The sequence below is a fragment of the Desulfovibrio inopinatus DSM 10711 genome, assembly GCF_000429305.1.
Classification (GTDB): domain Bacteria; phylum Desulfobacterota; class Desulfovibrionia; order Desulfovibrionales; family Desulfovibrionaceae; genus Alteridesulfovibrio; species Alteridesulfovibrio inopinatus.
This window is the reverse complement of sequence record NZ_AUBP01000021.1, coordinates 57,672-115,342: the sequence shown is the minus strand read 5'-3', so window position 1 is coordinate 115,342 and position 57,671 is coordinate 57,672. Positions and strand designations below refer to the sequence as shown.

Here is a 57,671-nt window from a genome sequence, read left to right as displayed (position 1 = left end):
TCCTCCGACACTTTCAAAAAGCTCGTTGAGGCGTATGAAGATAGATTGCAACAGGCAGCCGAACGCTTCGGAAAATATGCTATTATCGCCCGATCACCAGAAGAACTCGCGCTCATTGAACAATTCAAAAAAGCCTTTGTAGCTTGGCAAGCTATCTCCCGACAGGTTGTGGATGCAAGAAAGACCAACACGCCCGAAGGGCGCGCCGTCGCTATGGATATCACACTGTCAGCTGCCAACGAAAAATTCAACACGATGCACGAGATCCTTGCCGAGTTGACAGATTTCAACCTCAAATACGCAACAGAACACAAGACAAAAGCCGAAGATATTTTTCACAAATCAGTCAGGCTGATTTCGATCATCACTTTCGTCATGCTGTTTTTCGGCATTGCTATGGCCTGGATCATTATTCGGAGTATTTCGCGTAGCATTGGAGGGGAACCGGCTGAAATCGCCCGCATTGCGTCTCAAGTCGCTATTGGCGACTTATCTTTGAAATTTCATGATAACGCCCAACCGGGAAGTGTCTATGAAGCCATGCAAGACATGGTCAACGCATCGCAAAACGTGTCCGCAATGATGTCGCAATTGGCCAAGGGAGACCTCGACGTCTCTCCTGTGGAGCGCTCGGAAAAGGACGAACTCACTCATTCTATCCAAGCACTCATCGAAGCCGAACGAGGCACGCTTTCCCTCGTTCAGGCCCTCGCAATCGGCGATCTCACACAAACAGTCCAGCCACGGTCGGATAAAGACGAACTTCTCATAAATTTACGAAATCTTCTTATTGCAGAAAAAAAGATAACCAACATTGCCAAAGAACTCAGCCGAGGCAACTTGGCTATTTCTATTGAGAAGCGAGATAAGAAGGACGAGCTTTTGGAATCATTGGGGGAAATGATTTACCGAATCAACGAAGTGCTCAATGAAGTACAAAATGGATCGGAGAACGTCGCATCAAGCAGCGAAGAAATGAGTGCAGCATCGGAAAGCCTGTCACAAGGAGCAGCCCAACAAGCCGCAGCTGTGGAAGAATCGTCGTCTTCAATGGAAGAAATTGCTTCCGGCATCGAACAAAATGCGGATAACTCCAAGCAAACGGAAGCTATTGCAGTGAAAGCCGCAATCGATGCACAATCATCCGGGGACGCTGTGAAAGAAACCGTCTCTGCGATGAATGATATCGTCAGCAAAATATCCATTATTGAAGAAATTGCCCGACAAACCGATCTTCTCGCGCTGAACGCCGCCATTGAAGCTGCCCGCGCCGGAGATGCCGGTCGTGGTTTTGCGGTTGTTGCATCGGAAGTAAGAAAATTGGCAGAGCGTAGCCAAAAAGCTGCTTCTGAAATAACAACATTGGCGGCGGAGAGCACCAATGTGGCTCAGCGAGCCGGTTCATTGCTCGACAAACTCGTTCCCGACATTCAACGTACGGCCGACCTGGTCCAGGAGATCAACGCCGCAAGCCAAGAACAAAGCACCGGTGCAAGCCAAGTCAATAAGGCTTTACAGCAGCTTGACCAGGTCATTCAGGGGAATGCGTCTTCGGCGGAAGAACTCTCATCTACGGCGGAAGAACTCTCGGCTCAAGCAGAACAACTGCGTGCTTCGGTTGCTTTTTTCAACTTGAAAGCTCCTACCCAAGAAAGAGCTTTCGCAGGAGCCAAACAACGTCTGATTACACCGCAAAGACAAAACGCCAAAGAATTGAAGTCGGAGCAGGACATGTCACGCTCTGAAAGCATTATGCATAGACTCGGTATGGACGAGGATATGGAAGAAAGAGATGAAGAATTCGAACGCTTCTAAAAAAAACGAATGAAGATACAACAAGAAAACCGGGCGTCTGGACAGCCATGGCTGTCCAGACGCCCGGTTTTCTTTCTGCCAAGCTGCTACGGCGTGTTGAGACACGACTTGGGAATCAATCCTTTCGTCGTAAGGTAATCCGCCATACTCCACGCCAAGACAGCGTTTGCCGCGGCATTAGGATGTTTGGTGGGATCGTTGGTAATTTCCATATAGTTGTTGGCAAGAGGATCGGCAACATAGTCGGCAAGTATACCTTCGAAAAATGAATCGATGAATAAGTTCCCCACCCGAGTGAATAATACAAAGGCCGCACCGTTTTCCGCAGCCGTATCATGGATCTTCTTGACAATGGCAACGCCAAGATCATTGACCTTCTTCATAGCGTCAATTTGTTCCTGTGTCGGAGTAGAAATGTGTTTTGACGACGTTTCAGAGTGTGCTTTGTCAGCCGCCGCCAATTTGGAGCGGAAAAAAAGGAGGGCGTCACGCAACATACGATAGGCTCGACTGTAACGTGCGACAAGCCGATCAGTGTCGATGAGGGTCATATACAAACGGCTATTGTTGGCGACCGGTGAATTTTTTATGATAAGTTCACCATTTTCTAACTCAAAGCGTGGTTTCCCCATCCCCCACACCTTGTCTCGCATATGCCGCACATCACCATAATGTGGCAGATATAAGAGAACGAGATCGGGTTTATAACGAAGTCCTTCGGACTGAAGCCGTAACAACATTTGGTCAAGACCGTAGCCGTTGACCCCGAGATTCACGACCTCGACGTGTTGAAAATACCCTTCGAGTAACGTTGTGTAGTGTTCGGCAAGAGACACCCCGAAGCCGAACGTGTGTGAATCGCCTAATGTCACGATACGAAAAACCCCGTCCGGCTTGGCGTACTCGGTGGGACCATCACGCAGTCCTTTATCATTAATGGCATATTCCACGGTCTTGCCTGTAGCCTTGGAGACGGCAACGGCTCCGGCCTGCGGAGCCCAACCTAATTGGTCATCAAAACGCATGACTTCTTGTGGCACAACAAGTCCCCATGTCTTGTCGAGCATGGTCCAGGTCACTCTGGCCGTCACTTCAACAAACAAGACAAGTCCAACGATATAGATTACGGTAAAAATAATTTTTTTTCGAGTCGACAGTGTCAAAAGAGAACTCCGAATCGGTTTGGTTTCAAGCTGGGTTACATTTCATTTTATCTGAACATGACAGACCTGCCGCAACTGCTTAAACGGCTTCGTCTCAGTCTGCAAGATGCTCTTAATGAGCTTTCTTCATGGAGGACAACGCGATGTTCACCCCCCGTATGATGACAACATTTGTATGCCTGCTGTGCACCATGCTGAGTACATCCCTCTATGCCGATCAATCGGACGCGATCGCAACCCTTGAAAAAGCCGGACTTGTTGAAGTGACAACACTGGATCCAAGCATTATTTTGGACATGCGGTATGCCACGATCAATAATTTCACGGGTAAAAAAGTGTATCCGGCTGACCGGTGCTTCCTCAATGCTGACGTCGCCAAGCGATTGATTGCCGTACAGCACGATCTGCAGAAAAAAAACCTTGGCTTAAAGCTCTTTGACTGTTACCGGCCTTTTTCCGTTCAGAAAATATTCTGGGACATTGTTCCCGACCCACAATATGTGGCCAAACCCGTGGAAAAAAATGGTCACCCCATTTCGGGATCACGTCACAATAAGGGATTTGCTGTTGACTTGACCTTGGTTGATGCCGAAGGAAAGGAACTGCCCATGCCGACGGAGTTTGACGATTTTACAAAAAAAGCCAGCCGCGCATGGAAGGGCGATGCCGTGCGTCATCAGAATATGCTTATCCTTGAAAACGCCATGACCACCCATGGTTTCGAGCCGTTGCCGTCGGAGTGGTGGCATTTCGATGGACCAGGCTGGCAGAACAAACCGCTTCTTGATGTTGCTATCCCAGCCCAATAACATTTTAACCAGGCGCCTTCTCGCGCCATCTCCGTATGACTGACCAACTCACGATTTCCAATGCATCACTCCTCGACGAAGAAGATGCCATTCGCGTTTACGTCGTCAGCCTCGGCTGTCCGAAAAACCGCGTCGACACCGAACGTCTCCTTGCCGGTCTGCCCGGCCGGGCTATTCTTGTTGAAAACCCGAGTCAGGCCGACCTGGCCCTCATTAATACCTGTGGGTTTATCGGGCCGGCCGTGGAAGAATCCGTCCGGACCATTTTAGAGACGGCGGAAGCATGCGCAGAAACCTCAGACCCGCCGGTTCTGGCGGTGGCAGGCTGTTTGGTGAGCCGTTACGGTGAAGAACTTGCCGAACAAATGCCCGAGGTAGACGCCTGGCTGTCAACGGATGAACTCGATACATGGCCTGAACTCGCCGCCAGAGCACTCGGTATTGATCCCAGGACGGACATGCCCGACAGAGTCCACACAACAGCACCGAGCTACGCCTACTTGAAAATTGGTGAAGGTTGCCGTCATGCCTGTCGTTTCTGCGCCATCCCGTCCATTCGTGGCCGATTACGCAGTGATCCCGACGATGCCATTCTCCGTGAAGCCGCCCGCTTGACGCGAATGAACATCTCCGAACTGATCCTGGTCGCGCAAGACCTGACAGCCCACGGCCAAGACCGGGGCGACCCCAATGGGCTGCTTAAATTATTGGAAAAACTGCTTGAGCAAGGCGGCATGGAACGATTGCGCATGCTCTATCTGTACCCCAAGGGCGTGGGCAATGACCTTCTTGATTTCATTCGTGATGCCGGGTCGCCGCTGCTGCCATATTTTGATATTCCGCTCCAACATGCCCATCCCGATATCCTCAAGGCCATGGGGCGACCGTTTACCGGAGATCCACGACACGTGCTCAATCGAGTACGCAGCCGCATGCCCCATGCCGCCATTCGTACGACGTTCATTGTCGGCTACCCTGGCGAAACCGACATCCATTTCAAATCCTTGTGCGACTTTGTTCGCGAAGCACGCCTCGATCATGTGGGAGTATTTCCCTACTATCCTGAAGAAGGGACCGCAGCCGCAACCATGGAAGATCAAGTCCCTGAAGCCGTAAAAGAAGAACGTCGGCAACACCTGATGGAAATTCAGGAAGAAATCAGTCGTGAAAAATTGACCGTATGGCAAGACCAAACGGTGGACGTCCTTGTCGATGAACAGCATCCGGAATGGCCTGAGCTATATATTGGTCGCACATGGTTTCAGGCTCCGGACATCGACGGCGTCACATATATCAGTGGCCCCAAGGTCGAACCTGGCAAGATGGTCTCCGCTCAAATTATTGAAACGAAATCATTCGATCTTGTCGCACTCACATAATCTGCGGCTTTTTCGTTCAATTCAGGCCTTTTTACACGGCGAAACAGGTTGTCACGGCACATTGTTTCTGTTAGAGGGTGGCATCCTTTTCGAGGACAGATCCTGTTGGAGGTTAACGAATGGTGGAATCAACCGAAATGAGTCAAGAAACTTCAACCCCGGTCGACATGGACGTCAGCTTCGAAGACGCCCTTGAAGATTACCTTAACGAAGACTTCGGCGATCTCGAAGAAGGCATTATCGTCAAAGGCGAAGTGGTCAAAATTGGCAAGGAACACGTTCTCATTGACGTGAACTTCAAGTCTGAAGGCCAAATCCCCGTTGCTGAGTTTAAAGATGCCGAAGGCGACTTCAATCTGGAAGTCGGCGACCGGATCGATGTGTACGTCGTTTCCAAAAACGAGTCCGAAGGCACCATCAACTTGTCCCGTGAACGGGCCAAGCGGATGCAGCTTTTTGATAAATTGGAAGAACTGCAGGAGCAGGATGACGTCATTAAAGGCCGCATCATCCGCCGCATCAAAGGTGGCTACACCGTCGATCTCGGCGGCGTCGAAGCCTTCCTGCCTGGTTCTCACGTCGATCTTCGCCCGGTTCCCGATATGGACGCCCTGGTCAATCAGGAGTTCGAATTCCGGGTTCTGAAGATCAACCGTCGCAGAAGCAATGTCATTGTTTCCCGTCGTGTGCTTCTGGAAGAACGCCGCGACTCCATGCGCAAAGACCTGCTCAAAACCCTCGAGGAAGGTCAGGTCATTACAGGCAAAGTGAAAAACATCACCGAATACGGCGTCTTCGTCGATCTCGGCGGCCTCGACGGTCTGATGCACATCACTGACATGTCCTGGAAGCGCATCAAGCATCCCAAGGAACTTGTTCAGCTTGGCGACGAACTCGAACTCAAGGTGCTTTCCTTCGATCGCGAAAAGCAGAAAGTTTCGCTTGGCATGAAACAACTCGTGCCTGATCCGTGGGAAAACATCATCGACAAATATCCTGTGGATACGCGCTTGTCCGGCAAAGTGACCAATCTGGTCGACTACGGTGCATTCGTTGAGCTCGAACCCGGCGTCGAAGGTTTGGTCCACATTTCGGAAATGTCTTGGACCCGCAAGCTGCGCCATCCGTCTCAGATGGTTCACACCGGAGATGAAGTCGAAGTCGTCGTCTTGGGCGTCGATCCCGACAAAAAACGCATCTCCCTCGGCATGAAACAAGTTCGCCCCAATCCGTGGGATCTTGTTGCCGAAAAATATCCTGAAGGCACGATTCTGGAAGGTGCTGTCAAGAACATCACCGAATTCGGTATCTTCATCGGTATTGAAGACGGTATTGACGGACTTATCCATGTGTCCGACATTTCCTGGACCAAGAAAATTCGCCATCCCAACGAACTGTACAAGGTTGGCGATCTCGTCCAGGCCAAAGTACTCACCGTGGACAAAGAAAACGAAAAGTTCACCTTGGGTATCAAACAGCTCACCGACGATCCGTGGACCAATGTTCCGGAAAGCTACCCCGTGGGCTCCATGGTCAAGGGGCTTGTGACGAACATCACCGATTTCGGCCTGTTCGTTGAAGTGGAAGAAGGCATTGAAGGCCTCGTTCACGTTTCGGAAATCAGCCGCAAGAAAATCAAATCGCCTGCCGAAATTTACAAGGAAGGCGACACGATCGACGCTCGCGTCATCCATGTCAGCGGTGACGAACGCCGTCTCGGCTTGTCCATCAAGCAGCTCCGCGACGAAGAAGACAAGAAAAAATCCAAGGAATTCCGCACTGCTGGACCTTCGGATACGGGCAGCAACCTCGGCGAACTGCTTCGCATGAAGCTCGAAAACGCTCAGGAAGAAGCTCAGGAAGAAGCTCAAGAAGAAGACGTTTAGTCTTTAAGTTCTTGTTCCTCTGCTCTCAACAGCCGGGAGAGATAACTCTCTTCCGGCTGTTTTTTTGTAATCTCCCACTTCTCTTCACGCCCTCCATGTTCTCCACGAAAACAACAAAATTCATCATGTCATGTACACATTGTACGAGAGAGATGAACGCTGTCTTGTTTCATCGATTAAACTTGCGTTTCTTGACAGGGGAGACAAAATGGAAAACAACAATTCAATGGTGATGAATATATAGGCATATGCACCACTCTTCATCATTCCATTATCCAGAATGTAACCTTTGCCCCCATTTGGAAGAGTATGCTTAACACGCTCCACGTGCTTATTGTCGATGATAGCCGATTGGCCCGTCTCGAAATTCGAAAGATGCTCGAAAAACACGTTGGGCAAATATATGAAGCGGCGAACGGCCAAGCCGGTCTCGACATACTGAATGCAGGAGCAATTGATATTGTGATTACAGACATTCGTATGCCGGAGATGGATGGATTAGAACTGGCTCGACGAATTCGGGCACAGGCGAATGATACGATCGCCCTGATTTTTCATACAGCGTTTAGCGATGAAGAATCGTTTCTCGCTGCACTTGAACTTGGAGCAGAATCATTCATCAAAAAACCCGTGTTGCCGTCCGAACTTCTTCAAGCTGTAAAGGCCGCCGATAGAAGACTGGAAACACTGCGCCATTCCACCCCCATTGAGCAACTTCAACAATCCCTTCTCGACCACGCCCCGGACTTCTATATCGTCACCGAAGGCAAGAGTATCATTTATTTGAACCGGTCCTGTTCTTCATTTCTTCGCTGCAGTGATTGCGAAGGAGAAGGACTCGATAGCGTTCTCGGTAACCGATTCCTTCTAAAGCGCGATGATCCCTCCCCGCATTGTGTTCTTTTTAACAACTGGTCTCGATTCATCCAGGATTTTTCCGACAATGAATTTATTGTCACCGTACGCGATAATGACCTCGTCAATGCGGGACGTTCGTTTCTCATGCGAATAACCTCTATCCTCGTCGGGGGCGAACGCTATTACGTCATTAGCTTTACCGATGTCTCTCGCCTGGAGCAGGAGCGTGAGTTTTATTACGACCAATCAACGAAAGACCCACTGACCGGTATCGCTAACCGAAAAATTTTAGAATCCGAATTGGAACGAGAAATTGTGCGAAGTAATCGGTATGGCTCTCCGCTTTCGCTCGCCATATTCGATATAGACGACTTCAAAACCGTCAACGACACGTATGGTCATCAGGTTGGCGATTTTGTCCTCGTCCGGATGGCTTCCATTGTCTCCAGAATGATTCGAAAGATAGATGTATTCTGTCGATATGGAGGAGAAGAATTCATTCTTATCATGCCCGAAACACCGCTCAGTGGTGCGAAGGTTGCCGCAGATAAACTTCGCCAGACGGTTGCCGACTCCGATCTTGAGATTCCTATCAAAGTAACCTGCAGTGTCGGGGTCGCCACCCATCAACCAGGTGAATCCGGTACAGCACTCATCGCCCGAGCCGATGCGCAACTCTATGTCGCAAAGGAAAATGGAAAGAATCGAGTTGAGATTGATTTGGCGCAGAGTACTCTCACTGACGACAAACAGTGCTAGAAAAAAATGCTTTCCCCGTCCGCTTTACGTTCGCGAAAGAAAAATAAGAGCATAAATGTACACGGTGAAACAACGAAGTGAAGTCATAGGCATTCGAATTTCATGATGCACGACAGACAAGCTAACGATAATCCTTCCAATTCCGCTTCCTCAATCGCATCTTCCTATACCGAAGACGCAACACAAAAAGTACGACAACTATAACAGCAAGTACAATCTTTACCCAGAGCGCTCTCTGGTAATAAAAAGCCCTTAGCATTTTGCATCATCCTTTTTTTTGTTGCTCGGCAATACGATCGCATGACACTCGAACAACAACGCCATTGCTCCGGTTCGGTTCGATTTGGATCAGCTTTTGTGCATGTGTTGCGAATAAATCAACGGGATGATGACTGATGTAGAGAATTTGGATACCTAACCGTTTGCCGATAGACGAAATGAGTTTAACGAACTTGGGAACAAGTTCTGGTTTGAGCCAACAATCCTGTTCATCCAAAACAAGAAACGGCCGGTGACATGTCTCATCAAGCTGCGACAAGGCAATGAGACGTAACCCCACCGACAGAATATTACACACCGATCCGCCTTGCCCAGCCATGACTGATTCGGGATTCCCCTGATTCTCGATTTCGAATTCAACGGACAATTTATTGCTTTTCGTATCACGCCGTGCTTTGACCTGCCGATCCTGCCCTAATATTTCACAGACGGCATGCGTGAGATTTGCTTCAATATCATCGAGAACCGCCCCGAACATATCTTGTGTCAATGCGTCGAGACGGGCGGCCGCTTTAGGCGCGAGTTCCAGAAAAGCTTCCGCATCGACAGCCTGACCATGCAGCTTCCTGTAGGTATCGAACGCCCCCTTGGCTCGCCCACCGAGATGGTGCAAGCGGCTGGTCAGTTCGCGAAGATCGCTGCCATCAAGCCGACACATCGCGGCGTCTATTGTTTCGGAGACGGCCGCGCAAGGGCGACCATCTCCGTGACGGAGAGCCATTTAGATGGCTCCAAAATTGTCGGCAAAACGTTTCCAGAATTCATCTTCCGTATACCGATGCTCCTGGGTACCATAGTGCTCAACGGCGTAGGCCGCCGATATGGCGCCAATCTTGGCGGCATCAGGCAAACATTTGCCCATGCACAGCCCTTTGATCAGACCTGCCCGGAATCCGTCACCTGCTCCGGTAGGATCTTTAACCGTTTTGACTTTGGCGGCGCTAATTTGTGTTTCACTGCCGGATTCGCTGATAAGACACCCTTTTTCGCCAAGGGTTGTGATGACGACCGGAGTCCGCTCAAGAATTTCCGTCTTCGTCAAACCAGTGGAATTCATAATCAGCTCAAGCTCATAGTCATTGGAGATGAGAATAGACGCTCCGGTAAGCATATCGACCAGCTCCGGCCCTTTGAAGGCAGGAATATTCTGACCGGGATCAAAAATACACCGAATCCCTTTTTCCTTATACAGCGACATGTATTTCTTCATGTCTTCAAGGTTACCGGGAGCGGCAATGGCGATCGTATCGGCGGGATCGAGCACATGGAATGCATAATTGGAAGGATATTTCATCGCTCCCATGTTAAACCCTGTGATCTGGTTATCTGACATATCCGTCGTAATATACGCGCCAGCCGTAAATTCAGTAGGGACATTGACCATCCCTTCCATGGAAATGCCACATTCTTTGAGCCAGGCTTCGTATCGATCAAAATCTTTTCCTGTTGTGGCTAAAACCGTCGGATCTTCGCCTAACAGAGATAAGCTATATGCAATGTTCCCAGCCGTCCCCCCGAATTTTTCTTCCAAATTATCCACAAGAAAGCAGACATTCAGGATATGAATCTTTTCGGGCAAAATATGATCGGCAAATTTGCCGGGAAACGTCATGATCCGGTCATAGGCAAGAGAACCGGATATAAAAATTCTCATGAAAACTCCTTGTTTAATGTTGCACATTTCCAACCAGGAAGTTGGACACCAAAACGCGCTGCATCCGATCCCGAACGGGACGAAATACAGCGCGAAAAAATATTCTATCAGGAACGCGCTGAGTCTGGATCGGCTTCGGCCTCAACCCAGTGAATAAAATTCGAAGTTCCTTTCAAGATGGGTACTAAAACCACACACGGTACTTCGTAGCTATGGAGTTCTCGAACACGCTCAATGAATCGGTTGGCGATTTGCATACGCGTTTTCGCGATCATGACGACTTCGTGCTCTTTTTGTATCGCCCCATCCCACCAATACATCGAGGTCATGCCGGGCAGAATGTTCACGCACGCGGCCAAACGTTCCTCAACAATCGTCGCCCCAATGCGTTCAGCTTCTTCCATATCTTTACAGGTAATATAGGCTAATGCGACAGACATGCATTGTCTCCTTCCGAATCAAGTGGCATCACTGACATACCGGTTTGTCGCCGGGAATAGCTGCTGTCAGCCAGTGTTCAATAATCTCACGGTCTTTTGCCGATATGGTTGCGCCGTTGGCGATCATCATATCAACCGTCTTCCCCCAAAATACGCTGTCATTGCCTAGATGGCGGCAAATGCGAGCTGGTGAATGGCACCTGGTACAAACCTTCATAACCACAGACGAACCATCGTCAGGGACATCAGCCAGAGAGAACGCCGACGATGCGACACCCCATGAAGCAATGACAAGTCCGATGGCAAAAAGCATTCCTCGGATGCGCATAGCTCTTTTCTCCTTGTTTGGCATATATCGGACACTGCACATCACAGTACGATCTGCTGAATGACTTCACTGTGCTCCATACATGGCTTGAACGTTTTCAGCAAATGGAGGAGGAAAGCACGATATCATCGCCCTTCATCCATGTATGGTTTCACCATTTACAGCGATCGCATATCGCGAAACAATGGTTCTCCCAGACCCATATTTTTAAGCTTGGCAATCATTTCTGTGATGCCGCCCTGATTTTGCACATAAACACGATGGTACGTCACTCCATCGATAACGGCAGACTCAATGGAGCACTCCATGCCCTTGGCCTGTAAATCGTCACGAAGTTTTTCCGCATTTGCCAAGTCGGTAAACGCACCAGCCTGATACGTTATAAGAATAGGGCCTTTGTGACTGACAAGAACACGATAGAACACGACATCATCCACACGAGCCTGTTCGATAGATGTGTCGAATCCTGCCGATTGCAATTTTTCTGTCAGCGTTGTGGCGCTCTCCTCGTTTAAAAAAGCCCCAACCTGATAGGTGACTTCATAGGAAGGGCCCTCTTGCTGCGGTGTGTTCTTCGCACAGGAGAGACAAACAATACACAGCAGTCCGAGAATAAAAGATCGCACCGCAAATCCCATGCTACTCGCTCCTTGTCGTTTCCGAGAGGCTCACGTTGAAAAGAGACAACAGCGTTCTCCCCAAGGGGCCGGCCATTATCGTGCCTTTTTTGAGCGCGTTGGTGAGAGAGACAGCAAGCCGTTCGAGAAGGCCTACTTCAAGAAAAATCGTTGCCTGATCAAATTGGGGGAAAAAATCGGCCTCTTCCATCCGCTTAAAATAGGCACGAAGCAACACAGCCGAAGAAGCCACTGCAAAGGATCGAACATACGGTTCAAAAATCGGCCGATCATCCGGTCGCACCATCGAGTCATCGGCTAAAGTTTCAATGGCAGTTTCATAAAAACAATGCAGCATGTCGACAAGGTCGGACGAAGGTAAACGTTTGAGTCTTGCCATTGACAATGAAGATCCCTCAGGACCGTCAAAATCTGTAAACAGAAACTCTCTGCCGGTAAATACGATCCTATCTAAAACAAAACATCCATGAACACGAATTTTCCAACACTCAGGAGCCTGACGAAGAAAGCGATCCATCAGTTCCTGGACATCGATGCTTCGTTTATTCAACTCCGCAATCAGGAGTGTCAAATCGGCATCGTCCGTGACATGAACATGACGCATGCCGTCAAAGGCACGAACAATGCGGGCTCGTAATCCCTGATAGGCAGACCGTCTCGCTAAAAAACCAAACGGTTCCGGGGTAAACTCGGGATCTCCATAATCTTTTGCCAATGCCATATGCATGACAGCCGCTTGTTCTCCAAGTGTCTCACACATCGCAATATGATTCCCCGGCAAAAGTTCTCGTTCTTCTTCGGGGAACTCGCTCGGGCCAGCATCACACAAATTCATCCCAGCAAATGGGGCCGGTCGGCCAGCATTACGCCATGCCAAAGTTCGCTCTGCGAACTCTGTCAAATGATTGATATATTTGTGTCGAGCTGTGGTTTCACTGTGATAACTTGTTGTAAACAGGCCCAACGCCATTTCCGAACGTCCAGCTTTTTTATAGACGACACTGCCCAAATACGATGGCGCATGCGGAAAATCACCTTTTTCAGTCAAGTGACGCACGGTTTCCACATCCGGATTGTTGCCTTCAGCCGTACGTCGATAAATTTTCAGCATCACTTTATCATCATAGGCAAACAACATATCTTTGGTGGCAGCTTCGCGGATCTCCGGCGCCGTATGCTCCCCGGCCTGCTCGCCAAGAACCGTACTGTGTTTCCCCGGCAACGAACGAAACTCACCACTTCGGCCTTTGATTATTTGCCGCGTTGCGGCCAAGGTAAACAATCCCTGGTGGTGTCCAGCACTTCCCCCGGCGAGAATTGGTCCTTCCAGAATAACACCGTCTGTTTCATCATCACCCACCACAGTGCAGACAATACGGCCCTTTTCTTCCCGTTCGAGAAGGCCAGTATTTTTCCCCCGTTCGTACGATAAGAACAGGTTAAATGTATCAGACGGTCCATCGGTGTAGTTGGCCTCAACAATAACAAGCCATGCAGGATGATCGGCATCACCGGCCGGGAGGGTTTCGAGAATCTCGGCACGCAGGAATCGTCCTGCTCGTCCGGGCATGAGTCCTTTTGAAGCGAGATAATTCGGCAAGACATGACGTGCCAGGTCATGTTTTACTCCAACGTCAAGAAACACGCCGCCATGGATCGTAATGGAGGGCGTATCGACCACCTGACGTCGTGGAGCGTCTTTGCTGTCAGCCAGTTCAAAAATAAAATATCCATGCCCGTTCATGGTCAGAAAATACGGAGAGGACTCTATTTCCGGAAAAACGGTTTTTCCCGTTGTTTCCACAGGAAGTCTCCCAGCGTATTCCGCCAGGTCAAGTCGTACAGCCTGCGGCGCCCGGCACAAATTCACCACAATGAGAAGGACTTCTTCTTCCATTTTTCGGAGATAGGCCAGAATGTGATGATTATCCGAAGAAACGAACGTCATATCGCCATGACCGAAAGCTCGGTATCGCTTTCGCATGGCAACCAGACGCTTGATCCACCACAGAAGTGAAGCGCTATTTTGTTGCTGCGCCTCCACGTTGACAGCCTGGTAATGGTACTCTGGATCAATGACGACAGGGAGGAATAATCCTTGTGGATTGGCTTTGGAAAAGCCGGCGTTTTTTTCGTCGCTCCATTGCATGGGGGTACGTACACCGTCACGGTCCCCAAGATAAAAATTGTCCCCCATTCCGATTTCATCGCCATAATAAATAACCGGCGACCCCGGCATGGTCATGAGCAAGACGTCCATGAGTTCGATTTTCCGCCGATCATTATCCAAGAGCGGGGCCAGGCGTCGACGAATCCCGAGGTTGATACGTGCCCGTTTATCCAACGCATACATGCGGTACATGTAATCGCGTTCCTCGTCCGTCACCATTTCCAGCGTCAATTCATCATGGTTGCGCAGGAAAACAGCCCATTGACAGTTTCCGGGAAGCGGTGGGGTCTGTTCCAAAATATCAATAATCGGAAACCGATCCTCCATTTCCAACGCCATGAACATACGCGGCATAAGAGGAAAGTGAAAACACATGTGACAGACATCCCCGTCACCAAAATACTTGGCCGCATCCTCGGGCCATTGGTTTGCCTCCGCAAGGAGCATTCGATTTTGATACTTCTCGTCAACATGGGCACGGAGGGTTTTCAGATAATCGATCGTCTCAGGAAGATTTTCGCAATTACTGTCTTCGGATTCAAACAAGTAGGGAACGGCGTCCAGACGCATGCCATCGACTCCGAGATCAAGCCAAAAATCGATGACGTCAAAAATCTTCTCGCGTACCGCGGGATTCTCGAAATTAAGGTCGGGTTGGTGCGCATAAAACCGATGCCAATAATACGCTTTGGCTATGGGGTCCCACGACCAGTTCGACGCTTCAAAATCTTTAAAAATAATGCGTGCTTTGAGGTACTTATCAGAGGTATCGCTCCAGACATAAAAATCGCGTTCCGGACTGCCCGGAGGAGCATGTCTGGCTCGGGTGAACCATGGATGCCGGTCGGAAGTGTGATTAATGACAAGCTCGGTGATAACATAGAGTCCGAGTGCATGGGCTTCATCAATGAAGGTTTTAAACGTTTCCATATCCCCATAATCGGGGTGGATGTCCATATATTCGGCAATATCGTAGCCATCGTCCCGAAGTGGAGAGGGATAAAACGGCAAGAGCCAAATCGCCGTCACCCCGAGGTCACGTAAATAATCCAGTTTCGTTGTAAACCCTGAAAAGTCACCAATACCGTCTCCGTCGACGTCACAAAATGCCTTGATATGGACTTCGTAGATGACGGCGTCCTTGTACCAAAGAGGATCACTCGGACCGCTATACGTACTATTCATGCAATGAAGATGTCGTATTTCAGGTTATTCCGTCAACACACAGGTCGACGGAAAAACATGAAATCATGCCGTATTCAGCAGCGTTCATGGCGTCCTACCCATGTTTTTTTACTTTGGTTGGTAAACTGGCAAAGACGTCTGGCTCCAGCTCCGGCAATGCAAGTTGCTCTTCACGCGAGCGAAGATAGCGCACAAAGACTTCTCCTGACGACGTCAGAAAAATCATTTTTCGACCGCGCTCCCCCCCGACATCCGATGCCACAACACGAATATTCTTATCTGAAAGCACATCAAATGCCGTTGCCACATTGCGCCGCCCGACGCTCAAACTGCCGCTGATCAAGTCCTCTGCTCCGCCGAAAACCTTGGCTTCGATTTTATCAACAAGCGCTCCAAGATTTATTAACCGACGAAAAAGCGTATCAATCCCGGAGTCTACATATCGAAAACGATTGACTTGGAGTTTGTCATGTTCATAGTCAAGAAAGGCCGGTAACAACGCATGAAAAATTCCGCCAATACGTTTTTCACGACAAAAAAGTGTTACAGCGACGCACGACCCTAATATTGTTTCGATGGCGGTCGAGGTGGAATACACCCCCCCGTCTCCCACGCCAAGAAAGACACTTTTATGGCCGGGATACTTCTTCAACATGTTTCTCACGCAATATCCATAAGCTCACGTACAGGATGAACAACAAATCCAAGATTAATGAGCGCTTCTTTCAAAGTTTCCCGCCGAATGGGTTTGGTAATATATAACGCAACACCTTCTTCATAATGTGCACGCATCATATTACGGCCATCTTTAAGACTCGAAATCATTATGTACTTTGCTTTGTCTTTTCCAGAGACATGGTATTCCTTCTCTAAATCTGCAATCTGTTTCAATGCGTCATGACCATTGAGTTCCGGGAGCATAATATCCATAACAACAAGATTAAACGGGATATTGTCTTTCAACGCATCCTCAAACATCTTTACGCCTTCAACTCCCGTTTCTGCGGCTTCGCATGCTCCGTATTGCCGAAGGGTATCTCGTAGAAAAAAACGAACCGACTTGCTGTCATCAACAACTAAAGACCGCATTTCCACTCCTTTTTTCCAGAAAAAATCAGGGTTATGTACAGTGCCGCAAATCCAATACGCTGCTTTCAAACAGGAAGAAACAGCTTTTCTTAGAGCTCAACCGTTTCTCGGTGTACCATGGCAATATGCCCGAACAGCTTCCACAACAGCCTCCACCGTAGCTTGTTGACGTTCTTCACTGAGTAAATCCAGTTCTTCATCCCGGTGTACAATGACTCCAGCTTCAATAAGTACTGCCGGAACATCAGCTTCACGCAATACGACAAGACCATCATATTGGTAGACACCGTTTTTCTTGTCGAGCAACGGTCGATTCTCTCCTTTGATAGGTTCGGCATGGTGCAGCGTTGGGACAAGTCCCCGTCGACGCAATTGTTCTCCGAGCTTTCTGGCCAACGCAAAAGAGGCGCCAAATCGTGGATTTTTCTTTGATACAAAAAGCGAGTAGCCAGAAAATCGATCAGAATAGCGATACGCTTTCCCGTTTACCGTCCATTTCGACAAATACCGTGGTTGAACGGAATCGTGGTGTATCGACAAAACAATATCCGCTTGAGCCGCTTTTGCTGCACGTACTTTGGCCTCAAGGCTATCCACATTCCCCTCGAAATTGACAAGGACTGTTTTCGAGAACCCGGCCTGGCGCAATCCATCGGCCAAAGCAGCAGCAAGCTTTTGATTGAACAAAAATTCCGAACGGCCCCGGGCACTTTGTGCACCTCCCCTGCGGTTCGAATGCCCAACTAAAATGACTGGCCGGAATGTATCGACTCGACATTGTTGACTATATGCTGGTTCAGAGAAAACAAGAGCCCCCATTGCCGTCAGTATCAGGCCGAGAATCACAATTTTCCATTTTTTTTGTTCCATCAACCGGCCCCCTTTCTGCTCTCAACAATGAAAACAATACTGTTGCTGGCCCCATTTTCATCAACGACCATAAGATCATGTCGCCCTGGTTCAAGGTCATAAAACAGCGTCTGTCCCGGTTCTACTTGGCCAATCAATATCCCATCAACATACCAATACAACATGCTCTCAACGGCGCCTTGTCCGGGACGTGCTTGAAAAGCAAGACGTTGGTACTGTTTGGGCACTCCCTGTCGATATTGATACGTTGCCATATCTATTGGTGAAAGAATGTGTGGGGCATCGGCTTCGTCATGACGACATTCTGGAGCAAGGCGCGCAACAGGTTCCACCGGTAGTCCTTCTTGCAAACGCCAGGCCGTGAGTTCCGGGGGATTCACAATCGCTACACCGGAAACAACACGATGGCCGGCAAGACAATCGCCACGCAACCGCCAGCCTGTGTCCGCATCGAGAAAAATACGCCTATGCGTTGTGTCGGGAACAAATCGTGACACTCCAGGAATGGAACGAATGGTTCGCGTTTCCGGACATGCCGGCCCTGGCAGTTGTCTGGACAATTCACAGACGACAATTTCGCCAAAATGCGCACCTGGGAAACTTGGCAATCGAGACCCGGAGGGCTCTATTGCTTTGAAAACATCAAAGAGAAGCGGTCCAGCCTGTCTGGCCCCGGAAATACCTTGAATCGGCTTTCCGGAAAAACTCCCCACCCAAACGCCCACGGCATATCGTCCGGAATACCCAAATGCCCATGCATCCCGGTGCCCGAAGGATGTCCCGGTTTTCCAAGCCACGGCAACGGCATTTCGCGACAGTTTCCATGACCGCGGTAAGTCAGGTCGTTCCACTTGAGATAAAATATCGGTTAAAAATGCGGCCGCCTCCGTGGAACAAATGCGTTCATTGGGTAAGATAACATCGTTCTGCAAAAGTCGTGGACGCATATACAGTCCCCCACGGGCAAATGCAGCATAAATCGCCGTCACATCAAGCAATCGAGCTTCAGCCGCTCCTAACACGAGAGGTAAACCATAAAATGCTGCAGGTTTATCAAGGGTTGATATCCCGGCTTTACGCATGAGCCCATAAAACGAATCCAGTCCAACTTCAGACAGTAAGCGAACAGCCGGAACATTGAGAGAATGGATTAATGCGTCTTCCGCCGTCACTCGTCCCCGAAACTGACCATCGTAATTTCGGGGCTCATAAAATCCAAACCGTGTCGGTACGTCGAGCAAAATGGAATCGGGGACAATGATCCCGGCGTCGAATGCTTGGGCATACAACAGTGGTTTCAGACTCGATCCGGGAGAACGTTGCATCGTCACACCATCGATTTGACCGGCATGGTCGGCATCAAAAAAATTTGCCGACCCGACAAAGGCACGCACAGCCCCGGTCTCGGTTTCAATAACCACGGCAGCAGCATTTTCAATGCCCTGACGTCGAAGTTCGGCAAGCTCAGTCACAAGCACCTTATGGGTTGCGGTCTGAATGCCGGCATCAATGGTTGTATGCACCACGCCGTTGTTGCCAGCGCCATCGCGAACCATGCGTGCAAAATGCGGCGCACGAAAAGGAATCGGAGCAAGACTGGTCGGTAATGGACGGCTTTTGGCGGCAACAGACTGTTGTACAGTAATAACGCCATGTGCCGCGAGTTGATCAAGGACACGATCTCGCGCGGCTTTGCAGACGTCGGGATTGCGAATGGGATCAAATGCTGTTGGCGCCCGTGGCAAGACGGTCAGCAATGCGGCTTCCGCCACAGACAATGAAGACGGAGCCTTGCGAAAATAAAAATACGCGGCAGCTCCTACACCAACAATGTTTCTCCCGTATGGAGCCAAATTGACATAGCGCTCAAGCAGCGTCTGTTTGTCGTACGTCGCTTCCAGTTGCAACGCTCGAAACGATTCTATTATTTTAGACCATACCGTCCGTTCTTTGGGTTCGAGAAGTCTCGCGAGCTGCATGGTTATGGTGGATCCCCCACTGACCACATATCCTGCTTTTATGTTAGCGATCGCAGCTCGAATAATAGCCAACGGGTTAATGCCCGGATGCTGATAGTAGTGACGGTCCTCACTGGCCAACACCGTTTGTATATAATCCAGAGATACATCTTGAAGTTCCACAGGAAAGCGCCACATGTCGTCATGGGGCAAAAATAGCCGCATAACATTCCCATCTTTATCCATAACTCGCACAGCGGGATGTGGAAACAGCGCTTGCTCGGGAAGAGGACTGAACCATGATAAAATATACAGTCCCCCTATTCCAAACAGTACAAGAATCCCAATGATTGAGATTCCCTTACCGAAAGCTGAAAAAAATAGCTTTTTCTCTCGATTTCGAATTGAAAAGAAATACATTCTTGATCTTTTCATTTTACATTATATTTGCTATTAGGTCGAAAAAATTAACCATATCACACTAGGTCGCGCCATGGAATTGTCTGTATCTACGAAGACAAAGGAACGTCGCTCCGGCTACCGGGTCAGCCCTGCCGGCCTTATGTTGGTCATTCATGGTAAAAACAAAGCCTACCCCATCAAAATAAAAGACATAAGTGTTTCTGGAGTGGCAATATCCACCAATGCAGCCGCTCTCAAAGTCGGCATCGTTTTCAAATGCGATCTCGCGCAAGAAGAAACAACCGTGCTTTCCGACCTGAAAGTACGCGTCGTTCGGCGTGCTCAAAATCTTGTTGCCGGAGTGTTTCTGAAAAAAGACGATGACCAAGAGCGCGTACTCGGCCAAATCATACTGGCCGAGCAAAAACGGCTCAAAGCTGAGAAGCAGAAAGCGCAGGACACTGCGAGCAAGGCAAGTCAAGGTAAACCCATTCGTCTTGACGATCCCTGGTCGAAATAACACCTGTCGAGTTCTCCCACAACATCGTCCTGTATGGAAGAAACTGAACGTTCGTACAGGAGGTACATCACGGTGTATTCGCTGACTTCATCAACTCTCTATGAGAGTATGCATTCTGTGTCATCGTCAATATGATCCATCATACAGAGCGAGACAACATCCGCTCTTTGCTCTTCACGATATCCCCTGAAACCTTCCTTTAACTCGCTTTGTATTCCTGCGTTTTCTCCGTACTTTCTTCCTGTTCCTTCCCAGGAGGAAGAACAGGGCGTGGCCGTACTTCTGCCTCTTCGACATCTCCCCCCCATTGTGCCTCCATATCGTTGCGAGCATGTTGAAACGTCGCTGTAATGCTTCCCCAAAACGGAATAAGCGCGATAGCAAGAGCAATGAGAAATGCCTGGAGAAAAGGCAGTGCATAGAAATAAATCAGCAAAGCGGTGAACGCTGCAACAATCATCCAATAGAGCACGATTTTTGAAACCGCGATAAACAGATCGCTCTGTACCATAGAGCGAGTCACACGCCCCGTCCTGGAGGCAACAGGCTCTGCTTCGAACTCCATGCTCTGGACAGGTTCAAATGTTCGCTTCTCCAGATAGATTCCCTTCTCCATAGGATCAAAAAAATAATTTTCAACTTTGACCGGGAGGCCATGTGCCGTTGCCATATCCTGGGCGAGATCATCGAGTTCAGTCAAAATCTCGCCCAGGTCGACACTGCTTTTCGCTTGAGCCAGAATTCGGCGCTGCCTGAAATCGGCCACAACCGCACTGTATACGCCATCGTGCCACGTAATGCGATAGGAGACGATAATATAACGCGCAAACGACATCATTCCGGCCTTGTCTCGGGTTACGGCGTCATAGTGACATCAAGAGTGGAAACATCACCATACGCCTGACGCTGCGGGTCATACATAGCCTGCGCCATCACCGGTGGAAAAGCAAACTTTCCCGGAGTGACCGCACGAAGCAGACTATATTGGTGAACCCAACCTTTTTCATTCAAGTTGATGAAGAAGAGAAACTGGTCATTGCGAATATCAGTGTATTGAGCCTTGAACAGAGCTTCTTTCGCAAACGATACCTGCTGTTCACTTGTGGCGAGACGCGGATTCTCCACTTCCAGCCCGGCCGGCAACAACGTCTGAACAACAACGTTATCGATGGGATCGTCTCCAGGAGATACCGACGTTTTGACAATCAGCAATCCGCCCTGTGGCATGGCTTCCCCCGGTTCCACCGGAGTGCCGTTACGATGCATGATACTCCGCATAACCGACAAGCCGTTCGCCTTGGGAGTATAGGACTGCGCCGTTGGCACAAACCGAGAGACAACATTGTAGAAGACTGAACCCTGTTTGACCGTTTTTTCGAGTACAATACGAACAGGTCCTTCCCCTGTTACCCCTTCTGCGGAATAGGCCTGTTTGGACGTGAAACGCCCCAGTTCGGTATCCCCCACATACACAGTTCCTGAAGACGATCCTTGCTTGCGTTCCATTTCGGCATATCGTCCAAGGGCCAACAGCGCAAAGGCGTTTTCTTGGGTTGATGTCAGCTTTTTATTGGCTAAAGCCTGGCTCAGCTTCTGCACCAGGTTTGGCAGGGCCGGAAACGACGGGTCCGCCGAAAGAAGCGCATTGATACGGAGCGCCTGATTTCGCAATGCCGACGAAAAGGCGTCTCTCTCCTCATATCCTGATGCCGCAGGAGCTCCCTCTTTATGAAGCGGAGACGTCATCTTGAGCAGCCGGGACATGGCCTGCTTGTTCCCCACAGCCGCATAGGCCGCAGCCAGCAATGCCCGATCAGCTTCCGACATGGTGGCAGCGCTTTTTTCAAACAAATGATCCATTACACCGAAATCAGCCCGGCCTGCCAATGCCAAGACGTATAGACCGTACACGACGGTTTTTATCGACCGCTTCGTAAGAGATTCGTCATGCACGGTATTTTGAAGCGCTTGTATTGCCTTGTCGAGATTATACCGGCTGACGCCATATCCAGCGCGATCGGCTTGGACAAGAAAATCCGCCGCATAGACACTGGAAAACGTATCGACATAGGACGACCCCGGCCACATGGCGAACAGGCCGGACGACAACTGCATGGACAACACACGCGTAATTCCGTCTTGAACAAAAGCCGGAACATTGCCTTTATCGAATGAGCCCGGATTCAACGTCGCCGCTAGATCCGCAATATACAACAAAGGAAAGGCGCGAGACACGGTTTGTTCCAAACAACCATAAGGGTATAACAACAGATCTTGAAGCTTATCGCTGAAGCGAACAATAGGCGATCCGCCGACCCGAATGGAACGCCGCAATGTCGCTGGCACCATATTCGCCGGGTCTGCCGCGGGAATGGTCTTTTGAGACTCGTTGAGAACACCTTCATCAACGAGCGTCACAAGGGGATAGGCCGAGCGCACAGGAAAGCCTGCCGTATACTTCGCCATTTCATCATTCCCATTCGCCGTCACCGTAAAATCGGCTTGTCCCTCAGCTTGATCGGCTTGCACTTTGAAAAAGACTGTTTTTTCCTTTCCATGAGGAATGGAGATACGCATTTCAGACTGTGTCAGGTGAACCGGCCCTTTCGCGGCGAGCTGAACAAGAAACTCACCGTCGGCGTCCGTATCGTTACGCACTGTAATGGGAACATCGGCAATGTCACCCATAGCGAGAAAACGCGGAAACGTCGGCATAAGCACTAATGGACTTTTGACGAGGACAGTATTGTCCGTTGAACCAAAACGTTCGCCATCTGAGGCAACTGCCATGATACGCAATGCCCCTTGAAAACGCGGAATGGTGAACGTCGTTCGAACAATCCCTGTTGCATCAGCGAAGAGTGGCCCCGACCAAAACGCAACTGGGGCTTCTCCCTGAAGGGCATTGGTGCGAACCATCTGCTTGAGTTTATCCAGAAAACCGCCTCCGCCAGCAGGAGCCAAACCATCGACGGAGGGAATATCGGGCAACAATAATGAGAAGATATCGAAAGAGTTCACCGCCAAAGCACGCTTGGCATAAAATGATTCAAAGGGATCAGGGGTTTTCTGAGAAATAAGCTGTAAAATTCCCTCATCCACAGCAGCGATCGTAACAAGTGCACCCGGCGTTGCGGTAACTTCAATTGCCAACGGATTTTCCGGACGCATGGAAGCAGGAGCATTCACGGCCAAATCAATCTGACCGGCCTTACGCCCCACCCCGACACTTGTCGCGCCAAAAGCACGCGAGACCTCACCCGGACCAAAAGAATCTCCTGTTCGTGTCAACAGCCCCGTCACATAGCAATTGGGGGCACAGGCTTTGGGCAGGTTTAACGTAATGTCAGCGGTGTTCCCGGTCACAGTGAACACGCCGGCATCAACAACATGATCATTTTCCAATGTAAGCAGCAACGTACCGGCAAATGGTGCACGGACTTGAATTCGAGCGGAATCACCGACGGCATAGTCTTTTTTATCGGTAACAAGCTCAAGCCGCGAAGGATTTTTGACAGCCCACGGGGCATAGCCCGATCCACCAGCGTAAAACGACAACGATGCAGAAGCGCCGCTCGCCGGATCGGCAAGTGTGACCCGATATGAACCAAAATCCGGAGGTACGAACCGGAAAGCGCCTTGTCCAGCAGGAGCTTTAATGGTCTTCGAATCGATTATGCGTGAATCACGAACGGTTTCGTAGGCAAATACACCATCATCATTCCGGCGTAATACCGTTTGCCAACGGTCTTTAATCAACCGTGCCGTCAGTGCCCCTGTTGTTGCGGGCTCACCTTCCGGAGTGATGAGAACATACGAAAAATGAAACGGTTTGCCCGGATCGGCTGCGCCTTCATTATCGGCACGTAAACCAGGATAGGCCGCATACGCATGAACCGGAATATGCCTCACAGCACTGACGCCGCGTCCTCCACGTTCACGTACTCGAGCGACAACAACAGCGGTTAATCCTGCCGGAGGAGATAAATTCTCCGGAATATCGACAGAAAACGACGCTTCACCGGCTTCGTTCAGTCTACCATCTTGCTTGGATATTTCTTTTGCTTCGAAACGGCGATCCGGATCACCGAACGTATAGTCATCAAAGCCTTTGGGCTTGAAATCAGAGGGAATAAGGCCAACCGTGGTATCGACGCTCATCCCTGAAGCGGGAGCACCGAACAGATATTTACTGAAGACATCATATTGCAGAGGTTTTCCCGGCGCTGCGGCAACGATTTTCGATGTGATGTCGACAGAAATCCGATCCGGCACAAAATCTTCGACTTGAAATCGATATTCGCCAATGACCGTATTTGCCACGATAACATCCATGGCATACCGGCCGGTTTGCGCATAATCGGGCATTTCAAACCGGAATCCGGCAGCGCCCTGCCTTTCAAGACGAACAGTTGTTTCATCTATCCGGTTTCCTCGCGGATCGTTCAAACGCAACACCAAAGGCATTGTCGGTGGCGTGGCAAGCTGCGCATCGCGAACCAGGATCATGCCTTCAACCCGCTCACCAGGGCGATAGATATTACGCTCTCCATAAACAAACGCGCTGTATCCTTCTGGCGAAAGGGTTTTACCGCCCACATCAAGGCCGGCGGTGTCAATGCCGAATTGGTCGAACAGCAGAAAAGACGTATCGTGTCCCTTGCGAGCCCAAACCATATATGGTTTTGCAGCATCAAATGCTTTGGCTAATCCTTTTTTATAAAACAACCCATTTGTATTGGTTCTCCCCTCAGCCACAACTTGATTATGCTCGTTGACAATACGAATTTCGACATGAGGAATAGGAGCATTATCCGCAAACGAACCGGCGTACACGAGCACGTCATCCGTACCGAGTTTGGCTGCCAGACCGATATCAGTCAACAGCACCCAACGCTGTGCGCCCTGATATTGGCCAGGAACCGTGGCGGCAACTCTGTACAGTCCAGGACCAGACTTCGCAGCCAGATCCGGAAGAGAGAGGGTAGAATTCACCGTGGTATTTTGTTTATACGGGACGTTTGCCTTAAAGCGTGTGACTTCCCGACCAAGAGCCCGGTTGATCTGACCATCATAATATTCATCACGAAAAACTTGCCACCCTTCAAAATTAAAGAGCGCAAACAGGTTATTGAGGTAGACTTTGTCCACCCGCACATCAACGGCATTCGTATTTACCGAAGTCAGACCTAAATTGCCGTAACCGGAACGGGAAAGAAACATGCCTTGGCTGGCAAAATCCACAGTGGAAGCAAGATCCGGCATACGTACTGTAGCATTGAAATTTTGACTCAAAACCGCGCTATCCTCGGCTTGCAATCCTTTTTTCACATGTACACGGTACTCTGCCCCCGGAGTAAAATCTCCGCGCATGGTGACGCTCGTTCCCGAAATCGTCAAAGAATAGAGCGTATCAGGAGTAACGCTGAGATGCCGTTTGAGAGCTTCAATCAATACAGGAGTCGACAACTCAAAGCGAATGACTCCACTGCCCATATTGGACTGCGTTTCAACATTTTCTATGCTGATGAAAGGGTCGAGTTTGAGTGTATAGGATTCACGCACATCTTGAGGCAGCTCGATATCACCTTCACGGGGTCTCAAGCCTTTGCTCACAACCAGTGTATACGTCTGTCCCGCAGATGTTTTCTCAACAGATTCCGTTTCAAATTCCATTTGGGACGAAGAATAGGTCGTTATGATGCTCAATGGCACCGAGACCTGTTTCCCATTCTCATCTCGATACATGGCAATATGATGCATGAGCGCTTGAGGACCCACGGTTTGATTGAAATCAATCCGGCCGAGAATATGGACAAAGGCACCACCTTTTTCCGCGACGCGTTGATTGAACGTCACATCTTCCACTTGAAAATCGCCAAACGCAATTTCAAAGGCGGATTTCCCGGTAAATTGGGCTGGATCCTTCAACACGGACTGCGGGGCTATCGTCACGGTATAACGTACAGAGGGCGTAAACGGCTTTGTTGACGTAAAACGAGCCAGAAATGGAGACAGCCATTCCCAATTTCCGGAAATCTCCGGTGCAAGAGTCGCAGGAGGAGTTTGAGCAGCAATCACTTCCCCTTGCGTGACCTGTGGACCGACCGGAGCATCAAATGCGACAAAAACAAAGCGACGTTGTTGCGGATTGATAAAAACACCCGCGACGGAAACTGCCATTTTGCCTTGGTCGCCGGACTCTGTTGAGGCCGACATATCTTCACTTGTCGGAGTCGAGGAGGCTGACGCATCAGAGGAAGGCTTTGAAGCACTTTGATCCAGCGTTGATGCAGTCGTTTCTTGTGCTTCACGTTCATGTATTATGGCTGACGGAGCGGAGGGCCCCTCCGTGGCGACCGCAGCAGCCGTTGGATTTTCCGAGACGGACTCAGAAGACTCCGCGACCGTCCCACTTCGCCACAATAGCACAGACTGTGCGATAACGATGAGCACCAACACCGCTAAAATAATATCTTTTGCAGTGTCACGCCAACTATGTAAGGCGCCTTTTTTTTGATCAGCCATTCCCTCTTCCTCCTCCATGACCGTTTACACAGGCATGATACGTAACTATATAGTGTGGAGATATCGTTCGAGAAAGATTTTGGCAATATGAACCGAACTTTCCACAACATCCGTCTGAAATCATCAAAGTCGGGAAATATCCCTATTGAAGTCTCCAATCGAAAACGATATCTTTGCGAAAAAAAGAACAAGCTGTTTCCATTACTTTGACTGTCAGTGGCATTGACTTTTTTCACTCAATCTATAAGATCAATTCTTAATGATGAACCAATACGATCAAACGGCCCTTGCCGAACGCAAAATTAAGTCATGTCGTAAGACCTGTGAACTGCACGGCCTGCGACTTACGCATCAGCGCATGGTGATCCTTGAAGAAATTGTCAAAGCAGAGGACCATCCTTCTGCAGACGTGGTCTATCGCCGTGTTCGAGAAAAAATCCCAACGATTTCGCTCGATACGGTATACCGCACGCTGGCGACGTTCTGCGATCTTGGACTCATTTGCAAAGTTTCTTCGACGGACGACTCAGCTCGATATGAGCCCATGCTCTTTCCACATCATCATATTATTTGCAAAAAATGCGGAGATATTCGTGATATAGAATGGTCTCAATTCGATGACCTCAACTTTCCGGAAGAGGCTGTCAAATGGGGCCGTATCACCGGCTCGGCGGCCGTTTTACGCGGTATCTGCAGGCAATGCCTCATTGATTCCGATCAAACCGCTCCTCTTTAGCGAAGATATCTCCTATGGAGCAATGTTGCCAGGGCAGCCTGTCGACGTTGCTCCATAGCCCACCACCTCGTCCCTCTACGCAGACCATACGATGCCAGTAGAGGCTCGCTTTGTTGTTTCCTCATATGATTCTCTCTGCCTGGACAAAATTGAAGGCATTGCGTAGGCATGCCGTTTTCAATTCTGAATCTATAGTGAGGAAATGGAGATGAAAATCATCTTGGTCGGTATCACGGCCGCGTTCTTTTTCAGCTCAACCTTTGTACTAAACAGAGCTATGAGTCTGCAGGGCGGGCATTGGGTCTGGTCGGCAAGTCTTCGCTATTTTTGGATGCTTGCTTTTCTTGTCCTTGGGCTTCTCTTCTTTCGTCGTCACTTGCTTTTCGAATCGCTTCGCCTCTTTGCACGTCATTGGCGCTTCTGGAGCCTTGCCGGAGGCATTGGTTTCGGTGTTTTTTATGCGTTGATCAGTTTCAGCGCGACCTATGCCCCTGCCTGGGTTGTCGCAGCCACATGGCAGACAACCATTCTCGCGACGCCCATTGTCCTGTTCGCCTTTGGCCGTCCCGTTCCCTTGCGTGCGGTGTTTCTGACCCTCATTATTTTCTGTGGAGTCCTGCTCATCAACCTCGAACAAGCGGAAACCAACTCGTGGCGTGATGTTCTCCTCGGAGCACTCCCCGTTTTCGGTGCAGCGTTTGCTTACCCCTTCGGCAACCAGCTCGTTTGGGAAGCTCGTAACAGTCGCTCCAGTCGTATTCCTCATCTGGATGCCCCACCGCTCAACGATCCTTTTTGTCGAGTGTTATTGTTAACGCTCGGATCGCTTCCCTTATGGGCACTCCTGATTGCCGTAACGTCACCTCCGCCCCCATCACTCAATCAATTGACAAATACAGCTCTGGTCGCGCTCTTTTCCGGAGTGATTGCCACAAGTCTTTTCCTCTATGCCCGTCATGCGGCTCAATCAGCGGCTCAACTCACCGCTGCCGACTGCACCCAGTCCATGGAAGTTGTCTTTTCCTTAGCCGGAGAAGCCGTCCTGCTTGGAGGTACCCTTCCTGGCCCTATGGGATGGCTCGGTATCGCAACGACAATGATAGGGCTTGCACTATATTTACGGGTCCAAAATGTTCGTTAAAACACCATGCCAAACATGGCCAACTATCAATTTTATCCAAAAAAAACAGTAGTTTTTATCAATTTGATACGATATATATCCTCCGTCCAGAGTATAGTATTCAATACAGATACAGAGTTTATTGGTACGATACATTTGATGACTTTTCTTTGATTTGTAAAAAGTGAAAATTTTCTCATTTTATTTTCACAATAATTTCAAATTGTTATCCATTACCCCCAGGGACAGCACCTTGCCAGAGACGCCCCATCCAGGTAAGGAAACACCAATCTACTCATGGCCCGGTACCAACCGGCCCGACGAGCGAGGTGATATGGCATGGGACAATCGGTCGATGTAACTCTACGACCACTGATGCTCTTCGTTATCGGTCTTTTTTCTTTAAGAAATTCCGATAGCAAAGCAATCAGCAATACTTGCAACACATCCCGTGTACAGTCGGTTTCCCGAGCGTGGCGCTTTATGCGCTCCCGACGTCGTCGTGTATCGCCCTCCTCGCTTACAGCTCCATTTGTATTTTCAGCTCTTACTGTTTGTATGCAGCCCCGCCGGTCGTTTCGTTTTCACCGCATCCCCAGTTCGACCCTTCGAACAACATTTCAATGCAGCGCGGGAAAATCGATCGACATTGTGCGGTCCTTCAGGTCAAGCGCGTCGATTCCAACCTCGTCCTCAACAACGTCTTTACCATTCGTTGTTCCAACCGCCTCCACCTTTTCGGGGACGTTCGGACACATTCGGTCTCTTGACCGAATCGAGGCACCTTTGTCGATAGCGCATTTCGATACATCATTGCTGTCCCTTCCCGATATGGCCGGAGTTTTGTCCCGGTATTGTCTCCCTGTAGAAAAGGGAGCATCCGATAATACGGTCAACATTCCGAAACGAATCAACACGTGTATGACGAAGTCGATTCATGTCGTCCGGAGGGGGTCTCTGTTCGCGCCCACAAAGCGCACCCCGATTCTCTCAAGCACTCGAAGCGCCTGCCCAACCGATAGCATGCCGCGTGTTCGGCGGACCTCTCGGTTTGATCTTTGCGGGCGACGAATTATAGCGTCTGTCAAAAAGGCTTTTTTCACCGTCTCAGCGACAGCGCACGCCGCCGCAGTCCGGTTTTTACTCTCGCACGAATCCTCCCACCAACAGATCGCTTTTTCGCGCGCTTGGCGTTCTCGCCTTATTATCGCTTCGTTTGTCGACGCCTGTGCGCTACCCGTTCTTCGGGATAGCCAAACACGGAGAATCATGACCTCAATTGGTGAAGTGTGTCGGAAAACACTCCGATTTTCCGGCATGGCGAACTCCGCTTACGGATGTTCGCCGTTTGCCATTAACCTGGTTGCGTCGAACTGATTTGTCGACGCGGTCGAAACCACACGGAACGCTATGCACTGGGAATTCATTGTACCCTTATTGGCTGTTGTTCTCGACTTGATCTTTGCGGACCCCAAAGCCCTGCCCCATCCCGTCTGCTTTATCGGCAAGGTGCTTAATTGGCTTGAATCCAGATCGTCCGCTGTTCCCAACTCCAAATGTGGCTATGGCTTTGTCTGCATGCTTGTGCTGGTCATCCTCGTGGCGATCGTCGTTGAACTGCTGATCTCCATCCCAGCCATCGGCATCTTCATCGCCCTGTACTTCGCTTATGCCGGTCTGTCTTTGGGCGGTCTGCTGCGCGAAGGCAACAAAGTCTCCCGCTTGATCGACAGTGGTGACACCAAGGCCGCTCAAGAAGCTTTGGCCGGTCTCGTTACCCGCGATACAGCTGGCATGGATGCCCCCACGTTGCGCAAGACGTTGGCAGAAACCATGAGCGAAAACCTCAACGACGGTTTCATTGCTCCTTTCTTCTTCCTGTGCTTGGGTGGGCCCGCCTTGTTGTGGGTCTACAAGACTGTTAACACCATGGACTCCATGTGGGGTCACAAGACAGAACAGTACAAGCAACTGGGCTGCTCTGCCGCTAAACTCGACGATATCCTGAACTACATCCCCGCTCGCATCACCGCCTTCCTTATGATCGGTGTGGGCTACCTCTTGACCTTCAAACCCAAACAAGCTTTTGACAACGTCGTTGACGATGCCAAAAAAACCGACAGCCCCAATGCTGGCTATCCTATGGCCGCTGCTGCATGGCTGATGGATGCCGCCATGGGTGGAAAAGCCGTCTACTACGGCGCCTCTGTGGAAAAGCCCGTTCTCGGACCGGCTGGCAAAACGTGGGATGTGGCCAAACTTCACCGTCTGAAAGTGCTCATCACCACCACAGCAATTACGGCTGCCGTTCTTTTCTACGCCTACTTTGCATTGGTGAAATCGACCTTCCCGCATCACTAAGCAAAAAAACGCAGTATCTTTTGGGGAGACTTTAAGGCGACATCTTCGGATGTCGCCTTTTCTATTCTTTTTTAGTCACAAATCGAAGAACTGAAAGTTCTCATCTTTTTTTATTGACCATACATAAAGGAAATCGTACACAATATATATTCCATTATTTCAAGGAGGAATGTTGTATGAGTTTTGAGGGCACTGTAAAATGGTTTAGCGACAAGAAAGGTTACGGCTTCATCACACGAAATGACGAAGATGACGTCTTTGTACATTACTCTTCTATTCAAGGGGATGGATTCCGTACGCTTCGAGAAGGCGAGCAGGTCGAGTTCGAAATCATCGAAGGCGATCGCGGTCCTAAAGCCGCCAACGTTGTTAAACGCAGCTAGCCTGCGTTCCTAACAAAAAAACAAAGACCCGAACAGCGGATCGAGGGCTCCGCTGTTCGGGTCTTTTTTTTTTGTCAATCAACGTACAATGCTTTCGCAAAGTACAGGGAGCTATCCCATTATTGGGTTGGAAACGGTCATACCGCTCCCCCACCGAAGGAACTTAATCTCCGAGTTCTTCGCTTCGAATACGCGCCGCGCGAACACCATCAACAATGGCTGCACGAACAGCACGATCATCGAAACAAGCCACTCCTTCTATCGTCGCACCCGCAGGGGAACACACCATCTCCCGCAGCACACTGAGATGCAACGGGGATTCATCCGCCAGCTTCGTCGAGCCCTTGAACAATTCAAGAACGATAGCAGTGGCTTTGTCGCGTGTCAGTCCTTCGCGCACAGCGGCTTCAATCAAGGCTTCCATGAAGTAAAACACATAGGCCGGACCACAACCGGCGACAGCCGTGAATGTATCGAAATCTTTTTCCGGAAGCACATGGACAGCCCCGACACGGGACAGCATATCCACGACAAAGGATTTATCATCGTCGGTCAACAACGTGTCGTCGAGACATACGGCAAAAACACCGGCTCCAACCAAGGCAGGAGTATTGGGCATAACACGGATAACCGGAGCCGTATGGCCGGACCATTTTCCAAGTTGTTTCATCGTCACACCGGCGGCAATAGAAAGAATACGCTTTTCCGGTGTGAGGATTTCGCGCACGGTCTTCAGGAGATCCTTGACCTGATGCGGCTTGATGCACAACACAATGAAATCAGCCTTGGCCACAACGTCACTCGGTGTGTCGCACGCCTGCATGGAGCATTCGGTGCACAGCACGTTGAGACGCTCCCGATCAAGGTCGAAACCGACAAAATCGATATCGCCCGATCCGGATAGGCCACGGATCATGGCCGCTCCCATATTCCCCAGCCCGATGAAGCCGATGGTAGCCATTAGCCTACGATCTCCAGGTCGTTAAAGAAATATTTCGTTTCAAATGCAGCGGTTTCCGGAGCATCAGAACCGTGAACCGAATTTTTTTCGATATCTAAAGCGTATTTTTTACGGATGGTTCCTTCTTCGGCATTGGCCGGATTGGTTGCGCCCATCAGAGCCCGATATTTGGCGATGGCGTCATCTCCTTCGAGAATGGACACCACAACCGGACCGGAGCACATGAACTCGGTCAAGCTGTCGAAAAACGGACGTTCTTTGTGCACGGCATAGAAACCTTCAGCCTGTTTCTTAGAGAGCTGAATCATTTTCATGGCTTTCACCGTCAAGCCGGCTTCCTGAATCATGGCAAGAATAGCACCGGACAGATTACGCTCAACCGCGTCAGGTTTAATAATGGAAAGGGTCCGCTCCATGGCGTGGCCGCTCCTTTTGTTGTTTTGTGACATACCGGCTCGGGGTCAATGTGATTATCAACTCTCAATCCCAACAAGCCCGCCCCAACACATTCCCTTCTTTGGGCTTATCGGTCCGGCATGTCCAGTTATTGGCAAGAACTTTGGGTATTACACCAAAAGCATTCGGTCAGACGTCATTTCGTCGTCAGCTTTAAGACTGTAGAATCGCTCAAGCAATTCTTCCACCGTCAGGTTTTTCTTTTCCTCGCCTTCAATGTCGAGAATAATCTGACCGCGGTGTAACATAATAAGCCGATTTCCCATCTTGATGGCCTGATTCATATTGTGCGTGACCATAAGCGCAGTCAGACCTCTATCGGCAACAATCTTCTGGGTGATGTCGAGAATTTGCCGAGCCGTTTTCGGGTCCAAAGCGGCTGTATGTTCGTCAAGCAACAAGGCTTCGGGTTGTTGCAGCGTTGCCATGAGCATTGTCAGCGCCTGACGTTGCCCACCAGACAATAACCCGACTTTATCGCGTAAACGATTTTCCAGACCGAGCCCCAATGAGGCAAGTCGTTCGCGAAACATGGCTTTTTCTCGACGTTTGACGCCCAAGGACAAGCCTCGACGTTTCCCACGCAGTGCAGCCAACGCCATATTTTGCTCAATCGACAACGATGCGCACGTACCCAACAACGGGTCCTGAAAAACGCGCCCAAGAAAACTCGCACGACGATGTTCCGGCCACGAGGTAATATCGGTTTCATTAAACGAGATCGAGCCCGAATCCGGAAAAAAGCACCCTGCCAGACAATTTAACAAGGTCGATTTTCCCGCTCCGTTTGAACCAATGACGGTAATGAAATCACCTTGTTCTATACGAAGCGAAATCTGGCGCAGAGCAAGCACCTCGTTGACACTGCCTTTATGAAAATATTTTATGATCGAGTGAAGGTTGATCATGATGTCGCCAACTTCTTTTTGAGCATAGGAGCAGTCAGGGCAGCAACAACAACCAACGCGGTAATCAGGTTGAGGTCGCTCGGTTCAAACGAAAATGTACCGATTTTCATACCAAGTGCCAACGCAATCGCCAATCGATAGGCAACAGATCCAAGCAGGCATGAAATAACACACCGAACCACGCCGCCTTTACCGAACAGCGTCTCGCCGATGATGACAGAAGCCAATCCGGCGACAATGGTCCCCACGCCCATGTTTACGTCGGCTGCTCCCTGATTCTGCGCCACGAGAGCACCACTCAAAGCAACAAGCGCATTGGAGAGTCCGACGCCGCCAATGATCATGATATGTGTATTCACGCCCTGGCTGACAATCATACGGGAATTGTCACCCGTGGCCTGAATGGCAAGACCGAGTTCAGTATGTAGAAACCAGATCAACGCAATGACCGCAATGATCGAAATCAATCCGTACAACACCGGGCCAGCCAATGAAGGCGGAAGCCCCATCCCGGTTAAAGAATCGAGCACGGTGGGTTTACCGAGCAACGTCAGGTTCGGCCTTCCCATGATACGAATATTAATGGAATAGAGAGCGATCATGGTCAAAATGCTCGACAACAAATGAAGGATTTTCAATTTTGTATTGAGAAATCCCGTTATCATGCCAGCAATGAACCCAGCCCCCATGGCCAAAAACAGCGAAGCGAATGGATCTACTCCAGCGGTAATGGCAACAGACGAAACCGCTGCGCCAAGGGGGAGACTCCCGTCCACGGTAAGGTCGGGAAAATCGAGAACACGAAACGTTAAATATACGCCAAGAACCATCAGGCCGTAGACAAAGCCTTGTTCGATGGCGCCGATAAAAGCATACCAACTCATTGTACAAACATCCTGCAGGCCGAAGTGCTGTAAAAAACGCAGAGCGCATAAAGGAACGTCATTGCGTTCCCATCTGTTGCCGATTGGATTACAATTCCTTGTCCGTCGCCGCGGGCTTAGCCTGAATTGACGATTTTTTCAAAGCCTAATTCACTCCCAAACGAGGTTACCTATGGATACGATTCTCCGAAGCCTCTCCGCATCCCTCTCTCCACGACACATTGTTCCTCCCTATGCGTGGGTAGAACACATTCCGTTTGCATTGTACCTTATGGAAACCATGCGGCCCAAACGATTTGTCGAACTTGGGGTTCATACGGGAAATTCCTATCTGGCTTTTTGCCAGGCCGTTGATGTCTTTCACCTTGAAACAACCTGCACCGGTGTCGATACCTTCGCAGGTGACGAACATGCCGGTCGCTATGCGTCAAATGTTTATGAAGAACTCACAGCCTACCATGATCCCCTCTATGGTCAGTTCTCCACGCTCAAACGGTCCACCTTTGATGAAGCGCTTGCTGAAATGCCTGATGCCTCCATCGATCTTTTACACATTGACGGCTATCATACACTTGATGCAGTCGAACATGATTTTTCCGGCTGGCTCCCCAAAATGAGCCCTCAGGGAGTCGTCATTCTTCATGATATCAATGTCTGGCGGGATCAATTCGGCGTGTGGCGATTATGGCAGGATATCAAAAATCATTTTCCCAGTCTTGAGTTCGCATTCTCACATGGCCTCGGCATCGTGGCCGTGGGAAAAACTATTCCTCCGGTATTGTCCACCCTCTTTGCGGAACCGGAACTCACAGAACGAACGTTCTATCTTTTGGGAAGTCGTATTCGATATGAACACCTCGCATGCCAAGCGAAAATTGAAAACGAAAAACCAGTCCTTTCAAGACTATATATAGACCGTGGAGCAGAGTTCTCCGAACGGGATAGTATGTCTGCCCGCTTCGATCCAGAAACGAAACAGGTTCATTTCGATATTAGCGCATTCCCCGATGCCAAACGGCTTCGATTCGATCCGATGCACGATTCCGCTGTTATTACCCTGGTAGCAACTTCATGTGAAGATTCGTCTGGCAACGCCCACACACTGACGCCAAGCGGACATAACGCACTCTATCAGGACAATGGTATTTTTGATTTTGCCGCACGCAATCCGCGCTTTATCTTTACCATCCCCGAAGACATTACAGTCCAAACCGTTACTGTCGCGTTTGATGTCCTTCATGGAGGAATGGCAGCTCAATCATATATTCTCAATAAAATCCATCGCGAACTTGCCACCGTACGCCGCGAAGCGGGAAATCGAGAGGCACGATTGCTCGCTCAAATAGAATCTCTTGAAGCCGAAAACACGCGGTTGCATCAACAAAACGATGAATTCAAATCACTTCCTGGTGTGCAGATCGGTCGATTTCTCAAGCAGATGACTGCGCTGTTCACGACGTTGCGCCCCCAAAAAACAGAAACGCAGGATAACGAAAAGACTCCAGCTGTATAAAACAGACTGTCTCTTCATCTCCCGCGCTTTTATTGACGCGTTTCAAAACGATGACGGCAGGTTGATCTATACAACCTGCCTGAGGTCAGTTTCTTCTTCTCGCTTTATTCCAGACTCGGCATACAATTCGCGCAACAACGATAAGACACGCTTATCTGCAGGATCAAGTCCCAAAGCATGTCGTAAATAGAGCACAGCCTGCTCATCGTGATGCGCGGTATGCAATCGATTAGCCAAGGTAAAATAATGCTGAACCAATGCATGTCTCGCTGCTGTTGCCGTCAACGGCGCGGAAACAGCAAGCCGAAGAGCCAGCACGAAGCCATTATGCGTTTGGTCTTTCACCGCATCTGCAAGCTGGAATAATCCCAATACGCGTTTTTCCAGCGTATTAGGAGTAAGTGATTTAATATTCCCGCCGACAGATTGAATCCGCTTTCTCAGTGACACCATGACGGGATGAAGGCATTGAAAAAAGAACGCCGGATCAGGCAAAAAATCGGTGAGAAATTCATCTTCCAGAACAAGGCGTCCACGCCCCTGAGGCCGCAAACGATCATCAATAGGCCGGACGTAATAATATGTATCTTCCAAGCGTACAACAATGAAATTCGTTTTAACTGGGCCTTCCTTGAGTGCTCCGTCGACGAAGGAAAGACGCGTCTCTTTCTGCTGAAAAATGCCCATCAATTCGACATTCATGACAATCTCTCCTGGGAATTGTAGTTCTTCCCATGAAAAGCAATTCATGTGCCGAAATAAATGCACTATTTTTTCGGATAATTACAAGGCGACACAAGGATCATGTCAAAAAAATGACCTACTTACCCCGATGTCCTCTCCGACTTTTGTGGCATACTTCTGCCACTCCCAGCTCTTTTTCCTTGCGTCTCTAAAAACTCGGCAAATCGTCGAGCTTCTTTCAATTCTGGGTTCATGGACAAGGCCTTTTCAAGCAAACGCTTACATGGAGCGATAAGTCCTTTCTCAAAATACGCACGGGCAATATTGAAGACGAGATGATCATCGTCAGGATTGACCTCGAGGCCTTTTTGATAAAACTTAATGGCCTCATCATAATTCTTTTGTTTCCGCAGGCTGATACCAAACGTATTGAGTTGCTTGCGTTGCGCAAAATTGAATTCTCCCTCATCCAAGGGAGTCCCCAAAATAATCCGCCGAGCTCTGGAGAATCCTGATTCCTCACTCCTCTTCGAAATGTCGTCCAATTTGAGTGCAACGAGAAAATGCCGTTCACGTTCACTAAGTTCTGAGGCTGTTGCGGCTCCTTCCGGAGTTTTCAGCTTGGTTTGAAGCGAGCGGATGACGGGATAAACATTTTTCAAATAATATTTGGGATCAGGCGTATATGATTTTAAAAGCTCTTCGGTCGTCACCACGTTATAAACGGATGTGGGCAGATTGGTGTCATTCAATGCAACGGCAATGTAGCTATTTTCTCCCAAGGTCACCACAAGCCAATAGATGGAGTGGATATATTCCTTGCGCATACCACCATCACCCACTTTTTCCTTCCGGCTTGTCGTATAAACTCCAAGAATTTCCATACTAATTCCCGTATCCTTCTGTTGCCAATTGGCATTATGCTCTCTTCCTGCTCCAGACGATATGCTCACCTTATTCTTTCGGTTCCATCACTGCGTCGGGGTCTTTCGTCAAAGTAAAAAACAACTCCAACCGGCCCTGTTGGCTATCGAAATCAATCTGTGCACCATGAGTAACGTTTTGCGCGATTTCTTCTTCAGAAATACGTCGCCATACCGAATTTTCAAGATGGTTTCCGTCTTCTTCAAGAAATCGGATAAAATACCGGGTTGTTACTTCAAGAATATCAAGCAAAAGAGGGCCTTTGGGTCTCAGAGGAGAGGGAGCCGCAGTTTCTTCCAAGCGGGCAAATGTTGATGCTGAGGCACGCAACACACTATAAATACATCCTTTGCCAGGAATTTTCCCATAGAACGCATACCCGAGAAGATCACTTTCTGAAGATAATTCCTCTTTCTGCTCATCAACTCCGATGTGGTACAGGAGTACACTGGCTCCGGCAAAGCGAAAAAACGCTTTCTGTAAGGCTTCCGTCATTTGGCTCAGAAACCGATTCTCAGGATAGCCTTCTAACAAATAATGAACATTTTCTTGTCGCTTCTTTTTTTCATCGACATATTCATCAAGCAGATGACAGTACTGTTCTGCAGAAAGGTGACCCAATTCAAGAAGGGCTTCGCCCAGATAGACACTGTGCACCTTTTGCTTGAACAACAAATCATCAATCTGCCTTTGGCTCAGGTATCCTAACCGCACGGCCAAATCGCCAAAGCTCGCGTCCGTTTCTCGCTGGGCAGCGATAATAGCTTCAACGGCCTTTCGTGAAAGTACGCCTTCTTGGATCGCCAACTCTCCAATGCGGTTATTCGCTTTTCGCTGATAAGCGAGAGCTTCGTTGAGCGCCTTTTCACTCACCGCGTTTTTCTGCAATAAATACTGTCCGAGAAACGTACTGGCCATGAAGCATCGTCCTCACAAGCATAAAGTGATATTATCGGTTACTCTTCTTTAATTTCTTATGAATAATCGCCGACAAAGTCTGCGACGCTTCAAGATCAGGGTTCACGGCAAGAGAACGCTCAACAAAATGCAGAGCTTTGGACGGACGCCCTCTCTCCAATAAAACTCTCGCCATATTATAAAAAAGATTTTCGTCTGTTTTACATAAACGAATGGCCTTCCCATAATAGCGTAAGGCTTGATCATACATCTTATTCTTACGCATCTGAATACCAAACTCGTTGAAGAGGTGTTTATGCTCTGGCATAAATGCACCATCAAGCCCTGCTAAACGACGAAAAATCAAGTCTGCATTATGCCGCTCACCCTGCTCAAAGTAAGTCAGGCCCAGCCCAAATGTTGCGCGGATATGTTCCTCGTCGATACGCAAGACATTTTTATATTCAAATTCAGCGGAAAAAAGACGTCCTTGTTCACGATGTCCATCAGCCAATGAGATAGACTCGTTGACGCGGCGCATAAGCGGCTTCACCGTATTCAAAAAAAGCGAAGGCTCGGGAACAAAATTTTTGAAGAGTTCTTGCCGAGTAATCTTCTTTTTTTGACCAGACGGCACGAAATTGGAGTTAAGGAGCTGATATTCAATAATTTCTCCAGCCTGCTCTTCAACAAAAATAAAAAACATTTGCTTGACACGACGCCGGGTTGTTCCGAAGCCCACCGAGGACATACTCTCGCTGGAATAGACGCCCCGTACCACGCCGTTATGGGCTAACCCCGTGGTCATACGGTCTTGCCTCGTTCTGTCTGCCGGCTCCTAGAATAATAGAGACCGGCTTGGTTTGATGACAACGAAAAATACTTAGCAAAATTTATGACACATCGTCCATGCCGGAAATACATTCCCCCTATTACGTACACCGAACCGAAGCACATCATCGCATAGCGAAGTTCATGGCGCTTTTAATGCGAATAATGACAACGCATCAAAAGCGTGCTATCGGCGCAATCACGCGTAATATGGGCAGCAACAGCGATACGACAACGATACGAAGGAGACGATAGTGCTGAATTATTCCTCGCACCCTGAAGCCCGGAACTGGAAAGGTATTGTTCTTGCCGGTGGTTCCGGAACACGCCTTTATCCTCTCACAATGTCGGTGAGCAAACAGCTCATGCCGATTTTTGACAAACCCATGATTTATTATCCCCTGTCTGTTCTCATGATGGCGGGAATTCGAGATATTCTGGTCATTTCCACACCAACTGATATTCCTCGTTTCCGAGACCTCTTGGGAGACGGCAGTAATTGGGGGATCTCGATTGAATACAAAGAACAGCCCAAGCCTGAAGGTATTGCCCAGGCTTTTGTCATTGGCGAAGACTTTATCGAGGACAAAAATGTCAGCCTCATTTTAGGTGACAATATCTTCTTCGGGCACGACCTCCCTGGGTTACTTAAAAATGCCCTTACCAATACCCTGTCTGGAGCCACCGTCTTCGGGTATCATGTCGGTGACCCGGAACGGTATGGCGTTGTCGCCTTCGATAAAGACAAGCGTGTGATCGATATTGAAGAGAAACCTCAAAACCCCAAGTCATCCTACGCTGTAACAGGATTATATTTCTATGATAACGATGTGGTGAACATTGCACGTAACCTCGCGCCCTCTGCCCGCGGAGAGCTTGAAATTACAGATGTGAATAAAGAATATCTCAAGAGAGAGAACTTGCGGGTCGAACTCATGGGACGCGGTTATGCCTGGCTCGATACGGGAACGCATGAATCGCTCTTGTCAGCCGGGCAATTTGTCCAAACCGTGGAATCCCGACAGGGACTGAAGATTGCGTGTCTTGAAGAAATTGCCTTCCGTTTAGGCTATATTGACGCTGAACAACTTAAAACAAGCGCACAGCCTTTTCTGAAGACGGGGTATGGACAATATCTTATGCGGTTGCTTAACGGCTAGAAAGTTGTTGCCGTAGCTCGATCGGCACCCTTCGCTCTTTTCCGATCAAGTCAATGCGGCTGTCCATTTTGCATCGCGCAACGCTCCGATAAGGATCGCCTAAAATATGATACGTAAATGGTATTTCGCTTTCAATCAGGACATGATCGCTACATACGCCGCCACAATCAGGTCGGCAGTCCATTCTTGTCTTAAATTCACCAACCTTGTTCCCCATTGTCTCTATCATGGAGAACGATCGGCGTTCATTGATGAACTCACAGAAGCCGGCGTCGTTGTTCTCGACTACAAGCCTAGCTATTTTCAGATTGCCAACTGGATGGAGCACGGTATCAATCCGGCCAACCCTCTCTTGCTCCGGTCCGACATCTCGCTCATGGAGCAAGAGGATGAGTTTGTCCTGTATTCGGACATTGGTGTCCTTTTCCTCAAAGAGGCTTCTTTTGATGCTGTAACACCTCAATATATCGCCATGGCCCCAAGTTTGGAGCGTGACTCCGCTCATACAACTTCTTCGGGAGTCATGGTGATCAATGTTCCGGCGGTTCGAGCAACGCGCGACGATTTTTATCGTTATCTTGCGGCGTGTCTTCCTGCGTTATCAGCGCCCGGTGCAGACCCCATGGCCAGTTATTACCAAGGCGTCTGTGAAGAACTCCCCCATACCTTTGCCTGGAAACCGTATTGGGGGATTGAACCAAAAGCGAAAATTATTCACTTCCATAGGCCAACGCCAACGGAAGCCGAAGAGGCACTGCATAACATCAAAGAATCACCAGATGGTCAGTTTGCACAATATATTCTACGCAGCACGGAGGCCTACGAGTTATACCTTCGCAAGTACAATGAAATTACACGCGATGCAGATCGACGGTTCAAGCGTGCGATTATGCCTGTTGGACAGCTTATTGGTGTTGTCAATAACTGTGCTCACATTATTATTCGGCGCAGCAATACGGCAATTCGGCAGGTCACAGTGGACGTGTTTGCCGATGAAGTTCTTGTGAATCGAAAATTTATACCATTTTCTCCAAATCAAAACGCCATCGATACAGTCATTCCTATAAACCCGACCGCTGCTTTAACTACGAAAACTCGTATCGACGTTCGGTTTTCGTTCTGTCAGCATTCTTTTCAGAAGAGTCCTGTTACTGTCGAACCTCTTTTGGGATCGAAACAGCCTCCGTTGGTCAGTGGCCCGATACACTCAGTCTCCATTACCGACGATATTCCTCTCTTGGATGACGTACAGAAGGGGTCTATACCGGCCCGCGATTTCAATAATCAGGTATTCCTCGATACTCCGACTTTGGATGCCAATCCGCTGCCATTATCCCAAGTCCCGATTGTCAACTATCGCGCTCCGGAAACACATTGCCGAAAACTCCAAAATGCTTTTGTATGCATGCCTGACGGCGTCGTTTTTCTGGAAAACGCAAGTTTGGTGCGAGAAACATGCTATTTTGAACAGGCATTCAATAGCTTACGCATCGGAAAAGTTTCTCACTGGGGAAACGATTTTTACTATATTAAAGAAATTGGACATGGTCCCGACATCGAAACACCAGTTGCCTTATTAGCGACACCGGTTTCGTCGACATCATATTCTCATTTTCTCGCCTATTGCCTCCCCAACATCCTTGTACTTCGAGATACCGTAGCTCGTACCGGGGCCAAGTATCTGACACCAGCATTGGAAGACTGGCAATTCGACTTACTCAATTTGGCAGGCATTCAAGAAGAAGATCTCCTGATATGGCCACATTTAGCTGTATCACGCGTCAACGAACTCTACATTGCTTCATCACTTCTCAAAACGCCGATGGGACCTCACCCTGCACTGGGTTGGATATTTCAAGAAATGATCAAGCGATCCTCGACGACAAATTCTGCTTCCACGCATAGCGATCGCTCACTTGTTTATCTCAAGCGCTTTGGAGAAATTTCGCAATTTTCCAATGAAGCGGAGGTCATTCGTCGCCTTCAAGAAGCAGGCTTCTACATCCTTGATCCTCTCGAATCCACTGTCCATGAAATCATCCAAACGATCCACAATGCACGATTCATTGTTGGAGCGCACACAGACTCTCTTGTTAATATTCTTTTCGGTTCACCGGGCTGCCAGGTTCTTCATATTGGCTTGCGTCAACTCCGCTTGCCGCAGGCCGCGTCCTTTGCAGCGATTCAAGGCTTACGATATGCTTATATTGAAGCGACCCCCAGTAAAGAAGAGTCTGGACACTTCAGCGTGTCCATTGATGACCTGCTCCATACTATTGACGCAATGTTGCGCACGCGCAGCCTGACCACCAACATACACTTAAAGATGGATGCCTGAATAAAACAGTACAGTATTGATGGAAAGCACGTTACAAAACAACGCCAAGCCTCGAAGCAAGGCTACCAAGATAAAACCGAAATGAGGAATGCACGTGTCGAACACCGAGAAAATCACGCAAGGACTTGTTGAACGCATTACATCCGGTCGAGTTGAAGGCCATGTACGACGTACGGATAACGACAACGTTCAACTCACCGTGGAATTATGGTGCGGTGATAAACAAATCTCCTCAGCCCCGGCAAACATTGATCGCCAGGATGTCTCCACCGTTCCACACGGCTTTTCTCTCCCCATAACAGAACTCGATTTTCTTTATCTTTCTTTCGGCAATCTCGAAGTCCGCGTTGTTGGAACGAACGAAACAGTTCCTTTTGCAGAAGCCATAGCCCCCGCACACCTTCGTGAAATACTCCAAACACGTGGATTCATAGGGAGCTTGCATACCCATCAGGATATGCACATCAGTGGAATAGCGGTAAGCCTCAAGCATCCTGAGAATCCCACCGACATCCTTGTTGTCGATGAAAACAAAAAAATTATCGACACGATTACGTGTTCAATACGGACACGGCACCCTCTCCCACCGGGGGTGACGAAGAAAATCGGTTTTGACTGCGACTTGCCGGAATCACTCATTGATGGGCAAGAACACACCATCACCCTCGTAGAGCGTTACTCTCAACGGCCGCTACCGGGGTCTCCCATTCGGGTCAATGGCTTACTCGGTGGTCAGGGCGTCGTCGATCAAGTGGATACACTCGTGGTATCGGGTTGGGCTCGATCATTTGCTGCACAGAATCGTGCAACTGTGGTCGATGTGTACGTTGGAGATGAGCTTCTTGGGTCTGCCGAAACGTCAATCTATCGTCCCGATGTTCTCGAATTAGTTGGCGGGAGCGGCTTTTACGGATTCGATGTCAAACTCGATCGCCCGCTCATGGCAACCGAGGCCCCGCGTTTCAAAGTACTCCTTCGTGATACATCTACGGTGCTTGAGCTTACTCCAGAAGCAAGTAACCAACTCAAAACACTGGGGATGAACGACGACAACACCCCTATTGTTGGAGAGTACAAAGGACATCTCGATAAACCAAGCGGCCGTAGTATCGGAGGCTGGGCCGCGAAAACAGACGAGACAGAAAGACCACAAGTGGTTGATATTTTTATAAATTTATTTTATACAGGATCTGTTGTCTGTGACATTTTACGTACCGATGTTGGAAAAAGCCTCGGGTCCAAAGGATACCACGGTTTTCATTACGAGATTCCTCCCCAATTCTGCCACTCCAAAAGCATATTGATCACTGCACGATTTCGCGAAACCGGTTCCCAGCTTCCCGGCTCTCCGCTCGTAGCCTATTTCGGCCCTCCCGGCCTCCCGTTAAGCGAAGTGGAGAAAGGCCATGGCGTGGTCACTGCCGAGTCAACTCGTACGGGGCAGACAGCTTCCTCCACTGATTCGGCCGAACAGCTTCCTAAAATTGGCCTTATTGTTCTCAATCAAAACGGCGAAGACTATCTTGAAGATTTTTTTCAAAGTTTCGCAAGAGTCAACACATACCCCAACTTCGAAATCCTGATTGTCGACCACGGGTCAGACGATTTATCCCAGGAAATCAGTGAACGGTATGGTCAGTCCCTCCCCGTACGATTTCTCAACCGTAGACATAACTATTCGTTTTCCGCATCGAATAACTACGGCGTGAAATTTACTGATGCAGAATTTCTTTTCATTATTAATAATGACATCATCTTCCGCGATGATATCCTTGGCCCGTTGGCGCAACATCTCCATGACCCCGATGTGGCTGCAGTAGGATTACGTCTTCTTACCCCTGATTTTGGCGGACTTGACGAAAATATCAAAGTCGGCAGGAGTCTCGGGTTTGCTCTCATAGATGAGGAACCATCGCAGCATGTCAGTGTTAAATTTTCCTTCTGCAATCCTCACAAACCATTTATCCCCTTTGAACTTCCCTTACATACCACCGGTGGAGCTGAAAAACTTACCCAAGAACCATGCCTTACAGCAGCGGCCTTGATGGTACGCAAAAGTGACTACCTTGCGGTGGGCGGCTTTGAAGAGCGCTATTTTTACGGGTATGAGGATGTGGACCTGTGCCTCAAGTTGCAAACAGCACTCAACAAATCCCTTGTGAGCGCACATACTCTGACAGCGTATCACCATCGAAGCGCTTCCCGTTCTCTTCTCAATGAAGATATGAAGAAACGCATCAGTAAGAACTTTGGCTTGCTGCAAAACCGTTTTGGCTATTACCTTCTGGATAAGAATAGAAAAGAACGACTTGATGGCGATTTATTTTTCCGTCATGCACCGTTGCGTCTTGCATTTCTTGTGAGTGCAACTGAATTATCAGGAGCAAAAGCGGACTTTTTCACTGCACTTGAGTTGGGCCAAGCACTGCAAGAAGAGTATGGTTGGGAGATTCATTTTCTCGAACCAAACCAATGGTACAATCTCGAACACTTCGATGTCGCGATTGCGCTCTTGCACACGTTCAATCCGCTCAAAATCAAGCGAGAACAATCCAATCCTAACTTGCTTGTCATCGCCTGGGCACGAAATTGGTTTGATGCGTGGCTGGAAAAACCCGAACTGAATGAATTCGATCAAGTGTGGGCCGGCTCCGATGCGGCATCCAAGGCGTTATCGAGTAGACTTGGCGTTCCAGTTCCGGTCATCCGCATTGCCGCCAATATCGATCGATTTGCCAACGGTATTTCCAACCCTGATCTTGCAAGCGACTACTGTTTTACCGGAAGCTTCTTCCGAGCTCCGCGTCAAATGTTGACGGTTTTGGATCCATCCAATTTGCCCTACACGTTCAAGGTTTTTGGCCATAATTGGGAAGAAGTCCCGCACTTCGTCAAATATCATGCTGGAGCCGTCAATTATCCGGACATGCCCGCCATCTATCATTCGACCAAGCTCGTCATTGACGACGCCAACCACACCACGGTTAATTGGGGGTCGGTCAATTCACGTGTCTTTGATGCCCTGGCTGCAGGGACACTTGTCGTCACCAATGGACGTCTCGGTGCACAAGAAGCGTTTGACGGGTTGTTACCGTCATATGAAACGCGTGAAGAACTCGAAGACATCATCGAGTATTATCTTGAGCATGAAGAAAAGCGGCTTGAACTTGTCACGTCACTGCATAGAATCGTCAAAGAACGTCATTCCTACGTCAACCGGGCTCATGAAATCAAAGCGGCGATTCACGCCCTCCAAATCGAGAATTTCCGAGTTCGAATCCATTGCTTGATGTCTCCGCACCAACCCGACCCACTCATCGAAGCGACTGCTGAGGCAACAGCCGAGCTTTTCGGAAAGTCCGGTTCCCATGCCTGGTTGAAACGCCAGAGTGCTCGCGTCATTCAGGACGAAGCGGCTGTACTTGTGTGCCGGGATTTACGTGGAGTCGCGCTGGAGCCAGACTTCATTGATCCAACACGTATCAATGTTCTCATCGATCTTGGTGGAAAAAAGAGTTACCCGTTTGAAGAGGCAGCACTTTTCGACGTCGTCATAACCATCTCAGACGCGGATTCTCTTTCCCAGAATTTGGCCCCACATGGCGATGCTGTCGTTGTTGGACTTGGTCTGAGCGACGATCCCATCCAACCTCAAGATATGACGGCTGTCCGTATGGCGATCGAACAGGCCTTTCCACGCCTTGTCGAGATGATGCATGATCGACGAACCGCCATTGGACAGGGAACACTCTTTAAACGCGGCACGCAGATTTCGGCTGAAGCCGACATGTCGGAAACCGTTCTTCCGCAGACCCGCGTCGTGTTCTTTCCCAACTATACCGTTACCAACCCGTACCAAAACCTGCTCTACACCGATCTTCCAGAAGGTTTCACCGCCGAACCTGGGACGATTGCTGCTGCCCGTAACGCTGCAGAACGTGGCGAATCAATCGTATTCCATCTGCACTGGTCAGCAGTGATCACGGGGAATGTTCCGTCCCGTCTTGAAGCGGAAAATCGCATCAAAGCATTCTTCGAAGACCTGGAAGGTTTTCTGGAAGCTGGTGGCACCCTTGCGCTGACGATCCACAATGTTCTTCCTCACGAAGCGAATCATCCCGACTTAGAGATTGAAGTATGTCATCGTCTGTTTGCTCGAGCACATGTTATTCATGCGCATTCCCACGCCGCACTCGCCGAAGCCGAACACGCATATCCTGTCCCGATAGACAGCGTTTTCGTCGCACATCATGGCAATTATATTGATGTGTACCCCAACACGATGGGACGTGATGAGGCCCGACGTAAGCTTGAACTCGACCAAAGCGCACTTGTTTTCCTCTTTTTTGGACAAATTCGAGGCTATAAAGGTCTTGACGAGCTTGTTGAGGCGTTCTCGCAAACAGTTGGTTCTCAAAACACGGCATTTCTCATCATCGCAGGCAAACCCGTCGGTATAGACGAAAATAACATTATCGAACTGGCCCAACGTTATCCCAATATCGGTCTTGTTCTCGACTATATCCCTGATGATGAAATTCAAGTATTCTTCAATGCTGCTGATTTTGTCGTCTTGCCCTACAAAAAAGTTCTGACATCGGGATCGATTTATCTCGCGTTGTCCTACGGGGTACCCGTTATTGCCCCGGCACGCGGGTTGTTGTCAGAAGTACTGACCGGTCCCCTGAAGCCTTTCCTTTACAACCCTGACACCCCTAACGGGCTTGCCCAAGCTTTACTTCTGGCCAATAAGAGCAAAGAATCCTTACCGGAACTGCGACGCGCCGCTCTCGACAAAGCTCGTGAATACGATTGGCCATCAACGCGCCAAGCTCTTGTTGATGCCATTATTCGCGCTCGCTATGGCAAGATGCACGATGTCGTCGTCGGTGAAACAACTCGTTCATGCCTTATCCGCTATCCCGAAGGATTAGAGCGTCAACCCCGTGTCGCTGTTGCTGTTCTTCATTACGAACATACGGATGACACAATCCGATGCGTTCGTGCGCTTGGAAATCAAACGTTAGCCGACCACGATGTCTATATCGTCTCAAACGATGACAATCTCTTGGCTTTCAATACGTTATGCCACACATTCGAAGACGCCACAGTCATTCAATCACCGGAAAATATTGGCTATGCCGCCGGCAACAACATTGCTTTGGCTCTTATCAATGAAAAGCCCTATGATTACGTTCTCATTCTCAATCCCGACTGCGTCGCACCGCCAACCTTCTTGGCCAGTCTCACGGCGTCGGCCGATGCCCATCCAGATGCTTCCATCTTTGGCCCACTCATTCTGTTTGGTGATAAACCCGACGTTATCTGGTTCGGTGGCGGCATCCTCGATATGTCCGATGGTTTCAGTGCAGCACACCACCTTATCGGTAAACGTGTCCATCAAGCGCCTAACGCTCCCTTTGAAACCGACTACATTACAGGCGCAGCTTTGTTCTTCCGCAAATCCGTTATCGGTGATGTGGGCTACATTCCTGAAGAATTCTTCCTGTATTTTGAAGAGACATCATGGTGTCTTGAAGCGAAAGCAAAGGGTCATCGTCTTCTCATGCTTCCAGGTATTCACCTCTTTCATCACAAACGATCGGAAGACGGGGGGCTGCCAACACCGACATTCTTATACTACTATACCCGAAACTGCCTCATCATGACGGCTCGTCATACGCCAGACCATATGGAATCAAGCCTGGTTCGCCATAAGCAGAAGATTAACGCGTGGTTGACACGCATAAAAGAAACTGGTGATGCGGAACGCCTCGAAACAGCCCAAAAAGCAATCGAACTCGGTATTCGAGACGGGCGAGACCAAGTGACAGGAAAGATCGATTTGCAGAGTATGTTGGGATAGCGGGCGCACCATTTGGGTAAAAACTTAAGGAGGAAGCGCGCTGTTTTTTCACCATGCTTCCTCCTTTTTATTGCAAAAAACATTGGCATTACAACCATCTATTAAGTAAGCAATGAACGGTACTCGACAATTCAATGACGCGATAAAAAAGACATACTCGGAAATTGACATTGGATTTATTGACGACACAAACGTTTTGTAGATAAAAAGACGGACAAATTGCATTGCAGTTTGTAAAAGATAAATGCTCATAACGATATCATGCTCAATATTCTCAGGTTATAACCCACTCAATACACTATAAATCCAATTTTAGACGACATCATAAATGCTTTTTATTCAATGATATCACCAAATGAGGAATCAATATCTGCACCCGAACAAGGCACACGTATTCATACCTTGACAGTGTACCCATCAACTTTCTTTGATCGCTGGATTTCTGCCTATGCCACAAAGAATGAGGTCGATGTTCGATGAACTTCGGCTCGCCATACGATTGGCCCGGCGCGAAATGCGTCAAGGACTTTCCGGTTTTGGGGTGTTTCTCCTCTGTCTTGGTCTTGGCGTTGCCGTCATTACAGGAGTAGGCAGTGTTTCGGCATCGTTTCTAGACGGGATTGCTGCCGATGCCCGCGCCCTCCACGGGGGAGATGTGGCCGTCCGCCTGACATATCGTCAAGCTTCACCGAAAGAAAAAACTTTTTTGCAACAGACCGGCATCATGTCGGAAACCGTCTCCATGCGGGCAATGGTATGGAAGCCGGAAGCCGGAGACGAGTTCGGCAAACGGACACTTGTCTCGCTAAAAGCCGTGGATGCATACTATCCCCTTTACGGCCGCGCGATCTTGTCTCCCGCAATGTCGCTTCATTCTGCCTTAGAAGAACACGATGGTATTTTCGGGGCGGTTGTGCAACGCGAAGTCTTATCCCGGCTCGGTGCACAACGTGGTGATATTATCCATATCGGAGATGGCCGATTCCGCATTTCGGCGATCCTCGTCAAAGAACCTGATAATGTGGTTTCCTTCGCCGGATTTGGTCCTCGAATGCTCGTTTCCATGCCCAGCATGGAGCAAACGGGACTCTTGCAGCCAGGAAGTTTGATCAGACGAAATTACCGCGTCAAACTTCCGGAAAACATCTCGGCAAAATCATTTGCCGAATCCCTCAAAACAGCATTTCCTGAAGCGGGATGGCGCGTGACGACCGCTGATGAAGCTGCTCCCGGCCTTCAGCGGTTTTTCAATAATATGAGTTCCATTTTGGGATTAGTCGGACTCTCCACGCTCTTGCTTGGTGGACTCGGGGTAGCCGGGGCTGTAGCAGGCTACCTTGAAAGCAAAACGTACTCCATCGCCACAATGAAAAGTGTGGGAGCCTCCGGCCGACTTGTCATAACAGTTTTTTTGCTCCAGATTATCTTACTCGCTTTGATCGGTATCTCTGTTGGTCTCGTGATTGGGGCACTGCTCCCGTTTCTCCTGTCTCCACTGCTTTCAGGCATTGTACCTGTCTCGCTCAAACCGGGTCTTCATCCCGTTGTTCTCAGCATTGCTACGAGCTTCGGAATTCTTACTGCTTTGGCGTTTTCGCTTCCTCATCTCGGTTCAGCGGCCCGAGTTTCACCGTTGGTACTGTTTCGCGGCTACGCAGCTCCCAAACGCCTCCTGCCAGGTCGAAAGACGTTGTTGGCTACAGGATTCGCCGGACTCGGCATTGCTGGTCTTGTCCTCGTCAGTATTGCCGATAAACGTCTGGCCTGGGGATTTCTTGGCGCTGTTGTATTATGTATTCTTCTCTTTCGCCTCGTCATCACCGTTCTCTTGGTCGTCTTACGCGCCATTCCTCGTCCCAAACACCCCTTGCTCAGCCTTGCGCTTTCCGGATTGACTCGGCCGGGAAACCCCACATCCGGCGTTCTTGCGTCCATCGGCTTGGGATTAACCGTCTTATGCGCTCTGACACTGGTCAACGCCAATTTTAACGACCGATTCCAACGTGAAATCCCCGCTATGGCTCCGGCGTTCTTTTTCATTGATATCCAACCACACCAACGCGAAGCGTTTATTGATGCAGTCTCTCACATAAACGGTGTGATAAAATATGAAACATCTCCCACACTTCGTGGCCGTATTGTTGATATTAACGATACTCCCATTGAGCATATTGACTACTCCCCGGACGTCGAATGGGCCGTTCGTGGCGATAGAGGGCTAACATTTTCAGCCTCACCGCCTGAACATGCCGAAATTACTTCCGGTACATGGTGGGCCCCAGATTACTCAGGGCCACCGTTGGCCTCCATGACTGAGGATGTCGCAGAAGGACTTGGTATTCGTGTTGGTGACACTGTTACGCTTAATATCTTGGGCAAAGACATCACCGTAAGAGTCACCAGTCTACGACGTGTGAACTGGCTTTCTCTCGGCATCAACCATGTTTTTGTTCTCTCTCCGGGACTTATCGAAACATTCCCGCTGACCTATATTGCTACGGTCTACACATCCAAAGATATTGTCGATGCTGATGAAAACGTGTTCAACACCGTTACATCGACATTCCCGAATATCACCGCCATAAAAGTTGCCGACGCGCTCCAAACAGTCAAGGACATTGCAGAGACCATTGTCGCCACGGTCGGTACAGCAGCGGGTGTGACCCTTTTTGCCGGTATTCTTGTGTTGTCTCAAAGTCTTCGTGCTGAAATGCGACGCAAGGCCTATGAAACGGTCATCTTCAAAGTTTGCGGAGCGACACGAAAAACCATTTTGTCCATTTTACTTTTGGAATACGCTCTCATTGGCGCTGCAGCCGGACTTGCCGCCCTTATTCTCGGGGGGATTTTGTCTGCAGCATTTGTTAGCGTATTTATGGAATTACCATTTACATTTTTCATCGGCCCAGCGATTCTCGCCGTTCTCGCCGGCGCAGGTCTGACAATGGCAATGGGACTTGCCAGCGCTTGGCGGACCCTCTCACAAAGCAGTGCTCCGTTTCTCCGCAACGAATAGAGCGTCATCACAATATATTCGATCTTTTCAAGGGGTTTATGGCTCGTTCATTTTCGAGTAGATAATGCGAAAACATCACAGGAGGGCACGGTGATCACCGAAGAGGTCAAAGAACCTTATCTCCCCATTTCTCCGCATCTTATCTTTCCAGAACGATTGGGAAATTTTGAAGTCTACGTCAGACGGGGCTCCAATTACGTACTCTTCACGAAAGAGCGCGAACGTTTCGACGAGCGCATCAAAACAAAACTTTATGACCTCGGTGTCGAAGAAGTTTTCATCAAAGGTTCTCAAAAAAAAGCATTCGATCAGTATGTCCGCGTCAACCTCGGACAGATTCTGGAAAATGAAAGCATTCCTATGGAAGACCGTGCAGAAATTCTTCACGATGTCTCCACACATATGATCAGCGAATTTTTTACGAATAAGCTGCCGGAAAAGGTCAAGCAGCGTTTTTTCAAAGACATCATGCGAATGGTTACGGATTGCGTCAACTTTTTCAATAATGAAGAGGCGTTGGCGAAGCTGGGCCAGCTTATTGCACACAATTACGATGTGTTCACGCACAATGTCGATGTGTTTGTTCTGACAATGGCGGTATTGAACACGTTTGACCTTGATCACAAAACCATAACCAATGCCGGCATCGGAGCACTTCTCCACGACGTCGGCAAGCTTTCTATCCACAAGAAAATACTCGATAAAAATGGCCTGACAACGGATCCTGTGGAAATCAAACTCTTGCAGCAACACACGGTGTATGGAACAGCATTGTGCGCCAACCTCCCCCTCGATGGGCTAAGTATGTCGTGCATTTTATTGCATCACGAACATGAAGATGGATCTGGTTATCCCTCGGGTATTAGTGGTGACCATATCCCGTTTTCCATTAAAGTTCTGTCAGCCTGCAACACCTACCTTCAACTCACCACGCCAACCCCGTCGAAAAATGCGCTCACCCCATACAAGGCGCTTCAGTTTATGAGCAAATCTATGGAAGGCGCATTTGATCCCGTTGTGCTCAAACATTTAGTCATGGTGTTAAGCGGTGCAAATATTCTCTAAGCGTTTTCCCGACTCGGTGTTATGATGTTGTTTTCAACAAGAACCATGCATGCTTTGTTAAGGTCATGAAGCTGATGCGATGTGAAGAGAGCACACTCGCGATCAAGCAAGCTTGGAGGCCGTACTGAAGCCCTCCCCCCCCCAAAAAAAAGAGGTAAGCACATGCAGACATCTTGGAGTCGTTCGTTCGATCAGGAGATAAAGGTCAATTCCGCGATGCTCTGGAAAGTATTGTCTGATGTTTCTACATGGAAGGACTGGAACCCCGGTGTTCAAGACATCACGATTGATGGCCCCTTCGAGACCGGTGTTTGGTTCTCCATGGTTCTCCCTGACAATGAGGTCATTCGCTCTCAGTTGGTTGATGTCCAATCCCCACGAAGCTTTGTCGATGAAACCAAGATTGATGAGACGGTGATTCAGGTCAAGCACAGCATAGAACCATTGACGGAGGAGCGATGCTGCGTGACCTTCGCGGTCAAAGCCGAAGGCCCGGAAGCACACCCCATCGGAGAAGGGGCTTCAGGTGATTTCCCGGAAGTTCTCGCCTCGCTGGCTTGTTACCTGGAAGAGAAGGATAAACGATAGAGGAGGACAAACCCTTTATAAGAGGGTTTGTCCTTAATATGTCCCAATTTCTTCACGAAGAAAACGTGCGGAACCCGTATTGCCTCAGACGTGACTGTCCACGTATCGACAGCAGCAAGCAGGCAAACATATATGCTGCCGGAGAGGCCGATCGCAAAACCGACAGGCCACAAGTGGTATGAACCTCAAGTCCCTCTGGGAGCTTGCACACACGCAATCCAGAAACCTGCGATGCAACCTGGAGAGCCGATGTAGCATAACCAAGAAAAACATCGGTTCGATCTTCAAGAAACAATCTCGCCACCGGGCTTTTCCCATCCACCGGATGACACCACTTCGGATCTCGCCCCCCAACGGCTTGCAGAGCCTTTGCTGCCAGCCTTTCCTGTGCGCCGGGAAGAAATGATTCCGCCAAGGCAAAGCACTCCCACGCATAATCGCCCGAAGGATCGAGTCCAGGGGTCGAAGTTGCAATACGAATGTCATCCCCTAACAACCAATCCAATACAATTGGAGGATCACGGTCCACACCGTTCGGAACTGTAACGCCAGGTGCCACCATAAGACGTAGAGAATTCCCGGCAAACGGAATGGGAGGAAGCGCAAGTTTCTGTTCCCAAAGCTGTGTCGGATGGCCCATATCGGCTGAGACCAATAACTCAGCAGCATTATTTTGCTCTAGGTCTTCCCGTAAAAGCCCTGACGGACCGTAGGTTATGGCAACTTTGATGTTTTCTTGCTCACTCGCCATTACGGCAATTTCATCAAGAGGGAGTCGAAGGCTCCCTGCACTCATAACATTGAGTGTCCTCATCGTATCTCTCCCAAAGAATGAGATAAGGAAGCAACGCCATCAGGGAGCAAAGGCACACAAATGCGGCCATATCCCTCGATATCCACCAACCGGACCTCTGCAGCATAAACATCACTCAACCGAGACGCGGTCACGACCTCATGCGGCGGGCCCTGCACCATAAATCGTCCTGAAGCCATAATGGCGGTTTCATGACCTACGAGAAACGCATGGTCCGGAAAGTGAGTGGTCATAATCACGGCAATACCCCGCTCCGCTAGCTGCTTGACCAAAGCCAACACCTGGACCTGGTTTCCAAAATCAAGATGGGAGGTCGGTTCGTCCAACAAGAGAACCTTCGGCTCCTGCGCCAAAATACGGGCAAAGAGGACGAGTTGCCGTTCTCCACCGCTAATGTTGGTGTACTGTTTATCCCGTAAATGCGTGATTCCCATCGCAGTAATGGCTTTATCGGCAATTTCGTAATCTTTTTGCGATGGGGATGACAGCACACCGATATGGGGCGCACGCCCCATCACCACGACATCAAACACCGTGAAGGCAAAAAGACTCTGATGACTTTGCGGGACATAGGCGATGATTCTGGCCGTTTCGGCACGTGAGAGCGTGGCGATATTTCTATTTTGCAGAACAACATGTCCGGACGAAACCGGTTCAATGCCAGCCAGGCATTTGAGGAGGGTCGACTTTCCCGTGCCATTCGGTCCCAAAATGCAGAAGACGTCTCCGGGATGAATAGCGAAACTGAGTCGGTCGAATACACGATCCTGACTTCCGTCATACCCGAAACCGATATTCTGGGCCTCCATGATCACGCCCATCCGAGCCTCCCTTTTCGCAAGAGGAATGCGAAAACTGGAGCACCAATGGTGGCAGTCAAAATACCAAGTGGAATTTCCGATGCGGTGACGGTTCGAGCAACATCGTCAATGAGCAACATATAACACGCCCCCAGCAGCAAGCTCGCCGGCATGAGTCGGCTATAATTAGGTCCAACGAGCATACGGGCCAAATGTGGAATGACGAGCCCAACCCAACCGATAATGCCACTTACCGATACAGCCGACGCGGTAATTAGTGTTGCCGCGAGCACAATCACAAGACGTAATCGTCCTGTTGACACGCCAAGCGCCTTGGCTTCTTCATCGCCCAATGTCAGAACATTGATGCGCCATCGCACGACCATGAGAACAGCAATTCCCAATAGAATGGGGACACACACGGAAAACAGTTTTGCCTGCGTCATGGTCGCCAACGACCCCATGAGCCAATACACAATCACCGGCAGTTTATCATACGGGTCGGCAACATACTTGAGTAACGAAAGAAGCGCCGAGAAGAATGATCCGACAATGACGCCGGAAAGTACCAAGACCAAGGTCGGTGCAGCCTTATACACCCGGCCCATACCGTAACTAAGCAATACGGCGAGAGCTCCAAACACAAATGCCAGCAATTGGATGCCGAACATACCGGCCGACAGCAAAATTCCGAGAGCCGCGCCAAAACCGGCACCCGAGGCAACACCCAAAATAAAGGGAGAGACCAGGGGATTCCGAAAGAGACCTTGAAAAGATGCCCCTGACATGGCGAGCCCGCCCCCGATAAGCAATGCCGCACCAATGCGAGGCAGTCGGACATGGAAAAGAACAGTTTGCAGCGTGGGCGGAAAGTCAGTGGATACCGGTATGAACTTGGCGATAACGGCCCACACCGCCGTTACAGGATCAATCGGGTATCGTCCAAGCATCAGCGACCCAAGACACAACAGCACGACGAAGACCGTCAGACCGGCCATCATACGACCGGTCTGACGTGAAACAGTATATGTCATGTTAGTGCTGTCCCTTGTAGGGAATGCCGTAGAATGTCTCGTAATAGGAATTCACCAACGCAGGCAGGTCAACATCGGCGAATTTTTTCGGATAGAGTTTCTTCGCCATCCAGATTTCTCCAAGCGCCATGGACTCAGGCGTCGGATGCCCCCAAGGCTTGACGTATTCCGGAGTAATATAAATCTTGCCATTTTTCACCGCATCCACTTGCGCCCATGCCGGATTGGATTTCATCTCGGGAACGATGGATTTATAACGGCTCTGAACAAAAATTACCGAGGGGTTCCAGCGCAGCACATCTTCCATATTGACTTTCTGGTAGCCATCTAACTCAGCAGCAACGTTTTTACCACCGGCGCGATCCATGATGACCCCGGTATATTTCCCTGAACCGTAGGTATGCAGTTCTGGGTTGGCCATGTAGCAACTGACTTTTTGGTCGTCGGGAATGTTGCTGAGATGCCCCGCAACAATAGCTCTGTTCTTTTTGATGGTCTCAATGAGCTTTACCGCATTGTCTTGTTTTCCAAAGACTTCACCCAATAACGTAACCCCCTCGATCATCCCCTCGGTGTACGCTTTATCAGGATCCTTCAACTTGGGGTTGAGGCGGGAAGCCTGCTCAAAGTCGGCGCGATACAACGAAACACCGACAACGGGAATGCCAGCAGCTTCAATTTGCGAACGCATATCTTCGGGCGCGTAATGTGTGACAATCACGATATCGGGATGAAGCGCCAACAACGACTCCATGTTGATCGTTTTCAAATCCCCGGGTGTGGGCATATCTTTTAACGCAGGAAATGCATTGACCGCATCGGGCAAATATTTGTTCCATCGTTCCAAAACACCGACAATCTGTCCTTCGGCATCGAGTTGGATAGCGATATCCAACGCGTGGTGCATCAGGACAACGGCACGTTTCACCTCATCGGGCAGGGCAACCTTCTTACCGAGTTGATCCATGACCGTGCGTTCCGCACACGCGATCGAAGCGCCGAACATTCCGATCAGAACCAGAAACACAAACGTAATGCGTACTCCTCGCATGAACCAATTCTCCTCTCCTAAATTATCCGCAACACATGCGACCATTCCATATATGGCCTTTTCCTACTCCATCTATTCACAATACGACATAAGAAAAGGGATCGACTGTCAAGAGGGAGACGAGGCTCTACACGCAAATAATTCTTTCCGTGAGATAATGAAGACATTTCTTGGCATATGAATTGCTGTCCCCACGATAACGCCTTTTATAATGAGGGATTGTTTGGTATTGAATTTCAATTTCGTAATCTCTTTCAATTTTGTCGTCAGCACGCATCCAGGAAAGGACAGCATGAAAACACTTGATGAACTCATTTTTTCCGTCTCTGCCATGGCCGAAGAGACCACTCCGGCCTCAGGGAAGCTTGACTTATTGTTATACGCACCATGTCCGGTCAAACTCGCTGTCAAAGAGGGGATTGATGCCATTGTTCGACAATCTAAAGACGACGGTCCCCCTCTCTCCGTCCATATTCCCATGGGATGCACATCGGTTGATCCGGTTGATCCACTCTATCGAGAGACCGATCCGGACCGTTTACCCGATATGA

44 protein-coding genes (2 of these 44 cut by a window edge) are annotated in these 57,671 nt (G+C 49.3%); 19 read left to right on the top strand and 25 right to left on the bottom strand.

The features are described from left to right. Nucleotides 1-1,815 carry the 3' portion of a HAMP domain-containing methyl-accepting chemotaxis protein gene (locus G451_RS0113610; RefSeq protein WP_027184688.1) on the top strand. 234 nt of this gene lie to the left of the window's left edge, so 1,815 of the gene's 2,049 nt are visible here — the last part of the coding sequence; its start codon lies off the left edge, out of view; it ends in the stop codon at nucleotides 1,813-1,815. 86 nt (nucleotides 1,816-1,901) lie between these two features. On the opposite strand, the gene G451_RS0113605 is transcribed toward G451_RS0113610, so the two are convergent. Next, the gene (locus tag G451_RS0113605; protein WP_027184687.1) at nucleotides 1,902-2,978 is read right to left on the bottom strand and encodes an SGNH/GDSL hydrolase family protein; all 1,077 of its coding nucleotides are present in this window, start codon (nucleotides 2,976-2,978) and stop codon (nucleotides 1,902-1,904) included. 143 nt (nucleotides 2,979-3,121) lie between these two features. Between G451_RS0113605 and G451_RS0113600 the strand changes: the two genes are divergently transcribed. The 4 genes from G451_RS0113600 to G451_RS29430 all read left to right on the top strand — a co-directional run bounded on the left by G451_RS0113600 (nucleotide 3,122) and on the right by G451_RS29430 (nucleotide 8,669). Continuing rightward, a complete protein-coding gene (locus tag G451_RS0113600) occupies nucleotides 3,122-3,787 on the top strand; it encodes a M15 family metallopeptidase (RefSeq protein WP_027184686.1) in 666 nt (221 codons plus the stop codon). 35 nt (nucleotides 3,788-3,822) lie between these two features. Beyond that, nucleotides 3,823-5,166, top strand: a complete 1,344-nt coding sequence (gene rimO / locus G451_RS0113595) for a 30S ribosomal protein S12 methylthiotransferase RimO (RefSeq protein WP_051261491.1) — start codon at nucleotides 3,823-3,825, stop codon at nucleotides 5,164-5,166. Nucleotides 5,167-5,285: 119 nt separating this feature from the next. Further along, on the top strand, nucleotides 5,286-7,052 hold the full coding sequence (locus G451_RS0113590; RefSeq protein WP_051261490.1) for a 30S ribosomal protein S1: 1,767 nt from the start codon (nucleotides 5,286-5,288) through the stop codon (nucleotides 7,050-7,052). A 309-nt stretch (nucleotides 7,053-7,361) separates the two neighbouring features. Continuing rightward, nucleotides 7,362-8,669, top strand: coding sequence for a GGDEF domain-containing response regulator (locus G451_RS29430; RefSeq protein ID WP_034642247.1), 1,308 nt, complete (start codon nucleotides 7,362-7,364; stop codon nucleotides 8,667-8,669). Between the two features lie 265 nt (nucleotides 8,670-8,934). On the opposite strand, the gene G451_RS29425 is transcribed toward G451_RS29430, so the two are convergent. From G451_RS29425 to pbpC, 10 genes are all read right to left on the bottom strand, one after another. Then, nucleotides 8,935-9,669, bottom strand: a complete 735-nt coding sequence (locus G451_RS29425) for a hypothetical protein (protein WP_156921628.1) — start codon at nucleotides 9,667-9,669, stop codon at nucleotides 8,935-8,937. Next, nucleotides 9,670-10,602, bottom strand: coding sequence for a carbohydrate kinase family protein (locus G451_RS0113565; protein ID WP_027184683.1), 933 nt, complete (start codon nucleotides 10,600-10,602; stop codon nucleotides 9,670-9,672). Between the two features lie 107 nt (nucleotides 10,603-10,709). Beyond that, complete coding sequence (cutA, locus tag G451_RS0113560) at nucleotides 10,710-11,042, bottom strand: divalent-cation tolerance protein CutA (protein ID WP_027184682.1); 333 nt, start codon at nucleotides 11,040-11,042, stop codon at nucleotides 10,710-10,712. Nucleotides 11,043-11,070: 28 nt separating this feature from the next. Next, a complete protein-coding gene (locus G451_RS29420) occupies nucleotides 11,071-11,370 on the bottom strand; it encodes a hypothetical protein (protein ID WP_051261489.1) in 300 nt (99 codons plus the stop codon). A gap of 158 nt (nucleotides 11,371-11,528) precedes the next feature. Next, complete coding sequence (locus G451_RS0113550) at nucleotides 11,529-12,008, bottom strand: SPOR domain-containing protein (protein ID WP_027184681.1); 480 nt, start codon at nucleotides 12,006-12,008, stop codon at nucleotides 11,529-11,531. 1 nt (nucleotide 12,009) lies between these two features. After that, complete coding sequence (treS, locus tag G451_RS29415; RefSeq protein WP_034642244.1) at nucleotides 12,010-15,363, bottom strand: maltose alpha-D-glucosyltransferase; 3,354 nt, start codon at nucleotides 15,361-15,363, stop codon at nucleotides 12,010-12,012. 94 nt (nucleotides 15,364-15,457) lie between these two features. Beyond that, nucleotides 15,458-16,018, bottom strand: coding sequence for a chemotaxis protein CheD (locus G451_RS29410; protein WP_156921626.1), 561 nt, complete (start codon nucleotides 16,016-16,018; stop codon nucleotides 15,458-15,460). Nucleotides 16,019-16,023: 5 nt separating this feature from the next. Continuing rightward, a complete protein-coding gene (locus G451_RS29405) occupies nucleotides 16,024-16,452 on the bottom strand; it encodes a response regulator (protein WP_051261487.1) in 429 nt (142 codons plus the stop codon). Between the two features lie 96 nt (nucleotides 16,453-16,548). Next, a complete protein-coding gene (locus tag G451_RS0113530; protein ID WP_027184680.1) occupies nucleotides 16,549-17,322 on the bottom strand; it encodes an N-acetylmuramoyl-L-alanine amidase family protein in 774 nt (257 codons plus the stop codon). Then, nucleotides 17,322-19,526, bottom strand: a complete 2,205-nt coding sequence (gene pbpC / locus G451_RS0113525) for a penicillin-binding protein 1C (protein ID WP_281171565.1) — start codon at nucleotides 19,524-19,526, stop codon at nucleotides 17,322-17,324. Before pbpC ends, G451_RS0113530 begins: the two co-directional genes overlap by 1 nt. A gap of 247 nt (nucleotides 19,527-19,773) precedes the next feature. Here pbpC and G451_RS0113520 point away from each other — a divergent pair, with 247 nt between their 5' ends. Next, a complete protein-coding gene (locus G451_RS0113520; protein ID WP_027184678.1) occupies nucleotides 19,774-20,202 on the top strand; it encodes a PilZ domain-containing protein in 429 nt (142 codons plus the stop codon). A 199-nt stretch (nucleotides 20,203-20,401) separates the two neighbouring features. On the opposite strand, the gene G451_RS0113515 is transcribed toward G451_RS0113520, so the two are convergent. Next, the gene (locus G451_RS0113515; protein WP_156921624.1) at nucleotides 20,402-21,040 is read right to left on the bottom strand and encodes a hypothetical protein; all 639 of its coding nucleotides are present in this window, start codon (nucleotides 21,038-21,040) and stop codon (nucleotides 20,402-20,404) included. 17 nt (nucleotides 21,041-21,057) lie between these two features. Beyond that, entirely contained in the window at nucleotides 21,058-26,730 is a 5,673-nt protein-coding gene (locus G451_RS0113510) for an alpha-2-macroglobulin family protein (RefSeq protein WP_027184676.1), read from the bottom strand. Between the two features lie 259 nt (nucleotides 26,731-26,989). Between G451_RS0113510 and G451_RS0113505 the strand changes: the two genes are divergently transcribed. The 5 genes from G451_RS0113505 to G451_RS0113480 all read left to right on the top strand — a co-directional run bounded on the left by G451_RS0113505 (nucleotide 26,990) and on the right by G451_RS0113480 (nucleotide 31,330). Continuing rightward, complete coding sequence (locus tag G451_RS0113505; RefSeq protein WP_051261485.1) at nucleotides 26,990-27,466, top strand: Fur family transcriptional regulator; 477 nt, start codon at nucleotides 26,990-26,992, stop codon at nucleotides 27,464-27,466. Between the two features lie 208 nt (nucleotides 27,467-27,674). Then, complete coding sequence (locus tag G451_RS0113500) at nucleotides 27,675-28,607, top strand: DMT family transporter (protein WP_027184674.1); 933 nt, start codon at nucleotides 27,675-27,677, stop codon at nucleotides 28,605-28,607. 765 nt (nucleotides 28,608-29,372) lie between these two features. After that, the gene (locus G451_RS0113490; RefSeq protein ID WP_027184673.1) at nucleotides 29,373-29,963 is read left to right on the top strand and encodes a hypothetical protein; all 591 of its coding nucleotides are present in this window, start codon (nucleotides 29,373-29,375) and stop codon (nucleotides 29,961-29,963) included. Between the two features lie 33 nt (nucleotides 29,964-29,996). Next, entirely contained in the window at nucleotides 29,997-30,947 is a 951-nt protein-coding gene (cbiB, locus tag G451_RS0113485) for an adenosylcobinamide-phosphate synthase CbiB (protein WP_027184672.1), read from the top strand. Between the two features lie 176 nt (nucleotides 30,948-31,123). Beyond that, complete coding sequence (locus G451_RS0113480) at nucleotides 31,124-31,330, top strand: cold shock domain-containing protein (protein WP_027184671.1); 207 nt, start codon at nucleotides 31,124-31,126, stop codon at nucleotides 31,328-31,330. A gap of 163 nt (nucleotides 31,331-31,493) precedes the next feature. Here the strand turns inward: G451_RS0113480 and proC are convergent, their stop codons facing one another. The 4 genes from proC to G451_RS0113460 form a co-directional block, all read right to left on the bottom strand. Further along, nucleotides 31,494-32,291, bottom strand: coding sequence for a pyrroline-5-carboxylate reductase (gene proC, locus G451_RS0113475; protein WP_027184670.1), 798 nt, complete (start codon nucleotides 32,289-32,291; stop codon nucleotides 31,494-31,496). Then, nucleotides 32,291-32,707: a nucleoside-diphosphate kinase gene (gene ndk / locus G451_RS0113470; protein WP_027184669.1), complete on the bottom strand. Its 417-nt coding sequence runs from the start codon at nucleotides 32,705-32,707 to the stop codon at nucleotides 32,291-32,293. Before ndk ends, proC begins: the two co-directional genes overlap by 1 nt. Before the next feature lie 150 nt (nucleotides 32,708-32,857). Then, entirely contained in the window at nucleotides 32,858-33,655 is a 798-nt protein-coding gene (locus G451_RS0113465) for an ABC transporter ATP-binding protein (protein WP_027184668.1), read from the bottom strand. Beyond that, nucleotides 33,652-34,539, bottom strand: a complete 888-nt coding sequence (locus G451_RS0113460; protein WP_027184667.1) for an ABC transporter permease — start codon at nucleotides 34,537-34,539, stop codon at nucleotides 33,652-33,654. The genes G451_RS0113465 and G451_RS0113460 overlap by 4 nt, the downstream gene beginning before the upstream one ends. A 172-nt stretch (nucleotides 34,540-34,711) precedes the next feature. Here G451_RS0113460 and G451_RS32825 point away from each other — a divergent pair, with 172 nt between their 5' ends. Next, a complete protein-coding gene (locus tag G451_RS32825; RefSeq protein WP_051261484.1) occupies nucleotides 34,712-36,052 on the top strand; it encodes a class I SAM-dependent methyltransferase in 1,341 nt (446 codons plus the stop codon). A gap of 66 nt (nucleotides 36,053-36,118) precedes the next feature. Here G451_RS32825 and G451_RS0113450 read toward each other — a convergent pair whose 3' ends face one another. From G451_RS0113450 to G451_RS29390, 4 genes are all read right to left on the bottom strand, one after another. Continuing rightward, on the bottom strand, nucleotides 36,119-36,754 hold the full coding sequence (locus G451_RS0113450; RefSeq protein ID WP_027184666.1) for a hypothetical protein: 636 nt from the start codon (nucleotides 36,752-36,754) through the stop codon (nucleotides 36,119-36,121). Nucleotides 36,755-36,876: 122 nt separating this feature from the next. Next, nucleotides 36,877-37,620 (bottom strand): tetratricopeptide repeat protein, encoded by a 744-nt coding sequence (locus G451_RS0113445; RefSeq protein WP_027184665.1) that lies wholly within the window; start codon nucleotides 37,618-37,620, stop codon nucleotides 36,877-36,879. Nucleotides 37,621-37,690: 70 nt separating this feature from the next. Continuing rightward, on the bottom strand, nucleotides 37,691-38,578 hold the full coding sequence (locus tag G451_RS32820) for a cyclic di-GMP-binding domain-containing protein, MshE-related (protein WP_051261483.1): 888 nt from the start codon (nucleotides 38,576-38,578) through the stop codon (nucleotides 37,691-37,693). Nucleotides 38,579-38,609: 31 nt separating this feature from the next. Further along, nucleotides 38,610-39,365, bottom strand: a complete 756-nt coding sequence (locus G451_RS29390) for a tetratricopeptide repeat protein (protein WP_034642282.1) — start codon at nucleotides 39,363-39,365, stop codon at nucleotides 38,610-38,612. 280 nt (nucleotides 39,366-39,645) lie between these two features. On the opposite strand from G451_RS29390, the gene rfbA reads away from it, so the two are divergent. The 6 genes from rfbA to G451_RS0113405 all read left to right on the top strand — a co-directional run bounded on the left by rfbA (nucleotide 39,646) and on the right by G451_RS0113405 (nucleotide 53,421). Then, nucleotides 39,646-40,548 carry a glucose-1-phosphate thymidylyltransferase RfbA gene (gene rfbA / locus G451_RS0113430; protein WP_034642280.1) on the top strand — a complete coding sequence of 301 codons (903 nt, stop codon included), beginning with the start codon at nucleotides 39,646-39,648 and terminating at the stop codon, nucleotides 40,546-40,548. Between the two features lie 106 nt (nucleotides 40,549-40,654). Then, nucleotides 40,655-42,886: a glycosyltransferase family 61 protein gene (locus tag G451_RS0113425; protein WP_027184663.1), complete on the top strand. Its 2,232-nt coding sequence runs from the start codon at nucleotides 40,655-40,657 to the stop codon at nucleotides 42,884-42,886. 94 nt (nucleotides 42,887-42,980) lie between these two features. Then, nucleotides 42,981-48,752: a glycosyltransferase gene (locus G451_RS32815; protein ID WP_051261482.1), complete on the top strand. Its 5,772-nt coding sequence runs from the start codon at nucleotides 42,981-42,983 to the stop codon at nucleotides 48,750-48,752. Between the two features lie 469 nt (nucleotides 48,753-49,221). Next, complete coding sequence (locus G451_RS0113415; RefSeq protein ID WP_034642241.1) at nucleotides 49,222-51,768, top strand: ABC transporter permease; 2,547 nt, start codon at nucleotides 49,222-49,224, stop codon at nucleotides 51,766-51,768. A gap of 90 nt (nucleotides 51,769-51,858) precedes the next feature. Beyond that, nucleotides 51,859-52,833 (top strand): HD-GYP domain-containing protein, encoded by a 975-nt coding sequence (locus tag G451_RS0113410; protein ID WP_027184661.1) that lies wholly within the window; start codon nucleotides 51,859-51,861, stop codon nucleotides 52,831-52,833. Nucleotides 52,834-52,995: 162 nt separating this feature from the next. Next, on the top strand, nucleotides 52,996-53,421 hold the full coding sequence (locus tag G451_RS0113405; protein WP_027184660.1) for an SRPBCC family protein: 426 nt from the start codon (nucleotides 52,996-52,998) through the stop codon (nucleotides 53,419-53,421). Between the two features lie 52 nt (nucleotides 53,422-53,473). Here the strand turns inward: G451_RS0113405 and G451_RS0113400 are convergent, their stop codons facing one another. From G451_RS0113400 to G451_RS0113385, 4 genes are read right to left on the bottom strand one after another with little or no spacing between them, the layout of a single operon-like run. Beyond that, on the bottom strand, nucleotides 53,474-54,235 hold the full coding sequence (locus G451_RS0113400) for a substrate-binding domain-containing protein (protein WP_051261481.1): 762 nt from the start codon (nucleotides 54,233-54,235) through the stop codon (nucleotides 53,474-53,476). Beyond that, on the bottom strand, nucleotides 54,232-55,056 hold the full coding sequence (locus tag G451_RS0113395; RefSeq protein WP_027184658.1) for an ABC transporter ATP-binding protein: 825 nt from the start codon (nucleotides 55,054-55,056) through the stop codon (nucleotides 54,232-54,234). Before G451_RS0113395 ends, G451_RS0113400 begins: the two co-directional genes overlap by 4 nt. Further along, nucleotides 55,047-56,069 carry a FecCD family ABC transporter permease gene (locus G451_RS0113390; protein ID WP_084448571.1) on the bottom strand — a complete coding sequence of 341 codons (1,023 nt, stop codon included), beginning with the start codon at nucleotides 56,067-56,069 and terminating at the stop codon, nucleotides 55,047-55,049. Before G451_RS0113390 ends, G451_RS0113395 begins: the two co-directional genes overlap by 10 nt. A gap of 1 nt (nucleotide 56,070) precedes the next feature. After that, nucleotides 56,071-57,120 (bottom strand): ABC transporter substrate-binding protein, encoded by a 1,050-nt coding sequence (locus G451_RS0113385; protein ID WP_027184656.1) that lies wholly within the window; start codon nucleotides 57,118-57,120, stop codon nucleotides 56,071-56,073. Nucleotides 57,121-57,412: 292 nt separating this feature from the next. On the opposite strand from G451_RS0113385, the gene G451_RS29380 reads away from it, so the two are divergent. Next, nucleotides 57,413-57,671 carry the 5' portion of an ABC transporter substrate-binding protein gene (locus tag G451_RS29380; RefSeq protein WP_034642276.1) on the top strand. The gene runs 755 nt beyond the window's last position, so only the first 259 of its 1,014 coding nucleotides appear in the window; it begins with the start codon at nucleotides 57,413-57,415; the stop codon falls past the right edge of the window.

What these genes read in the sequence shown, in the direction of transcription:
- G451_RS0113390 (WP_084448571.1), bottom strand. Translation starts at nt 56,069, where the DNA reads ATGACATATACTGTTTCACGTCAGACCGGTCGTATGATGGCCGGTCTG.
- G451_RS0113565 (WP_027184683.1), bottom strand. Translation starts at nt 10,602, where the DNA reads ATGAGAATTTTTATATCCGGTTCTCTTGCCTATGACCGGATCATGACG.
- G451_RS0113395 (WP_027184658.1), bottom strand. Translation starts at nt 55,056, where the DNA reads ATGGGCGTGATCATGGAGGCCCAGAATATCGGTTTCGGGTATGACGGA.
- G451_RS29390 (WP_034642282.1), bottom strand. Translation starts at nt 39,365, where the DNA reads ATGACCACGGGGTTAGCCCATAACGGCGTGGTACGGGGCGTCTATTCC.
- G451_RS0113415 (WP_034642241.1), top strand. Translation starts at nt 49,222, where the DNA reads ATGTTCGATGAACTTCGGCTCGCCATACGATTGGCCCGGCGCGAAATG.
- G451_RS29430 (WP_034642247.1), top strand. Translation starts at nt 7,362, where the DNA reads ATGCTTAACACGCTCCACGTGCTTATTGTCGATGATAGCCGATTGGCC.
- G451_RS0113510 (WP_027184676.1), bottom strand. Translation starts at nt 26,730, where the DNA reads ATGGCTGATCAAAAAAAAGGCGCCTTACATAGTTGGCGTGACACTGCA.
- ndk (WP_027184669.1), bottom strand. Translation starts at nt 32,707, where the DNA reads ATGGAGCGGACCCTTTCCATTATTAAACCTGACGCGGTTGAGCGTAAT.
- G451_RS0113480 (WP_027184671.1), top strand. Translation starts at nt 31,124, where the DNA reads ATGAGTTTTGAGGGCACTGTAAAATGGTTTAGCGACAAGAAAGGTTAC.
- G451_RS32825 (WP_051261484.1), top strand. Translation starts at nt 34,712, where the DNA reads ATGGATACGATTCTCCGAAGCCTCTCCGCATCCCTCTCTCCACGACAC.
- G451_RS0113425 (WP_027184663.1), top strand. Translation starts at nt 40,655, where the DNA reads ATGATACGTAAATGGTATTTCGCTTTCAATCAGGACATGATCGCTACA.
- cbiB (WP_027184672.1), top strand. Translation starts at nt 29,997, where the DNA reads ATGCACTGGGAATTCATTGTACCCTTATTGGCTGTTGTTCTCGACTTG.
- G451_RS0113385 (WP_027184656.1), bottom strand. Translation starts at nt 57,120, where the DNA reads ATGCGAGGAGTACGCATTACGTTTGTGTTTCTGGTTCTGATCGGAATG.
- G451_RS29425 (WP_156921628.1), bottom strand. Translation starts at nt 9,669, where the DNA reads ATGGCTCTCCGTCACGGAGATGGTCGCCCTTGCGCGGCCGTCTCCGAA.
- G451_RS32820 (WP_051261483.1), bottom strand. Translation starts at nt 38,578, where the DNA reads ATGGCCAGTACGTTTCTCGGACAGTATTTATTGCAGAAAAACGCGGTG.
- G451_RS0113590 (WP_051261490.1), top strand. Translation starts at nt 5,286, where the DNA reads ATGGTGGAATCAACCGAAATGAGTCAAGAAACTTCAACCCCGGTCGAC.
- G451_RS0113460 (WP_027184667.1), bottom strand. Translation starts at nt 34,539, where the DNA reads ATGAGTTGGTATGCTTTTATCGGCGCCATCGAACAAGGCTTTGTCTAC.
- treS (WP_034642244.1), bottom strand. Translation starts at nt 15,363, where the DNA reads ATGAATAGTACGTATAGCGGTCCGAGTGATCCTCTTTGGTACAAGGAC.
- G451_RS0113445 (WP_027184665.1), bottom strand. Translation starts at nt 37,620, where the DNA reads ATGGAAATTCTTGGAGTTTATACGACAAGCCGGAAGGAAAAAGTGGGT.
- G451_RS0113465 (WP_027184668.1), bottom strand. Translation starts at nt 33,655, where the DNA reads ATGATCAACCTTCACTCGATCATAAAATATTTTCATAAAGGCAGTGTC.
- G451_RS0113405 (WP_027184660.1), top strand. Translation starts at nt 52,996, where the DNA reads ATGCAGACATCTTGGAGTCGTTCGTTCGATCAGGAGATAAAGGTCAAT.
- pbpC (WP_281171565.1), bottom strand. Translation starts at nt 19,526, where the DNA reads ATGGATAAAGATGGGAATGTTATGCGGCTATTTTTGCCCCATGACGAC.
- G451_RS0113400 (WP_051261481.1), bottom strand. Translation starts at nt 54,235, where the DNA reads ATGAGGACACTCAATGTTATGAGTGCAGGGAGCCTTCGACTCCCTCTT.
- cutA (WP_027184682.1), bottom strand. Translation starts at nt 11,042, where the DNA reads ATGTCTGTCGCATTAGCCTATATTACCTGTAAAGATATGGAAGAAGCT.
- G451_RS0113450 (WP_027184666.1), bottom strand. Translation starts at nt 36,754, where the DNA reads ATGAATGTCGAATTGATGGGCATTTTTCAGCAGAAAGAGACGCGTCTT.
- G451_RS29410 (WP_156921626.1), bottom strand. Translation starts at nt 16,018, where the DNA reads ATGTTGAAGAAGTATCCCGGCCATAAAAGTGTCTTTCTTGGCGTGGGA.
- G451_RS0113520 (WP_027184678.1), top strand. Translation starts at nt 19,774, where the DNA reads ATGGAATTGTCTGTATCTACGAAGACAAAGGAACGTCGCTCCGGCTAC.
- rimO (WP_051261491.1), top strand. Translation starts at nt 3,823, where the DNA reads ATGACTGACCAACTCACGATTTCCAATGCATCACTCCTCGACGAAGAA.
- G451_RS29405 (WP_051261487.1), bottom strand. Translation starts at nt 16,452, where the DNA reads ATGCGGTCTTTAGTTGTTGATGACAGCAAGTCGGTTCGTTTTTTTCTA.
- G451_RS29420 (WP_051261489.1), bottom strand. Translation starts at nt 11,370, where the DNA reads ATGCGCATCCGAGGAATGCTTTTTGCCATCGGACTTGTCATTGCTTCA.
- G451_RS0113600 (WP_027184686.1), top strand. Translation starts at nt 3,122, where the DNA reads ATGTTCACCCCCCGTATGATGACAACATTTGTATGCCTGCTGTGCACC.
- proC (WP_027184670.1), bottom strand. Translation starts at nt 32,291, where the DNA reads ATGGCTACCATCGGCTTCATCGGGCTGGGGAATATGGGAGCGGCCATG.
- G451_RS0113530 (WP_027184680.1), bottom strand. Translation starts at nt 17,322, where the DNA reads ATGGAACAAAAAAAATGGAAAATTGTGATTCTCGGCCTGATACTGACG.
- G451_RS0113515 (WP_156921624.1), bottom strand. Translation starts at nt 21,040, where the DNA reads ATGATGTCGTTTGCGCGTTATATTATCGTCTCCTATCGCATTACGTGG.
- G451_RS0113505 (WP_051261485.1), top strand. Translation starts at nt 26,990, where the DNA reads ATGATGAACCAATACGATCAAACGGCCCTTGCCGAACGCAAAATTAAG.
- G451_RS0113500 (WP_027184674.1), top strand. Translation starts at nt 27,675, where the DNA reads ATGAAAATCATCTTGGTCGGTATCACGGCCGCGTTCTTTTTCAGCTCA.
- G451_RS0113550 (WP_027184681.1), bottom strand. Translation starts at nt 12,008, where the DNA reads ATGGGATTTGCGGTGCGATCTTTTATTCTCGGACTGCTGTGTATTGTT.